Below are 57,336 nucleotides of genomic sequence, written 5' to 3'. Positions count from 1 at the left end.
GTTGAAATTGCGATGGTCGTCGCTGGCAAACTGCGTCTCGCGGCTGATCTTGCCGGAGAGAAGACCACTTGCCAGCGGCACGCGCGCAATGATCGCCACATTCCTGCGACGTGCTTCCTCGAAGAACAGATGGTCGGGGCGCTGACGGAAAATGTTGTAGATGATCTGGACGCTGACGACGCCGGGATATTCGATCGCCTTCAGCCCGTCCTCGACTTTTTCGACGCTAACGCCATAACCCTTGATCTTTCCGGCCTTCTGCAGCGCGTCGAGGCCCTCGAAGACCTCAGGGAGGTAAAGCACCTCGCGCGGCGGGCAGTGCAACTGCACGAGATCGAGGCTGTCGACCGCGAGGTATTTGAGGCTGCGGTCGATGAAGCCTTCGAGATTGGCCTTGGTATATCCTTCCGCGACATGTGGGTTGAGGCGGCGGCCTACCTTGGTTGCGACCATCGGGCGCTCGCCGCCGCGCGTCTTCAGGACATCGGCAATGATCTTTTCCGAGCGGCCGTCGCCGTAAACATCCGCCGTGTCGACGAACGTCATACCGGCATCGAGCGCGGCGTTCAGCGCCGCCCGCCCATCCGCCTCGCTGATATCGCCCCAGGAGCCGCCGATTTGCCAGGCGCCGAAGCCGACATTGGTAACGGTGAACGGCATGCGGCCAAACGCATGGTGTTTCATGAACATCTCCCTAGGTTATGAACGCTTTGGCCTATCAGGCGGGCAACTGCGCGGCAATTGCCGATCTGGTCTTGATCGGTCGCCTCGATCAAATATCGTCGCACCGTAAAGCTTCAACAGCATGGATGGAAAGGAACGATCATGGAGATCAAACCCGCTGGCTCCAGCCCCTCGACGAAGCCGCCGGCCGACTATTTTACCGGCGCCGTTCGGCAGGATCCGTTGATCGAGCCGCCGACGCCGGCAAGGGTGAAGGCAACCTCCGTCACTTTCGAACCCGGAGCCCGCACCGCCTGGCACACGCATCCGCTCGGCCAGACGCTGATCGTCACCTCAGGCAAGGGCCTTGCCCAGAGCTGGGGCGGGGAGATTCGCGAGATTCGCGCCGGCGACACCGTCTGGTTTGCGCCGGGCGAAAAACACTGGCACGGCGCCGGCCCGGACACGGCGATGACGCATATTGCCATTCACGAGGCATTGGACGGCAGCCATGTCGACTGGATGGAAAAGGTCAGCGACGAACAATATTCCGGCAAGGCGTGAACTGATCAAAGGCGCTTCAGGCAATAGGAAAAATGCGCGTGTGATTCGACCGTCAGGAATTCGAATTGCCAGCCATAATCCTTGCAGAATTTCGTAACCGCCTCGACGACACCGTAGACGATCGGTTTGACGGTGTTGCCGGTGCAGAAATCATGGCCGGCAATGCGTCCTGTGCGCTTCACCTTCCTCTCGCAGAGCAGGAGCTCCTGCCAGGTGAGCTCGAAAGAATGATCGGTGTCGATATAGGCCCAGTCGAGGAAGTCATCCTCGAATTCGGCGAGCTTGTCGAGCGATGTGCCTTGCATCAGGTGCAGCCGGCCAGCCTCGATCTCGGCCGCGAAATTCGTGTGAATCGCGTCGAGCCCGGAGCTGTAGCGATCCATCGACCAGGGATCGATGAGATAAAGCTGGGCCGGGCGATTCTTTTCCAGGATCTCCGCCGTATACTCGCCGAAGGCCGCCCCCACCTCGACGCCGATGCCGCCATTCGGGATCCGGTAGAGCAGTTCGCCCCGATCCGGCAGCAGCCGGGCGTTTTCTATATGATGGGCGCTGAGCGGGGTGCGCGGCATGCTCGCCCGCAACGCCTGCCTTTCTTCACGTGTCTTCATCTTTGATCTCGGGATTGGGGCCGGCTGACGGCCCTTGTGCGGTTCGAGGGGAACGTAGGAGCAGCCGAGGCGGATGACAACGGCATGACAAGAATTTGCTTCTTGCGGACAAAAGGTTAAGTTTCGCCTGTGAATGACGAAAGAGCCCTGGGAGGAGCGACTTCATGAGACGGATGTGGCCCGAAGAGTTCAATGCAATCATTGCCCATGCCGAAGAAGTGATGCTGGAATCATCCGCAGAAGCAGGCGCCGGCGAGCCGCTGCACCGGAAAGCGCTGAAGGCGCGCATCGCCATGGAAGATTACGAGCGAATCTGGCCGCTCGCCGAGATGCGCTTCCGCTTGGGCGAGGGGCCGTTCGCCGGCAAGGCCATCACGCTCATCACCACCAACCCTCATTATCATCCCTGGCATCCAAAGGATGGTGGCAGCGTCGAATCCGTCTCGGACAGCGGCCGCCACTACAAGACGGATTATCTCGTCGTCCATTTCCTACTCGATGACGTACGGGAAACCTCGCCCGCCTGACGGGCTATCCCGGTGTCGCCAAACGGCGACGCCGGGATGGTGACGCCGAGTTGATCTTCACCCTGATGACAATGACGGCGATATTGCTAAGCTCCCGGAACGATCCGTGCCAATTGGAGGTTCCCATGACGGGCAATGTGCTGGATATTCCGGTCAAGACGGTGGATGGTCGACAGACCACGCTGAATGAATACAAGGGCAGGGTGCTTCTGATTGTCAACGTCGCCTCGAAATGCGGGCTCACGCCGCAATATGAGGGGCTCGAAAGACTCTATGGCGAAAAGCGCGAGCGCGGCTTCGTCATCGCCGCTTTCCCCGCCAACGACTTCAAGGGCCAGGAACCAGGCACGGACGCCGAGATCCTCGATTTCTGCACCACCACCTACGACGTCATCTTCCCGATCTTTTCTAAGATCTCGGTCAAGGGCGAGGCCCAGCACCCGCTCTACCGGCAGCTGACCAAATCAGGCGTGAAGACGACGGGCGAGGGTCCGATGCGCGAACGCCTGAATGTCCACGGGATATCAGGCGGCGACGAGGACGACATTCTCTGGAATTTCGAAAAATTCCTGATCGGCCGCGACGGCAAAGTCGCCGCCCGCTTCGCGCCTGATGTGACGGCAGATGATTCGCGGCTGGTTTCGGCGGTGGATCAGGAGTTGGCGAAGGGATGATTTGCCGGCAGCCGAGCAGGATCTTCAGATCCCGAGGACGGTCACAAGCGGAGGCGTAAAGTCCTTGAAGCCCAGTATCGGCTGGTCGCACCTTCTGTCAAACTTCGTCTTCGGTACGTGGCGCTGGCATTTCGGATTCGTCTTGAAGGCGTTTCCGGGCAGCCTGACATAGACGGAGCTTGGCGTGCAAAGGGCAATCGCAATGCACAGCGTCAATGCGGAGCATAGAGTTCTCATGGCACCCCCCGGCGCGGTAAGCCTTCAAGCGCGGAGACTTCCGGGCGACGAATAGTCTCATTTTTGCCCGCCCTCATCCATTCGCCCAATAGGAGGTGCGCGGAGGCTGGAGTAGTCCGTTTTGGTGGAACCTGGCTTCCCAGACGGCGCCGCATTTGACCTGCCGGACAGCTATGCTGTGCCGGAATGTCTTGCCGAATGTCGGTTCGCGTTCATGTAAGACAGCTTCTGCAGAGGCAGATAGCTGCATTGAGCCAATCCGCGGCAGATCACTGCGGCTCGACATTACTCTTCGAAACTCAAGAGGAAAAATGGTGGGCGATGAGAGACTCGAACTCCCGACATCCTCGGTGTAAACGAGGCGCTCTACCAACTGAGCTAATCGCCCATCGCTGGCGAAGCCGATTGGCCTGCTGCGTTGGTGGCCGTGATCTATGCGGATCGCGGCAAAACCGCAAGAGTGTTTGTGAAGAATTTTTGATTTTTTTGGCGGTGGTCTGCTCGTCTGCGCTGCCGAACGGGCTCGGTCGGCCTGTGGATAAAGGGGAGGGGGAGCCGCGGGCTTATGCATTTTGCCTGCGCTGTCGGCTCCGATCGTGCCTCGCTACGGCTGCGGAGGTTGGAATTGCCGGCTTTCCGTTCTTCCTGCAGCGGCTTTGCCGAAACAATTCAACGACTGTCATGGTTTTGTCTCCAAACCTGCTTGACACTAAAAGGCGAACCCCGTAGTTAGCCGCTCATCGAAACGGCCAGCCGTTTTGGTGAGGGTGCGAAGGCATCCGGATTGCTTGAAATGAAGTGCGGGTGTAGCTCAGTCGGTTAGAGTGCCGGCCTGTCACGCCGGAGGTCGCGGGTTCGAGCCCCGTCACTCGCGCCATTTCAAAGCAGGCGTTCAATCGCCGCCGTCCGGCTCTTCCGTCCGTCATGCGCGGGTGTAGCTCAGTCGGTTAGAGTGCCGGCCTGTCACGCCGGAGGTCGCGGGTTCGAGCCCCGTCACTCGCGCCATTCTCTTCCGAAAGCCATGCAGTTTCCAGGGGTCAGGCATGCAGCTTGAATCGACATCTGCGGATTTGTCGCGACATCGTTGCATCTGCTTGATAATGTCCGCCCGCGACGCGTCGAATTGCCTCTGTAAAAGTCTTGCGCCGCGGCGTCGGCTGCGCTAACCACGGCTTGTTGCAACGCACGTTCGCTTGTCGGGCAATTGCCCAAATGCGCCGCCTGGCGCCTCCGGCAAGCAAGGATGAACATGATGACTGAACTGCTCAGTTCCTATATTCCGATCGCTATCTTCATCGCCATTGCGCTCGTTATCGGCCTGGCGCTGCTCATTGCGCCGTTCGCCGTGGCTTTCAAAGCGCCCGATTCGGAAAAGCTCTCGGCTTACGAATGCGGTTTCAACGCTTTCGACGACGCCCGCATGAAGTTCGACATCCGCTTCTACCTCGTGTCGATCCTCTTCATCATCTTCGACCTCGAGGTCGCCTTCCTCTTCCCCTGGGCCGTTTCCTTCGGCGCCATCGGCTGGTTCGGCTTCTGGTCCATGATGGTCTTCCTCCTCGTGCTGACCATCGGCTTTATCTATGAATGGAAGAAGGGAGCCCTGGAATGGGAGTGACCCCTGTGAGCAACCAGCCGCTCGTCGCGCCGCAGCCGAAGGGCATCATCGATCCGTCGACCGGCAAGCCGATCGGCAGCAACGACGCATTTTTCGGCGAGATCAACAACGAACTCGCCGACAAGGGTTTCCTCGTCACCTCGACGGACGAGTTGATCAACTGGGCCCGTACCGGCTCGCTGATGTGGATGACCTTTGGTCTTGCCTGTTGCGCTGTCGAAATGATGCAGCTCTCCATGCCGCGTTATGACGTCGAGCGCTTTGGTTTTGCGCCGCGCGCTTCGCCGCGCCAGTCCGACGTGATGATCGTCGCCGGCACGCTGACTAACAAGATGGCGCCGGCTCTGCGCAAAGTTTACGACCAGATGCCTGAGCCGCGCTATGTCATCTCGATGGGCTCCTGTGCTAATGGCGGCGGCTACTATCACTATTCCTATTCGGTTGTTCGCGGCTGCGATCGTGTCGTGCCGATCGATATTTACGTGCCGGGCTGTCCCCCCACGGCGGAGGCACTGCTTTACGGCGTGCTTCTGCTGCAGAAGAAGATCCGGCGCACCGGCACGATCGAACGCTAAGGGTTAAGGACAAGGCATATGAGTGAAGCCCTGACTGAGCTTGCCTCCTATCTTGGCGAAGCGCGCGGCAACCTGATCGTCGCCTCGCAGATGAAGTACGGCGAGCTGACGCTGACGGCGACGGGTGAAAACCTGATCCCGCTCCTGACCTTCCTGCGTGACGACGCCAAGTGCGGTTTCGTCAACCTGATCGACATTTGCGGCGTCGACTGGCCGCAGCGCGAACTGCGTTTCGACGTCGTCTATCATCTGCTGTCGCCGAAGAAGAACCTGCGCATCCGCGTCAAGGTCGCGACCGACGAGGATACGCCGGTTCCCTCTGCTTGCCCCATCTATCCCGGCGCCGACTGGTTCGAGCGTGAGACTTGGGACATGTACGGTGTGCTCTTCACCGGCCATCCGGACCTGCGCCGCATCCTGACCGACTACGGTTTCGAAGGTCATCCTTTGCGCAAGGACTTCCCGACCACTGGTTTCGTCGAAGTTCGTTATGACGACGCCGCGAAGCGCGTCGTTTACGAGCCGGTGGAACTCAAGCAGGAATTCCGCAACTTCGACTTCATGTCGCCATGGGAGGGCACGGAATATGTGCTTCCTGGCGACGAAAAAGCGAAACAATAATTCAAGGCGGCTGGCGGGCTCTGCGCCCGTCATTCACTGGTTATCTGAAAACGCGAGCTCATCGCCATGACAGAACATAACGTCCGCAACTTCAACATCAATTTCGGACCGCAGCATCCGGCGGCGCACGGCGTTCTTCGTCTTGTCCTGGAGCTTGACGGCGAAATTGTGGAGCGGGTTGATCCGCATATCGGCTTGCTTCATCGCGGCACCGAGAAGCTGATCGAGACCAAGACCTATCTTCAGGCGGTGCCCTATTTCGATCGCCTCGACTATGTCGCGCCAATGAACCAGGAGCATGCCTATGCGCTGGCCGTGGAAAAGCTGCTCGGTATCCAGATCCCGATCCGTGGTCAGCTGATCCGCGTTCTCTACTCGGAAATTGGCCGCATCCTCTCACATCTCTTGAACGTTACGACGCAGGCCATGGACGTCGGCGCGCTGACACCGCCGCTCTGGGGCTTCGAAGAGCGTGAAAAGCTGATGGTGTTCTATGAACGCGCCAGCGGCTCGCGCATGCATGCGGCTTATTTCCGTCCCGGCGGCGTCCACCAGGATCTGCCGGAAAAGCTCGTGCAGGACATCGGCGACTGGTGCGATCCGTTCCTGAAGGCGCTCGACGACATCGACGACCTTTTGACCGGCAACCGTATCTTCAAGCAGCGCAACGTCGACATCGGCGTCGTCTCTCTGGAAGATTGCTGGGCCTGGGGCTTCTCCGGCGTCATGGTGCGCGGTTCGGGCGCTGCCTGGGACCTGCGTCGCGCCCAGCCTTACGAATGTTATTCCGATCTCGAATTCGACATCCCGATCGGCAAGAACGGCGACAATTACGACCGCTACCTGATCCGCATGATCGAGATGCGCCAATCGGTCCGCATCATGAAGCAGTGCGTCAATCGCCTGCTCTCGGATGCGAAGACCGGTCCTTTCTCGTCGATCGACGGCAAGGTCGTGCCGCCGAAGCGTGGCGAGATGAAGCGCTCGATGGAGGCGCTGATCCACCATTTCAAGCTCTACACCGAAGGCTACCACGTGCCTGCCGGCGAGGTTTATGCCGCCGTCGAGGCGCCGAAGGGCGAGTTCGGGGTCTATCTCGTCTCCGACGGCTCGAACAAGCCGTATCGCTGCAAGATCCGCGCTCCGGGTTACGCCCATCTGCAGGCGATGGACTTCATGTGCCGCGGCCATCAGCTCGCCGACGTCGCTGCTGTCCTTGGCTCGCTCGATATCGTCTTCGGCGAGGTGGACCGCTGATGCAGCTTCTGCCACTGGCCGTCGCAATTCTTCTTGCGGCATCCGGGGTTTCGGCCCAGGAGGCCGACACCCTCGGCACGCCGCTGGGTCATAAGGAAGTGACGCCGCCGGGGCAGCAATCGTCCATGGGCGAGCTTTTGTCCAAGGGCTATCAGATCAAGGCCGCCATTCCGAATGGCAGCAAATTCGTCGTATTTATGCAGAAAGACCAGTCGGCCTATGCCTGCGAAATGCAGTCTTTGACCGCTTCGCGGTGTGGAACCCTAAACTGACAAGGCGTGAGGAAGAATGTCCGTTCGTCGATTAGCCGAAGATCAATTTCAGCCTGCCGCATTCGCCTTCAGCGATGAAAATGCGGTCTGGGCGGACAAGACGATCCAGAAATACCCCGCCGGCCGCCAGCAGTCGGCGGTTATTCCGCTGCTGATGCGGGCGCAGGAACAGGACGGCTGGGTCACGCGCGCGGCGATCGAAAAGATCGCCGACATGCTCGACATGGCCTATATCAGAGTGCTCGAGGTCGCGACCTTCTATACGCAGTTCCAGTTACATCCTGTCGGCACGCGCGCCCATGTCCAGGTCTGCGGCACGACGCCCTGCATGCTGCGCGGCTCGGAAGCGCTGATGTCGGTCTGCAAGAGCAAGATCCACGCGCACCCCTTCGAGCGCAATGCCGAAGGCACGCTCTCCTGGGAAGAAGTCGAATGTCTTGGCGCCTGCGTCAACGCCCCGATGGTGATGATCGGCAAGGACACTTACGAAGACCTGACGCCGGAGCGCCTCGAAGAGATCATCGACACCTTTGCCGCCGGCAATGGCGCGAGCATCAAGCCGGGCACCCAGATCGACCGGATATTCTCAGCACCTGAAGGCGGCCCGACCTCGCTGACGACGGAAGAGCCGAAGGCAAGGACACGCGCCAAGAAGGCCGATACCGAAACCGTGTCGGCGCCGGTCGACGGCGCGCCGGTCCCGCCCTCCGAGGCTGGCCGCCCAAAGAGCACCGATGCCGAGACCAATGCCGCCTTGAAGACGCCGGCGACGGCGCCGAAGGCAGCAGCGAAGAATGCCAAGGCAGCCGCGCAGCAGCCGGTTTCCGGCACGGCGCCTGTCGAGCCGGCGCTTGCTGCGGCCAAGGCCGAAACCGCTCCGGCGGCCAAGCCCAGCCTGGCCGACAAGAACCGTCCAGCCGGCATCGAAAAGCCCGCCGCACCGGATGACCTGAAGATGATCTCCGGCGTCGGTCCGAAGATCGAGGCGACATTGAATGAAATCGGCATCTTCACCTTCTCGCAGGTCGCAGGCTGGAAGAAGGCCGAGCGCGAATGGGTCGATGGCTACCTGAATTTCCGCGGCCGCATCGAGCGTGACGACTGGGTCAAGCAGGCCAAGGCGCTCGCCAAGGGCGGCGAAGCGGAATATATCAAGGTCTTCGGCAAGAAGCCGCGGTAAGAGGTGAAGCATGTTACAAGATAAAGACCGCATCTTTACCAACATCTACGGCCTCAAGGACAAGTCCCTGAAGGGCGCGATGAGCCGCGGCCATTGGGATGGCACCAAGCAGATCCTCGAAAAGGGCCGCGATTGGATCATCAACGAGATGAAGGCCTCTGGCCTTCGCGGCCGCGGCGGCGCCGGCTTCCCCACGGGTCTCAAATGGTCCTTCATGCCGAAGGAAAGCGACGGCCGCCCGCATTACCTGGTCGTCAATGCCGACGAATCGGAGCCCGGCACCTGCAAGGACCGCGACATCATGCGCCACGATCCGCACACGCTGATCGAAGGCTGCGTCGTCGCGAGCTTCGCCATGGGCGCCAATACCGCTTATATCTATGTGCGCGGCGAATATATCCGCGAGCGTGAAGCGCTGCAGGCTGCAATCGACGAATGTTATGATTACGGCCTGCTTGGCAAGAACAACAAGCTCGGCTGGGACATGGACATCTTTGTCCATCACGGCGCCGGCGCCTATATCTGCGGTGAGGAAACCGCGCTGCTCGAGAGCCTCGAGGGCAAGAAGGGCCAGCCGCGGCTCAAGCCGCCGTTCCCCGCCAATATGGGTCTCTACGGCTGCCCGACGACCGTCAACAACGTCGAATCGATCGCTGTCGCGCCGACGATCCTGCGCCGCGGCGCCGGCTGGTTCTCGTCTATCGGCCGTCCGAACAATGTCGGCACCAAGCTGTTCATGCTCTCCGGCCACGTCAATAAGCCGTGCACCGTCGAAGAGGAAATGGGCATCACATTCCGCGAACTAGTCGACCGCCACGCGGGCGGCATCCGCGGCGGCTGGGACAACCTGCTCGCCGTCATTCCGGGCGGCGCATCCTGCCCGATCGTTCCGGCCAAGGACATCATCGATTGCCCGATGGATTTCGACGGCCTGCGCGGTGTCGGCTCCTCCTTCGGCACGGCCGCCGCGATCGTCATGGACAAGTCCACCGACGTCATCAAGGCGATCGCCCGCATCTCCGCGTTCTTCAAGCATGAGAGCTGTGGCCAGTGCACGCCCTGCCGCGAAGGCACGGGCTGGATGTGGCGCGTGATGGAGCGCATGGCCAAGGGCAATGCCCAGAAGCGCGAAATCGACATGCTGTTCCAGGTGACGAAGCAAATCGAAGGCCACACCATCTGTGCGCTCGGCGACGCCGCCGCATGGCCGGTGCAGGGCCTGATCCGTAACTTCCGCCCCGAGATCGAAAAGCGCATCGACCAGTATACGGCAAGTGCGCTCGACCACGGGGCGGTTTTGGAGGCGGCTGAGTAATCATGACGGACAAGGCATCCAAGAGTGGGAAGAAGGGAGAGACCGCTGATTTCGCGGCCGGCTTCGGCCGTCTTGCCGCCGAGATGCTGGAAAACGCGCAGGCAATGCCTGTGCATCCGCTGATGGCGCACCCTGCCGCAGCCTTTGCCGCCGCAACGGCAATCGGTTTCGGCCTCTCGACGCAGATGGCGAGCGCCTTTTTCGGAGCCTTCCAGGGCGCTCTGGAAACGACGGGCAAACTCGCCGCAGCCCTTGATGACACGCCGCCCGACGAACCGGCGCCCGCAGTCGATATCCGACCGAAAAATATCCGCCCGGCCGTCAAGGCTTTCAGCAAGCCCGCGGCCGACAATCCTGCGGTCGAGCGGAAGGCTGGGCCGAGGCTGACAGTCGTCAAGCCGGCTGCCGAACTGGTGCCGGCGAGCCGGCCAAAGCCGGCTGTGAATGCAAAAGCCGCTCAGCGGACTGCAAAGGCCGACGATCTCAAGCTGATCGCCGGCATCGGCCCGAAGCTGGAGCAGGTGTTGAACACCAAAGGCATTCGCGGCTTCGCCGATATTGCCGCCTGGACCGACGAGGATATTGCCCGGCTCGACGCCGAGCTCGGCCTTAACGGCCGCATCGGGCGCGACGACTGGATTGGTCAGGCGAAGGTTCTGGTCGGGCGAGGCCGCAGAAGGAAATGAACTGTCCGGCCGTGCAAACCGGCCGGAGATAGGGCGGATCGGCGCAGGGGCGAGGCCTCACGCTGCAGCTGCCGGTGCGGGTTCCGCGTCTGGAACGCGCGACAGACAATTTGGGCGACATCGGCTGCCAGCAGGACGAAAGATCCGGCTCGGCAAAGAGAATGTTGCAAAACAGGTTTGTTTGCCGCCTTCAGGCAAACGGGAAACAGGACTGAGCGACGATGGCAAAACTGAAGATTGACGGCAACGAGATCGAAGTTCCGGATCATTTCACGCTATTGCAGGCGTGTGAGGATGCCGGCGCCGAAGTTCCGCGCTTCTGCTTCCACGAACGCCTGTCGGTTGCCGGCAACTGCCGCATGTGCCTTGTCGAGGTGAAGGGCGGCCCGCCGAAGCCGCAGGCTTCCTGCGCCATGAGCGTGCGCGACATCCGCGGCGGCCCGAATGGCGAACTGCCCGAGGTCTTCACCAACACGCCGATGGTCAAGAAGGCCCGCGAAGGCGTGATGGAATTCCTGCTGATCAACCATCCGCTCGATTGCCCGATCTGCGACCAGGGCGGCGAATGCGACCTGCAGGATCAGGCGATGGCCTTCGGCATCGATACCTCCCGCTACCAGGAAGACAAGCGCGCCGTTGAGGACAAGTATATCGGCCCGCTCGTCAAGACGGTGATGAACCGTTGTATCCATTGCACGCGCTGCGTCCGCTTCACCACCGAGGTTGCCGGCATTTCCGAACTCGGCCTGATCGGCCGCGGCGAGGATGCCGAGATCACCACCTATCTCGAACAGGCGATGACCTCAGAACTGCAGGGCAACGTCGTCGACCTATGCCCGGTCGGCGCGCTCACCTCCAAGCCCTTCGCCTTCACCGCGCGCCCCTGGGAATTGAACAAGACCGAGTCGATCGACGTCATGGATGCCGTCGGTTCGGCGATCCGCGTCGACACCCGTGGCCGTGAAGTTATGCGCATCCTGCCGCGTGTCAACGAGGCGATCAACGAAGAGTGGATTTCCGACAAGAGCCGCTTCATCTGGGATGGTTTGAAGACGCAGCGCCTCGACCGGCCTTACGTCCGCCGCGACGGCCGCCTGCAGCCGGCGAGCTGGGCCGAAGCCTTCGGCGCCATCAAGGCTGCTGTCAGCGCCACCTCGGGTGACAAGATCGGTGCGATCGCGGGCGACCTCGCTTCCGTCGAAGAAATGTATGCGCTCTCCGAACTGGTGAAGTCGCTGGGATCGGCCAATCTCGACTGTCGCCAGGATGGGACGGCACTCGATCCGTCGCTCGGCCGCGCCAGCTACCTTTTCAACCCGACAATTGCTGGCATCGACCAGGCCGACGCGCTGCTGATCATCGGCGCCAATCCACGTTTCGAGGCGGCTATCCTCAATGCCCGCATCCGCAAGCGCTGGCGCCGCGGCAAGTTCCCGATCGGCGTGATCGGCGAGCCCGGTGAACTGCGTTACAGCTATGACTATCTCGGCGGCGGACCCGACACACTGAAGGATCTGGTCGACGGCGGTCATGCCTTCGCGGACGTCCTGAAGAACGCCGCCAAGCCGATGATCATCATCGGCCAGGGCGCGCTGTCGCGCAGCGATGGCGCCGGCGTACTCGCAAGTGCCGCCAAGCTTGCCGGTTCGGTCGGTGCGGTCGTCGACGGCTGGAACGGCTTTGCCGTCCTCCACACTGCCGCTTCGCGCGTCGGAGGACTCGACCTCGGCTTCGTACCCGGTGCCAAGGGCGTCAGCGCCGCCGAGATGCTGACGGCAATGGACGTGCTCTTCCTGCTTGGCGCCGACGAACTCGACTTCACCGCCAAGAAGGCCAAGCTCACCGTCTATATCGGCTCGCACGGCGATAATGGCGCCCACCATGCCGACGTGATCCTGCCGGCCGCAGCCTATACCGAAAAGTCCGGCACCTGGGTCAATACCGAAGGCCGTGTCCAGATGGGCTACCGCGCAGGCTTTGCGCCGGGTGATGCCCGCGAGGACTGGGCGATCATTCGCGCCCTGTCGGACGTGCTCGGCAAGAAGCTTCCCTTCGATTCGCTGAGCGAGCTGCGCGGCCGGCTCTATGCCGCTTTCCCGCATTTCGCCGCCATCGACGAGATCGCCGAAACCGATAGCGCCCAAATTGCCGCAGTCGCGAAAAAAGCCGGCAAGATGAACAAGTCAGGGTTTGCGTCGCCGGTCAAAGACTTCTATTTGACGAACCCGATAGCGCGCGCCTCGGCTGTCATGGCCGAGTGCTCGGCATTGGCCCGCAACAATTTCAAAGTCGCGGCAGAGTAAGGGCAGGAACTCATGGATTCTTTCTTCTCAACCTATGTCTGGCCGGGGATCATCATGATCGGTCAGTCGCTGCTGCTTCTCGTCTGCCTGCTCGTCTTCATCGCTTACGTGCTGCTTGCCGACCGCAAGATCTGGGCGGCGGTGCAGCTGCGCCGCGGTCCGAACGTCGTCGGTCCCTTCGGCCTGTTCCAGTCCTTCGCCGACCTTCTGAAGTTCGTCTTCAAGGAGCCGATCATTCCGGCCGGCGCCAACAAGGCGGTGTTCCTGCTGGCCCCGCTGGTTACGGTGCTTCTGGCGCTGTCGACCTGGGCGGTGGTGCCGCTCGCCGACGGCTGGGTGATCGCCAACATCAATGTCGGCATCCTCTATATTTTCGCGATCTCCTCTCTCGAAGTCTACGGCATCATCATGGGCGGCTGGGCTTCGAATTCGAAATACCCGTTCCTCGGCGCGCTGCGCTCGGCCGCACAGATGGTGTCCTATGAAGTCTCGATCGGCTTCGTCATCGTCACCGTTCTGCTCTGCGTCGGCTCGCTCAACCTGACCGACATCGTCAATGCGCAGCACAATGGCCTCGGCACCATGCTCGGCCTGCCGGCCTCGTTCCTCGACTGGCACTGGCTGTCGCTGTTCCCGATGTTCATCGTCTTCTTTATCTCGGCGCTCGCCGAGACGAACCGCCCGCCTTTCGACCTTCCGGAAGCGGAGTCGGAACTTGTCGCCGGCTTCATGGTCGAATACGGCTCCTCGCCATACATGATGTTCATGCTAGGCGAATATGCCGCCGTCTGCCTGATGTGCTCGCTGACGACGATCCTCTTCCTCGGCGGCTGGCTGCCTCCGGTCGATACCTGGATCCTCAACTGGGTCCCTGGCATCATCTGGTTCATGCTGAAGGCATGCTTCGTGTTCTTCATGTTCGCGATGGTCAAAGCCTTCGTCCCGCGCTACCGCTACGACCAGCTCATGCGTCTCGGCTGGAAAGTCTTCCTGCCGCTGTCGCTCGCTATGGTGATTATCGTTGCATTCGTGCTGAAACTGATGGGATGGGCGTAATGATGCCTGCTCTCGTTTCCGGCAAAATTGGAGGTTGAAGATGGCAAGCTTGTCCAGCTCCATCAACTCGCTGTTCCTCAAGGAATTCTTCGGCGCGTTCTTTCTGTCGATGCGCTATTTCTTCCGCCAGAAGGCGACGATCAATTACCCCTTCGAAAAGGGCCCGGTCTCCCCGCGATTCCGCGGCGAGCACGCGCTGCGCCGTTATCCGAACGGCGAGGAACGCTGCATCGCCTGCAAGCTCTGCGAGGCGATCTGTCCTGCCCAGGCCATCACCATCGAGGCCGGTCCGCGCCGCAACGACGGCACACGCCGCACGGTGCGCTATGACATCGACATGGTGAAGTGCATCTATTGCGGCTTCTGCCAGGAAGCCTGCCCGGTCGATGCGATCGTCGAAGGTCCGAATTTCGAATTTGCGACGGAAACCCGCGAAGAGCTCTATTTCGACAAGGCGCGCCTTCTCGATAACGGAGACCGGTGGGAGCGTGAAATCGCCCGCAACATCGCGATCGACTCGCCGTATCGCTGATTGATATCTGAAATGCTGTGATGGAGGCGCTCGCTCCTGTCGCGGTCAATATGTACAGGAGCTTTGCCGGCGAGTGCCGCGAAGCTTCATCGGGCAGGGAAACTCCCGGCTGCCCGGGGGAAGATGAAAAAGGCACCAACATGGGTCTGCAGGCTCTATTTTTCTATCTTTTCGCCTTTGTCGCTGTGGCGTCGGCGTTCATGGTCATCTGGGCGAAGAACCCGGTTCACTCGGTTCTGTTCCTGATCCTGGTGTTCTTCAACGCGGCCGGCCTGTTCCTGCTGCTCGGCGCCGAGTTCCTGGCGATGATCCTGCTCGTCGTTTATGTCGGCGCCGTCGCCGTCCTCTTCCTCTTTGTGGTGATGATGCTCGACATTGACTTCACCGAATTGAGGGCAGGCGTGCTCGAATATGCGCCGATCGGCGGGTTGATTGGGATCATCCTGGCGGCCGAGTTGATCGTCGTGATCGGCGGCAGCGTCATCTCGCCTGATATCGCCAAGTCAGTCGCCATGCCGATCCCGGCGCTCAGCGAGCGTACGAATACGGCCGCTCTCGGCGACGTGCTTTACACCAACTACGTCTATTTCTTCCAGATTGCCGGCCTGGTGCTGCTGGTCGCCATGATCGGCGCGATCGTGCTGACGCTGAGGCATCGCACCAACATCAAGCGGCAGAATATCTCAAGGCAGGTTGCCCGCACGCCCGCCACCGCCGTCGAGGTGGTGTCGGTCAAGCCCGGGCAGGGCGCCTAAAGGCAGGTCAAGGAACAAAGAACATGGTCATCGGACTTTCCCATTACCTGACGGTCAGCGCCATCCTCTTCACGCTCGGCGTCTTCGGCATCTTCCTCAACCGGAAGAACGTCATCGTCATCCTTATGTCGGTCGAACTGATCCTGCTTGCAGTCAACATCAACATGGTCGCCTTCTCTCACTTCCTGAACGACATTGTCGGTCAGGTCTTCGCGCTGTTCATTCTGACGGTCGCGGCTGCCGAAGCGGCGATCGGTCTTGCAATTCTCGTTGTCTTCTACCGCAACCGCGGCTCGATCGCGGTCGAAGACGTCAATATGATGAAGGGCTGAGTGGCTCATGTTCCTCTATAAGGCTATTGTCTTTCTTCCCTTGATCGGCGCGATCGTCGCCGGCCTTTTCGGCCGCGCCATCGGCGCCAAGGCTTCAGAATATGTCACCAGCGGCCTGATGATCATCGCCGGCATCCTGTCCTGGATCGTCTTCTTTAACGTCGGCATGGGCCATCTTGAAGGCGGACCGATCAAGGTCGAGGTGCTGCGCTGGATCCAGTCCGGCGGCATCGACGTCTCCTGGTCGCTGCGCGTGGATACGCTCACCTCCGTCATGCTGATCGTGGTCAACACGGTCTCGACGCTGGTGCATATCTATTCGATCGGCTACATGCATACCGATCCGCATCGCCCGCGCTTCTTTGCCTATCTGTCGCTCTTCACCTTCGCCATGCTGATGCTGGTGACAGCCGACAATCTTGCCCAGATGTTCTTCGGCTGGGAAGGCGTCGGTCTCGCCTCCTATCTACTGATCGGCTTCTGGTTCAAGAAGCCTTCGGCGACGGCCGCGGCGATGAAGGCTTTCATCGTCAATCGCGTCGGCGACTTCGGTTTCGTGCTCGGCATTGCCGGCGTCTTCGTGCTGTTCGGCTCGATCAACCTCGATACGATCTTCGCTAATGCATCGAATTTCGCCCCGCATGAAGGCGGCGGCGAGGCGAGCGAAGTGATCCTCAACCTCTTCGGCATGCAGCTCGACAAGGCGCATGCGCTGACCGGCATCTGCCTGCTGCTATTCATGGGCGCGATGGGCAAGTCGGCGCAGTTCCTGCTGCACACCTGGCTTCCGGACGCGATGGAAGGCCCAACCCCGGTCTCGGCCCTCATCCATGCCGCCACCATGGTCACCGCCGGCGTCTTCCTCGTCGCCCGCATGTCGCCGCTCTTCGAATTGTCGCCCGACGCACTGACTGTGGTCACCGTCATCGGCGCGATCACCGCCTTCTTCGCGGCAACTGTCGGCCTGGTCCAGAACGACATCAAGCGCGTCATCGCCTATTCCACCTGCTCGCAGCTCGGCTACATGTTCGTGGCGCTCGGGGTAGGGGCCTATGGCGCGGCGATCTTCCATCTCTTTACGCACGCCTTCTTCAAGGCGCTGCTCTTCCTCTGCGCCGGCTCGGTCATCCACGCCGTCGATGGCGAGCAGGACATGCGCTACATGGGTGGCCTGCGGCCACACATCAAGGTAACGTTCTGGATGATGATCATCGGCACGCTGGCGATCACCGGCGTCGGCATTCCCTTCACGCCGATCGGCTTTGCCGGCTTCTTCTCCAAGGACGTGATCATCGAGGCGACCTATGCCTCCCATTCGCCGGTCGCGGGCTTTGCCTTCTCGTTGCTCGTCATTGCCGCTCTGTTCACCAGCTTCTACTCCTGGCGTCTGATCTTCATGACCTTCTTCGGCAAGCCGCGCGCTTCGCACGAGGTCATGCACCACGTCCACGAATCGCCGCAGGTCATGCTGGTACCGCTTTACCTCCTGGCGATCGGCGCGGTGCTGGCGGGCGTGATCTTCGAAGGCCGGTTCTACGGCGAGGAATATGCCGAGTTCTGGAAGGGCGCGCTGTTTACCGGCGCCGAGAACGAACTGGTCGAGGAGTTCCACCATGTGCCGGCGCTCGTGGGCCTGAGCCCGTTCATCGCCATGCTGATCGGCTTCGTCATAGCCTGGTACATGTATATCCGCTCGCCGCAGACGCCGCGCGTCCTCGCCAAGCAGCACCGGGTGCTCTACCACTTCCTGCTCAACAAGTGGTACTTCGACGAACTCTACGACTTCCTCTTCGTCCGCACGGCAAGGGCGCTTGGCCGCTTCCTGTGGAAGAAGGGTGACGTCGGCGTCATCGATACCTATGGCCCGAACGGCGTGGCAGCCCGCGTTGTCGCCGTCACCGACCGCGTCGTCCGCCTGCAGACCGGTTACCTCTATCACTATGCATTCGCCATGCTGCTCGGCATTGCGGCGCTCGTTACCTGGATGATGCTCGGGAGTTCCTTCTGATGACCGATTGGCCTATTCTTTCAACGGTCACCTTCCTGCCGCTCGTCGGTGTGGTGCTCCTGCTCTTGATGAATGGCGACAGCGAAAGCGGCCGGAAGAACGTGCTGTGGATCTCGCTGATCACCACCGTCTTCACTTTCGTCGTCTCGCTCTTCATCTGGATCGGCTTCGACAATGCCAATCCCGGCTTCCAGATGCTCGAAAAGCATGATTGGCTCGGCACCGGCATCGGCTACCACGTCGGCGTCGACGGCATTTCCATGCTGTTCGTCATTCTGTCGACCTTCCTCATGCCCTTCTGCGTGCTCGCGAGCTGGCTCTCGATCGAGAAGCGCCTGAAGGAATACATGATCGCCTTCCTCATCCTCGAAACGATGATGGTCGGCGTCTTCGTCTCGCTCGATATCGTGCTCTTCTACGTCTTCTTCGAAGCGGGCCTCATCCCGATGTTCCTGATCATCGGCGTCTGGGGCGGCAAGGACCGTGTCTATGCGAGCTACAAGTTCTTCCTCTATACGCTGCTCGGCTCGGTGCTGATGCTGCTCGCCATCATGGCGATGTACTGGCAGGCCGGCACGACCGACATCACCGCGCTGCTTGCCTACAAGTTCCCGCCGGCGCTGCAGACATGGCTCTGGCTTGCCTTCTTCGCCTCGTTCGCGGTGAAGATGCCGATGTGGCCGGTCCATACGTGGCTTCCGGACGCCCACGTTCAGGCGCCGACGGCAGGTTCGGTGATCCTGGCCGGTGTGCTCTTGAAGCTCGGCGGCTACGGTCTCATCCGCTTCTCGCTCGGCATGTTCCCGGTCGCCTCCGACTATTTCGCGCCGCTCGTCTTCGCCATGTCGGTCATCGCCATCATCTACACCTCGCTGGTGGCAATGATGCAGGATGATATCAAGAAGCTGATCGCCTATTCCTCGGTGGCGCATATGGGCTACGTGACCATGGGCATCTTCGCCGCCAACATGCAGGGTGTTCAGGGGTCGATCTTCCAGATGCTCTCGCACGGCATCGTCTCCGGCGCGCTCTTCCTCTGCGTCGGCGTCGTCTACGACCGTACCCACACCCGCGAGATCAACGCCTATGGCGGCCTCGTCAACAACATGCCGAAATATGCCGTGGCGATGATGGTCTTCACCATGGCCAATGTCGGGCTTCCCGGCACGTCTGGCTTCATCGGCGAATTCCTGACGCTGATCGGCGTCTTCCGGGTCAACACCTGGGTCGCGCTCTTTGCCGCCACTGGCGTCATTCTCTCGGCCGCTTATGCGCTCTGGCTCTATCGCCGGGTGATCTTCGGCGCCCTGGAGAAGGAAAAGCTGAAGGCGCTGCTCGATCTTTCGAGACGCGAACAGCTGATTCTTTATCCGCTGGTCGCGCTGACCATTTTCTTCGGCGTTTATCCGGCTCCAGTCTTCGATGCGACGGCCGCCTCGGTGGATCTGCTGGTCAACAACTACACGGCCGCCGTGCACGCAGCGCAGAATGTTGCGCTGTCTATGAAATGATGACGGGACTTATCGGACATGACCGCTGAAACAATTCTCCTCAGTCTGCATCTTTCCGCGCCGGAGCTCATCCTCGCGGTCGGCGCCCTGGTCCTGTTGATGGTCGGCGTCTTCTCAGGCGAGCGGTCGGGCCTTGCCGTCACCGGCCTTGCCATCGTCCTGCTGCTCGCATCCGGTCTGTGGCTGCTCTTTGTGCCGGCGGAAGGCCTCGCCTTCGGCGGCGTCTATATGGCTGACGGCTTCTCGCGCTTCATGAAGCTGGTGGCGCTCATCGGTTCGCTGGTCGCCCTGTTCATGACCATGGGGCATGCCCGCGAAAATCAGCTCGACAAGTTCGAGTTCCCGGTTCTGCTGGTGCTTGCGACCCTCGGCATCCTGCTGATGATCTCGGCCAACGACCTGATCTCGCTCTATCTCGCGCTGGAACTGCAGTCGCTGGCGCTTTACGTCGTCGCCGCGATCAACCGCGACAGCCTGAAGTCGACCGAAGCCGGCCTCAAATATTTCGTCCTCGGCGCGCTGTCCTCCGGCATGCTGCTCTACGGCATGTCGCTGGTCTACGGCTTCACCGGCCATACCCATTTCGCCGAGATCGCCCAGGCGCTTTCGGTTGAAGGCGCGCGTTCGCTCGGCCTCATCTTCGGCCTGGTCTTCATCCTCGCCGGCATCGCCTTTAAGATCTCGGCCGTTCCCTTCCACATGTGGACGCCGGACGTTTATGAAGGCGCGCCGACGCCGGTTACCGCCTTCCTCGCCGCAGCCCCCAAGGTTGCCGCTATGGCGATGATGACACGCATGGTCATCACCGCCTTTCAGCCGGTCCTGGCCGACTGGCAGCAGGTCGTCGTCTTCATCTCCATCGCTTCGATGCTGCTCGGCTCCTTTGCCGCGATCGGCCAAAAGAACATCAAGCGGCTGATGGCCTATTCTTCGATCGGCCACATGGGCTATGCGCTGGTCGGCCTTGCCGCCGGCAACCAGACCGGCGTTTCCGGCGTCATGCTTTACATGGTCATTTACATGATCATGACGCTCGGCACCTTCGCGATCATCATGTCGATGCGCCGCAAGGACGGCACCGTCGTCGAAAACGTCAACGATCTCGCCGGCCTTTCCACAACCAGCCCGTTCATGGCTGTGGTGCTGACGGCGCTGATGTTCTCGCTCGCCGGCATTCCGCCGCTCGCCGGATTCTTCGCTAAATACTTCGTCTTCGTTGCTGCGATCGAAGCCAAGCTTTATGCGCTTGCCATCATCGGCGTTCTCGCCTCGGTCGTCGGCGCCTATTATTATCTGCGCGTCATCAAGCTGATGTGGTTCGATGAAGCGACCGGGGAATTCGCCCGTGTCTCCAGCGCCCTGCGTCTGGTCTTCGGTCTCTCCGGTCTCTTCGTCACCGCCTATGTGCTCATCGGCGGCCCGATCGGTGGCGCGGCAGAGCTTGCCGCCGCGACGCTCTTTTGATGGCCTCCGACGGACGACGCCGGATATCGCTCGGCGATATCAGGCATGAGGCTCTGTCGGAAACATCGTCCACCAACAGCGAATGCCTCGCCCGAGCCCGGGCGGGGGATCCCGGCAATCTCTGGGTGACGGCCGAGAGGCAGACCGGCGGCCGCGGCCGTCGCGGCAGGCTCTGGGTTTCCGAACGCGGCAATCTCTACGCGTCTCTTCTGCTGATCGACCCGGCGCCGATGGAGCGCCTCGGCTCGCTGCCGCTGGCGGTTGCCGTTGCCGTTCACCAGGCCATCCGCAGGGTACTGCCCCCTGGCGGCGAACCGCTTGAGGTCAAATGGCCGAACGATATTCTCATCGGCAGAAAGAAAACCTGCGGCATCCTGGTCGAAGGCGAGGGGCTGCCGGATGGCCGTTATGCGCTGATCGTTGGCATCGGCATCAATGTCTCGGTCATGCCGGACAATCCGCTCTATCCCGTCACCTGCCTGCGCCAGCATGCGAGCGCGGCTGCGCCGGAGGAACTTTTCGCCCACCTTTTCGTGGCGATGGCGGATGTGCTCGAAATATGGGATCAGGGCCGCGGCATTGCCGAGATCACCGCGCGCTGGCGCGCCATTGCCTGTGGCATCGGGGAAAAGATCACGGTCAATTTACCGGACCGGTCGATTTCCGGACAATTCGCCGGGATTGATGATAATGGCTTGTTGATGCTCGATACCGGCGCTGGCACGATCATGTCTATTGCCGCCGGTGATGTGTTTTTTAGATAGCGGAAAAAACGAAAATTATGGCGAAACAGGACGAATTGGTATTCCTGCCTCTGGGCGGCGTCGGCGAGATCGGGATGAATCTTGCCCTTTACGGCTACGGCCCGCCCGAGCATCGCCAGTGGATCATGGTCGATTGCGGCGTTACTTTTCCCGGACCTGACTTGCCGGGTGTCGACCTCGTGCTGCCCGATATCCGCTTCCTTGCCAGCGAGCGAAAGAATCTCAAGGCAATCATCATCACCCATGCCCATGAAGACCATTACGGGGCACTCGCCGATCTCTGGCCGGGCCTCAATGTTCCGGTTTTCGCCTCGGCCTTTACATCGGGTCTGCTTGAAGCCAAACGCAACTTCGAGAAGGCAACGATCGGCGAAGTGCCGGTGACGCCGTTCAAGGCAGGCGACACGATCAATGTCGGCCCGTTCAGCATCGAAGGTGTGGCCGTCAACCATTCGATCCCGGAGCCGATGTCGCTGATGATCCGCACGCCGGCCGGCAACATCATCCATACGGGGGACTGGAAGATCGACCACGAGCCTTCGCTCGGGCCTCTGACCGATGAGACACGCTTCCGCCAGCTTGGCGACGAGGGTGTGCTGGCGCTGATGTGCGATTCCACCAACGCCCTGCGCGACGGCGTTTCACCCTCCGAGAAGGATGTGTCGGAAAGCCTGCGCAAGATCATCGAGGATGCCGAGGGCCGGGTGGCGATCACGACCTTCTCGTCCAATGTCGGGCGTATTCGCACCGTAGCCGAGGCTGCCGAGGCGGCCGGCCGCGAAGTGCTGCTGCTCGGCAGTTCGCTGAAGCGCGTCGTCGATGTCGCTAGTGACATCGGCCTGATGGAAGGGGTCAAACCTTTCATTTCCGAGGAGGAGTACGGCTATATCCCGCGCGACAAGGTCGTCGTCATCTTGACCGGTAGCCAGGGTGAGGCGCGGGCGGCCCTTGCCAAGCTCTCCCGTGACGAGATGCGCAATGTGGCCTTTGCGGCAGGTGATATCGTCGTCTTTTCTTCGCGTGCCATTCCCGGCAACGAGAAGGCGATTCAGGACATCAAGAACGGCCTCGTCGAGCAGGGCGTGCATATCATCACCGATACCGAGGCGCTCGTCCACGTCTCCGGCCATCCGCGCCGCAACGAGTTACAGCGGATGTATGAGTGGACCCGGCCGAAAATCGTCGTGCCGGTGCATGGCGAGGCGACGCATCTGACGGCGCATAAGGAACTGGCCGAGCAGTCCGGCATCGCGATCGTGCCGCGGGTGCGCAATGGCGATATCCTGCGGCTGGCGCCAGGCCCGGTCGAGGTGATCGCGGAAGCGCCGCATGGCCGGATCTACAAGGATGGCCTGCTGATCGGCGATTTCGACGAAATGGGTATCGGCGAGCGCAAGAAACTCTCCTATGTCGGCCATGTCGCGGTCAGCATCGTGCTCGACGGGCGTTATGACATCCTCGGCGATCCCGACCTCGTCTCGATCGGCCTGCCGGTTTATGATGACGAAGGCGAGGAGATGGAGGATACGCTCTACGATGCGGCGATCAGCGCCATCGAAAGCATTCCGCGTGCCCGCCGCAAGGATATCGACATGCTGCAGGAGGCCGTGCGCCGTGCCATCCGCGCAGCCGCAAATCACGCCTGGGGCAAAAAGCCCGTTGTCACCGCCTTCGTCACCAAGGTCTGACCATGCTCGGCCGAGTGAATCATATCGCCATCGCCGTTCCCGACCTCGCAGCGGCGACGGCCGCTTATCGCGACATGCTGGGGGCCGCGGTATCTGAGCCGCAGCCTCTGCCGGAACACGGGGTCACCGTCGTCTTCGTCGAGTTGCCGAACACCAAGGTGGAATTGCTGCAGCCGCTCGGGCAGGACTCGCCGATCGCAACCTTCCTCGAAAAGAACCCGTCCGGCGGCATGCATCATATCTGTTACGAGGTGGACGATATCATCCTCGCCCGTGACCGGCTGGTGGCCGCCGGCGCGCGGGTGCTTGGCAACGGCCAGCCGAAGACCGGCGCGCATGGCAAGCCGGTGCTCTTTCTGCATCCCAAGGATTTCTTCGGCACGCTGATCGAACTCGAACAGGCCTAAATCAAATACAATCGGACACGGTTTCGCTGCGGCAGAATGACCCAAAGAAGGCGAAATGTTTCCTTCGCTTTGAGTTGCACGCTATTCCGCCGTATAAGTGCGCCAGTTCCAAGCGGCACTGCGCTTCACGCGTTCTGTCGGCAAGAAACCACCGGGAAAGATAATGCTCCAGACCTTCCTTCAGGGATTCGCCGTCTACTTCATCATCTGGTGGATGACGCTGTTCGCCGTTCTGCCGATCGGGCTGCGCACCCAGGCGGAAGACGACGATATCGTGCTCGGCACCGTGCCAAGCGCGCCCACCCGCTTTCGCGCCGCCTTCGTCTTTTCGCTGACGACGCTGATCTCGGCGCTGATCTATGGCATTTGGTATGTCTGCGACACCTATTTCGGCTGGGGCTTCGACGCCCTTCCACAACTCGGGCCTAGCTTCTATTGAGATAGCTTTTGCTCAAAGTTTGAGCATATGCAAATCTTATCATGGAAATCGAGCTCGCATATTGGCGTCATGCTGGCGCGTCAGAGAGCTCGCCTAACGGAATGAGAGGCTTCCCTTACGGGAGCCGTCTGGAGCTTGAATGGGAGGAGAGGGCGAAAAGCCAAAAAAAAACAAGGCCAGAAGCCTTGTTTTAAGTATCGCGTGATCTGTAACCGTTGCCGGGGCTGCGACGAGCGCGCCTAAGATCTGATCCTCCCAAGACTTGACCGCGAGTACAGCAAGAATTTAGCTTCCTGCCTGTTTTGTGAGCTAAAGCTAGCTCAAAGATTGGGCTTTGTCATTAGCTTTTTTTGCATTTTTGCTACACCCTAGCAAAATTTTTCTGTTGACAAGATTTTCGTTCAAGTCCTTATAAACACGCGCTTTTTTACGCCCTTTCATTTTGCGGGTGCGAACATGCGTGTCCGGGAGGCGGCCGACAGCGGTTGCGGGTTTCCTTCCCGCCGCGAAGCGGCTATGAACGCTCCCACATTCACAAGTATCTTCGATTCCGCTCGCCAGTGGGATCTCAACTGCTCCGGAATCGCCATGCGTCTGTCTCGCTACTTCTTGCCCATCCTTAAGGAAAACCCCAAGGAGGCGGAAATCGTCTCCCATCGGTTGATGCTGCGCGCCGGCATGATCCGCCAGCAGTCTCAGGGCATCTATTCCTGGTTGCCGCTCGGCAAGCGTGTGCTCGACAAAGTCAACGCCATTATCCGCGAGGAGCAGAACCGCGCCGGCGCCATTGAGCTTTCGATGCCGACCCTGCAATCGGCCGAGCTCTGGCAGGAAAGCGGCCGTTATGATGCCTATGGCAAGGAGATGCTGCGCATCAAGGATCGCCAGGACCGGCCGATGCTCTACGGCCCCACCAACGAGGAGATGGTGACGGATATTTTCCGCTCCTCCGTCAAATCCTACAAGGACCTGCCGCTCAATCTCTATCACATCCAGCTGAAGTTCCGTGACGAGATCCGGCCTCGCTTCGGCACCATGCGCTCGCGCGAATTTATGATGAAAGACGCTTATTCCTTCGATCTGACGCGCGAAGGGGCGGAGCATTCTTATAATAAGATGTTCGCCGCCTATCTCAGAACATTCGATCGGCTTGGCCTTCGCGCGATCCCTATGCGCGCGGATACCGGCCCGATCGGCGGCAATCTCAGCCATGAATTCATCATCCTCGCCGATACCGGCGAATCCGAAGTCTTCTGCCATAAGGACTTCGTCGGTTTCGATATTCCCGGCGAAAACACTGATTTCGACAGCGTCGAAGGCCTGAAGGCGATCTTCGACAAGTGGACCTCGCTCTACGCGGCCACCTCGGAAATGCACGACGAGGCTGCCTTCAACGCCGTTCCCGAAGCCGAGCGCCTTTCCGCCCGCGGCATCGAGGTTGGCCATATCTTCTACTTCGGCACGAAATATTCCGAGCCGATGGGCGCGAAAGTCCAGGGGCCCGACGGCAAGGAACACTTCGTCCACATGGGTTCCTACGGTATCGGTCCGACACGCCTTGTTCCCGCCATCATCGAAGCATCGCATGATGACAACGGAATCATCTGGCCGGCATCGGTCGCACCCTTCGATGTCGTCGTCATCAACATGAAGGCGGGCGATGAGGCCTGCGACGATACTTGTGAGCTGATCTACGCCGCGCTGAAAAAGGCCGGCAAGGATGTGCTCTATGACGACACCGACGACCGGGCCGGCACGAAGTTCGCGACCGCCGACCTGATCGGCGTACCTGTCCAGATCATCGCCGGCCCGCGTGCGGTCGCGAACGGCGAGGTCGAAGTGAAGGACCGCAAGACCGGCGCCCGTGAAACGATGACCATCGAAGCGGCGATCAACAGGTTCGTGGCTTAAGGAAACGGAGGCGAAATGGCAGAGGCAGCAGTGGACCGGAGTTCAAAATCCGGCTTGGGTCCGGCTGGCAAGCCATTTTCCACCTTTGAGCGCCTCGTGGCGTGGCGCTATCTGCGCGCCCGCCGCAAGGAGGCCTTCATTTCGGTGATCGCCGGCTTCTCCTTCGTCGGCATCATGCTCGGCGTTGCGACGCTGATCATCGTCATGGCCGTCATGAACGGCTTTCGCACCGAACTCGTCTCGCGCATCCTCGGCATCAACGGTCATATGATCGTGCAGCCGGTCGATGGCCCCTTTACCGATTACCCCGACCTGACCGCCAAACTCGCGGCGGTGCCGGGCGTCAAGATGGCGCTGCCCCTGGTCGAAGGGCAGGTGCTTGCTTCCGCTCAGGCTGGCGGCAGCACCGGCGCTTTGGTGCGCGGCGCCCGCGCCGAAGACCTGACGAAACTCAAGACAATCTCCGACAACATCAAATCCGGCGACATGGTGGGCTATGCCTCTGGCGAGGGCGTGCTGATCGGCACCCGCATGGCCGATCAGCTGGGTCTGCGCGTTGGCGACCTCATTACCCTGACCTCGCCGGAAGGCGACATCACGCCGATGGGCGTCAATCCGCGCGTCAAATCCTATAAGATTTCCGGCCTGTTCGAGATCGGCATGTCGGAATACGATTCCTCGATCATCTTCATGCCGCTGGAGGAAGCGCAGCTCTACTTCAATGCCGCCGGGCTTGTGCAGTCGATCGAGCTCTTCGTCGATCATCCCGACGATATCGACGACACCCTGAGATCCAAGGTCGAGGAGGCGGCCGGCCGCCAGATCAACCTTACCGACTGGCGTCAGCGCAACCAGACCTTCTTCTCCGCACTCCAGGTCGAGCGCAACGTCATGTTCATGATCCTGACGCTGATCGTGCTCGTGGCGGCGCTCAACATCATCTCCGGCCTCATCATGCTGGTGAAGGACAAGGGCAGCGATATCGCCATCCTGCGCACCATGGGCGCCAGCGCCGGCGCCATCATGCGCATCTTCTTCATGACAGGGGCGGCGATCGGCATCGTCGGTACCCTTGCCGGTGTGCTGCTCGGCGTTCTCGTCTGCGTCAATATCGAATCCATCCGCCAGTTCTTCTCCTGGATCTCCGGCACGGTGATCTTCAATCCGCAGGTCTATTTCCTCAGCCAGCTGCCGGCCGAGATGGATATCAGCGAAACGATCTCGGTGGTCGTCATGGCGCTCAGCCTCTCCTTCATCGCCACCATCTTCCCGGCATGGCGCGCCTCCAGGCTCGATCCGGTGCAGGCCCTGCGCTACGAATAAGGAATGCCGCATTCATGAACCGCAACGTCGTCCTCAAGCTTACCGGCGTCGAGCGCCATTACGGGCAGGGCGATACGCTGCTCACGATCCTGAAGGGTGCGGATTTCTCGCTGTCTAAAGGGGAAATCGTCGCCCTTGTCGCCCCCTCCGGCACAGGCAAGTCGACCCTGCTGCATGTCGCAGGCCTGCTCGAGCATCCCGACGGGGGCGAGGTTACCATTAACGGCCTTGCCTGCGATGGCCTTTCCGATGAGAAGCGCACGGCGATCCGCCGACGCGAGATCGGCTTCGTCTATCAGTTCCATCACCTCCTGCCGGAATTTTCCGCGCTTGAGAACATCATGATGCCGCAGCTGATCGCCGGCCTGTCCTGGAAGGAGGCCCGGGAGCGAGCCGGCCAGCTTCTCGATTATATGCGCATCGGCCATCGCGGTTCGCATCGCCCGGCTGAACTTTCCGGCGGCGAACAGCAGCGCGTCGCGATCGCTCGCGCCGTCGCCAATGCGCCGACGCTGCTTCTTGCCGACGAGCCGACCGGCAATCTGGATCCGGAAACGGCAAGCTACGTCTTCGATGCGCTGGAGGCGCTGGTGCGCCAATCCGGCCTTGCCGCCCTCATCGCCACCCACAACCATGAACTTGCCGGCCGCATGGATCGGCGCGTCACGATTTCGGACGGCAAGATCGTCGACTTTTGAGACGGCTATCCATGGCTGTTTGGTTGACCACCTCACCCTAACCCTCTCCCCGTAAACGGGGCGAGGGGACTTGCCCAGCGAGAGGTAGGTGGGGAACGGAGGGGTCGCGGCCATATCCCTTCGCCCCGCAAGCGGGGAAAAGGTGCCGGCAGGCGGATGAGGGGCTGATCTCGCCGACCTCCTGGTCGGACATCAGGGGATAACCAGCCCACCGCGATAATCGAGCACATAGGCCTTCCGGCCATCGACCATGACGCATTCCTGGCCGCTGAAGCGCGCACAGCCGCCGTCGCTGTGGTCGACATAGCGGCCGAACGGATGATCGAATTCCATTCCGCCAAGAAAGCGGCCCTCCCGATACATTGCCGACAGCGCTGCCTTGATTACCGTTCCGGCGGCACTGCCGTCGATCAGATCAGGCGCGACAACGCAGCCGAAATAATTCATCGCCCAGACGGGTTCGCCGGCAAACCAAACCACTTCCTGTCCGGCGAAGTCGGTGCCGCCGAAGTAGCTGTCCAGATAGGACCAGTCGCCGCGCTCGTAGCCGATATCGTGAGCGCCCGGCCGGCAGGGCGGGCGAGGCACACCACCGCCGACATAGGTCGCGGCCTTCGCCTCTACGATGAAGTCCTTCAGCATCACGGTGTCGAGCATTATCATCTTCCTCCTGCCTCATCTGATACGGATATAGCAGAACGATGAGAACATAAGAAGAACAAAAGAGTGGGCATCGCCCGATCGCCTGGGCGCAGGTGCATCAGACATCGGGTGCGCCGTACGGATCCGTTCGGCCGGCGATGTCGAGCCGGTCGCGGAGCGTGTTCAAAGCCAGCGCTGAGGGCGAGGTTCGATTCGCAGTCCGGGGCAGGCAGTTCCAAACGCAAGCGCGAAGGAAAAGATTCCTGTTGACATCGGAACATAGATGGAACAAATTAAAAACATAACGAGTAAAGGAGAGCCAGATGACTGACATGATCCGTGATATCGCAGCATTCACCTCCATCGCAATGTTCGTTGCCAGCTTCTCGCTGATCGTCATCGCGATCTAAAGTTTTCAGGGGATCGCATGGCAGTCATGCGGTTCGCATGCGGGTCTTCTTCTGGACATCATTGCCCTCAATGCCGACAATGCATCCGATTCATTTCGGCTGATTGGGAAGGCATTTCATGGCGGACACGGAAAAGGGTTCAACGGGTGAGGCGATCGGCGGCACGCCGGGCTTCATCCACTTGAGGGTCCACTCCGCCTACTCGCTTCTTGAGGGCGCGCTGCCTCTGAAGAAGATCCTCTATAAGGCGACCGGCGATAGTCAGCCGGCGATCGCCATTACCGATACCAACAATCTGTTCGTCGCCCTTGAATTCTCCCAGAAGGCAATGGACGAGGGCCTGCAGCCGATCATCGGCTGCCAGGTCTCCATCGACATGGAAGACGGATTGGAAAGTGAGAAGCGCGGCGGTCAGCAGGCCCTGATCAAGCTGCCATCGATCGTTCTACTTGCCGCGACGGAGGCCGGTTACGAAAGGCTGGTCGATCTCGTCAGCCGCGCCTATCTCGGCGGCGATAGCAACCAGGCCATACATGTCAGAGCCTCCTGGCTGGAAGAGGCAGGCACGGAAGGTCTGATCGCCTTGACCGGCGCCCTGACCGGACCGGTCGACGCGGCTGTCAGGGAAGGTCATCCCGGCCAGGCGGAAGCCCGGCTGCTCACGCTGAAGCGTCTCTTCGGCGACAGACTCTATGTCGAACTGCAGCGGCACGGCACCTACGACAAGCGGCACGAGCAGAAGATCGTCAGGCTTGCCTACACGCATGACCTGCCGCTCGTCGCCACGAACGAGGCCTTCTTTCCGACCCGCGACGATTACGACGCCCATGATGCGCTGATGGCGGTTGCGCATAACGCCATCGTCTCCGACGACAGTCGCTTTCGCCTGACGCCAGATCACTACCTGAAGAGCCGGGCCGAGATGGCCAAGCTCTTTGCCGACCTGCCGGAAGCGCTTGAGAACACGATCGAGATCGCCAGGCGCTGCTCCTTCGTGTTGAAGACAAGAAAGCCGATCCTGCCGCGCTTCACTGGCGCCACCGACGATGCCGAGGAGGCCGAACGCGCCGAGGCGGGCGAATTGCGCCGCCAGGCGGTGGAAGGGCTGGACATGCGGCTTGCCACGCTCGGCATGTCGCGGGGTTACGAGGAAAAGGATTATCGTGAGCGGTTGGAGTTCGAGCTCAGCGTTATCGAGCGCATGCGCTTCCCGGGTTACTTCCTGATCGTTTCCGACTTCATCAAGTGGGCCAAGCAGCATGATATTCCCGTCGGTCCCGGTCGCGGTTCGGGCGCCGGTTCGCTGGTCGCCTATGCATTGACCATCACCGACGTCGACCCGCTGCGCTTCTCGCTGCTCTTCGAGCGCTTCCTCAATCCGGAACGCGTCTCGATGCCTGACTTCGACATCGACTTCTGCCAGGACCGTCGCGAAGAGGTGATCCGTTACGTCCAGGCGAAATATGGGCGCGAGCAGGTGGCGCAGATCATCACCTTCGGTTCGCTGCAGGCGCGCGCCGCACTTCGCGACGTCGGCCGCGTGCTGGAAATGCCCTATGGTCAGGTCGACAAGATCTGCAAACTCGTGCCGAACAATCCGGCCAATCCGACGCCGCTCTCTAAAGCGATCGAAGAGGAGCCGAAGCTGCAGGAGGAGGCGGCGAAGGAACCGGTGGTGGCGCGCCTGCTCGACATTGCCCAGAAGATCGAAGGGCTTTATCGCCACGCCTCGACGCATGCCGCCGGTATCGTCATCGGCGATCGGCCGCTGTCCAAGCTGGTGCCTATGTATCGCGATCCGCGCTCCGACATGCCGGTCACCCAGTTCAACATGAAATGGGTGGAGCAGGCCGGCCTCGTCAAGTTTGACTTTCTCGGCCTGAAGACGCTGACGGTGCTGAAGGTCGCCGTCGATTTCGTCGCCAAGCGCGGCATCAAAGTCGATCTTGCGGCCATTCCTCTCGACGACAAACCGACCTACGAGATGCTGTCGCGCGGCGAGACGGTCGGCGTGTTCCAGGTGGAAAGTGCCGGCATGCGCAAGGCGCTGATCGGCATGAAGCCGGACTGCATCGAGGACATCATCGCGCTGGTGGCGCTCTACCGTCCGGGCCCGATGGAAAACATTCCGACCTACAATGCTCGCAAGCATGGCGACGAAGAGCTGGAATCGATCCATCCGATGATCGATCACCTGCTCAAGGAAACGCAGGGCGTTATCGTCTATCAGGAACAGGTGATGCAGATCGCCCAGGTCCTGTCGGGCTATTCGCTTGGCGAAGCCGACCTTCTGCGCCGCGCCATGGGTAAGAAGATCAAGGCGGAGATGGACCAGCAGCGCGAACGCTTCGTCGTCGGCGCGGTCAAGAACGGCGTCTCGAAGCCGCAGGCCGACAACATCTTCGAACTCTTGGCGAAGTTTGCGAACTACGGCTTCAACAAGTCGCACGCCGCCGCCTACGCCATCGTCTCCTACCAGACGGCCTATATGAAGGCGCATTATCCGGTCGAGTTCCTCGCCGCCTCGATGACGCTCGACATGTCGAATACGGAAAAGGTCAATGATTTCCGGCAGGACGCCAAGCGCTTGGGCATTGAGGTGATTGCGCCCTCGGTGCAGACATCCTTCCGACATTTCGAGACCGGCGACAACCGCATCTATTATGCGCTCGCCGCTTTGAAGGGCGTCGGCGAATCCGCCGTCGACCACATCGTCGAGGTGCGCGGCGACAAGCCTTTTGCCAGCATCGAGGATTTCTGTCTGCGCATCGATCCGCGCCAGGTGAATCGTCGCGTGCTCGAAAGCCTGATCTATGCCGGCGCCTTCGATTGTTTCGGCACCGACCGCGCCCAGCTTTCCGCCGGCCTCGACCGCATCCTCGGTTATGCCCAGCGCGCCCAGGAAAACAAGCTGAGCGGCCAATCGGACATTTTCGGCAGCGCACTAAACTCGGGCCCGGAGAAGATCTCCTTGCCGCCCTATTCACCCTGGCTGGCATCGGAGCGGCTGCTCAAGGAGTTCCAGGTGCTGGGCTTCTATCTGACGGCCCACCCGCTCGATTCCTACAACAACATCCTGCAGAAGATGCGTGTGCAGACTTTCGCCGAGTTTTCAGCGGCGATCAAACAGGGCGCCGCCAATGCACGCCTTGCCGGAACGGTCATCTCCAAGCAGGAGCGCAAGACCCGCACCGGCAACAAGATGGGCATCATCGTCTTTTCCGATTCTTCAGGCCAGTTCGAGGCGGTGCTGTTTTCGGAGATGCTGAACCAGTATCGCGACGTGCTCGAGTCCGGAACATCCTTCCTGCTGACAGCAACCGGTGAGGAGCGGCCGGAAGGTATCGGTCTTCGCATCCAGACGATCCAGTCGCTTGAGGAAAAGTCGCTGCAGATGCAGAAGGCGCTGCGCGTTTATGTCCGCGATTCCGGGCCGCTGAAGATGGTTGCCGGCCATCTGAATGCTAAGGGTGACGGTCTGGTTTCCTTCATTGTCATCAAGGAGGGGGGCAAACGCGAGGTGGAAGTGGCGCTGCCGGAGAAATACCGCATCACCCCCGAGATTGCTGCCGCTCTTCGCGCCGCCCCCGGCGTCGTTGACGTCGAGCTTGTCTGATCAACCCAGTTGATCCTGATCGACCCCGTTGATCTCGTCACCCACGGGTGATCGTGATGAAATCCGTGCCTTCGCCGGTTTCCCGGCCAAGGCCGGTGTCGGAGATCGTCAGCGTCGAGCCGGGCGCGATCAGTGCGTCGATCCTGCGGCGGGCCTCGTCGGGGATCGTGATGCGGCTCAGCGAAAGGCCAATCGGCTTGCCCATGACAATGGAGCTTTCCTGGCTGGTGATGCCGAGTCGTTTCATCGTCTCGCGGGAGAGGTTGTTGCTAAGTGTGACGCCGAACCAGTCCGCCGTTCCGGCCTGTTCATCGACCGCATGCAGCGTGAAAAAATGCGTGCCGAGCGCCAATCCCGGATCGGCGATCGTTACCGGCGCTTCGAAAATCGGCTTGAAGGCCTGCCGCACCATGATGACGCCGTTCGGAGGCTCGCCCTTGCCGGCTGCGGAATAGACCGATGTGAGAAGTCTGTCGGAGACCAGGCTCCTGTCGCCGGCAAATTCCGTCGGCCGCAGCATCTTGAAGGCGTTGATCGCCTGCACGGTCGACGGACCGAGCAGCCCGTCCGGACTGCCGGCGGAAAAGCCGAGCTGATTGAGTAGCGTTTGAATGTCGATCACCGTTTCGCGCAGCGTTCGCCGCGTGACGAGCATGCTGATCGGCTCGGACGGCGGCCGGACCTCCGGCGCGGTAACCGGCGATGCCGCCGGCATCGGCATTGCGGCGGTGTCGTTCATCGCCACCTGCACCGGTGTCCCGGGACTGACGGGGATGGAGGGCCGCAGCTCGACATCCGAAAGGAGCGGCATCGCTGCCGGCGCATCGGGGCGGAAAAGGTTCGGATGGTCGATCGGCTGCGGCACCAATTCGTCGTCGCTGATGATGACGGGAATGCCGGGCTCGGTCATTCGGTAGAGCATTTTTGCGAAGGCGCCGGGCATGCGTACGCAGCCGTGCGAGGCGGGATAACGCGGCACGGAATTGGATTCGTGCAGCGCGATGCCGGACCATGTCAGCCGTTGCATGAACGGCATCGGGGCGGCCGAATAGAGGTTGGATTCGTGGTATTTCTGCTTTTCGAGCACCGAGAAAATGCCGCTCGGAGTCGTATGGCCGTCCTTGCCGGTCGAGACCTTCGAGGTCGCGACGACGTCGGTGCCGTCATAAACCACAAGCGACTGCTTGTTCTTCGAGACGAAGATCTGCAGCGTGCGTGCATCCGCGGCAAGAGCAGGGTGCACGAGTGCGGTGGCCGACAGCAAGCCGAGGCCGAAGACGAGACGCGAGAACATGATACCCAACCATACGCAATACTGGCCCGGCACATTATGAGACGAAGTTTAAGGAAGATTTTAAACCCCGGACTCATCGGCTTGCCCGGAACGGTGCAGCGGTTCCGCGCTGACGACACGCATACATAAAAGGCAAAGCATGCCGGATGAATCAAAGTTTGATCTGTTTGGTCTAAGGTATTGCTTTTATTTTGCATCTCTAACAAGCGCGCACCGCGAGATGTTCTAGTGATCGCGCTTGCCGCTGCCGAAGGTGTAGCCGGTTTCGACCGTATTCTTGCCGAACTTGTCGCGCAGCTTGTCCATCGCCGCTTCGGCCGCCGCCCGCCGGCCTGACTGCCGGTCGATCAGATCGGGCGGATCGGCGCGGGTGGCATCGCCGAGATCGGTGACGCCGATGCCGATCAGGCGGAATTTCGTACCGTCCGTTTCCTTTTCGAGAAGTTCGAGCCCGATGCGGAAGATCCTGTCGGCAAGCTGGGTCGGGTCCTCGAGCTTGCGGTTGCGGGTGCGCGTCTTGAAGTCGGCGCTCTTCATCTTCAGCACCACCGTCCGGCCGGCGATATCGTTTTTCTTCAGCCGCCAGGAAACCTTTTCGGAAAGGTTGCGCAGGATCGGCACCAGATCGTCGTGGCGCGAGATGTCGTCGAAGAAGGTCGTTTCGGCCGAAACGCTCTTGGCGGCGTCGTTGAGATGCACCTCGCGGTCGTCGATGCCGCGCGAGAGCCGCGCAAGGCGCTGGCCGATACTGCCGTAGCGGCGCATCAGGTCATTCTCCTCCATCTGCTGTAGCTGGCCGATGGTGCGGATGCCGTCCGCCTCCAGCGTCGCAGCAAAGGCCTTGCCGACGCCCCAGATGGTGGTGACGGGACGCGGCGCCAGAAATTCCACCGCTTCTTCACGGCCGACGACGGAAAAGCCGCGCGGCTTCTGCAGGTCGGAAGCGACCTTGGCGAGGAATTTGCAATAGGAAAGCCCGACCGATACGGTAATGCCGATTTCCTTTTCGATGCGGCGAGCGAATTTGGCGAGCGTACGCGCCGGTGGATCGTGATGCAGTCTCTCCGTGCCGCCCAGCTCCAGGAAGGCTTCGTCGATCGACAGCGGCTGCACCAGCGGTGTCAGCTCCTGCATCAGTGCGCGCACCTGGCGCCCGACCCGGACATATTTTTCCATGTCCGGGCGTATGACGATGGCCTGAGGGCATGCCTCCAGCGCTTTGAACATCGGCATCGCCGAACGCACGCCGTGGATACGGGCGATATAGCAGGCAGTGGAGACGACACCGCGTTTGCCGCCGCCGATGATGACCGGCTTGTCGGCAAGTTCGGGATTGTCACGCTTCTCGACCGCCGCGTAGAAGGCGTCGCAATCGATATGCGCAAGTGTCAGTCGATAGAGCTCGCGATGGCGCACCAGACGCGGGCTGCCGCAGGATAGGCAACGACGCGCCTCACCCTTCTGCTCGGCAAGGCAGTCGCGACAGAAGCCGGGTGTCTTGTCAGGCGCGGGCGTCATGGTGAGAACAAAGGTTGAACGGCGCGACACTACGCCTTAAGCTTATGAGTCACAAGAGAGGACGGGAGCTTTGCCTTTGGATAAAGATCTTCGTGTCGAGCCGGTGACGGCAGACCGGTGGGGCGACTTCGAGACTCTGTTCGGCCCGCAGGGCGCTTTTTATAATTGCTGGTGTGTCGCGCTGCGCTTGCCGCATGCGGTGAGGACGACGATGACGGCCGACGAGCGCAAGGCGCATATGCGCGAACGGATCGGGGCCGGGCCGCCGCCGGGGATCATCTGTTATGCCGATGGCGGACCGGTCGCCTGGGTGCAGGTCGGGCCGCGCCACGACGTGCCGCAGTTCAATTCACCGCGCACCGTCTCGCGGCCGCTGGAGGAGGATGATGCGCGTGATCCCTCTATCTGGGCTGTCAGCTGCTTCTTCCTGCTGCCGAAACTGCGCGGCAGCGGATTAAGTCATCGCCTGCTCGCCGGCGCGATCGACCATGCCCGGCGCCAGGGCGCGCGGCTGCTCGAAGCCTGCCCGATCGATCATGCGAAGCAGTCGAAATCGGTGACGCTCTGCATCGGTTCGACGGCAATCTTCGAGGCAGCCGGTTTCGAGACGATTGCCAGACGCAAGGACGGCCGTCCGCTCATGCGGCTGGAACTCCGCGGTTGATTGTGCCGGAAAGGAAGTGGGCCTCGATCAGCTCGGCCGCATGCGCCCAATCGGTGGCGCGGGTGATGTCGTCGGCTGCCGCCGGAGCGAAACGATGGACGGGCGAATCCGGCATCAGGTGAATGAGCAGGCAATTGGGGACGTGATCCCTGACGGAATGCAGATTGCGCGCCATATCGTCGATAAAGGCAACGGGAAGGGAGCGGCTGGCATGCAAGGCGTGGACGATCGGCCCCTTGGGCTCTTCGCTGGCAAGCAGCGGAAAGAGCAGACCCATCCTGTCGAGCAGGCGACGGCGCTGCTCCTGGAACCGCGGCTGCATGGCCGTCAGAAACAGGACATCGGCCTCCCGCGAAAGCCGGTCGAGCGTTTCGACTACGCGGTCGAGCGGCGTCTGCCACAGCTCCTGCGCCTCGAAGAATTCCTCGATCAACCGGCTGACCTGCTGGTCCCCGATCTCCGTGCCGTCCACTTTCGAGACGATGTTGCCGTGAAGCTTGAACGAGCGCGGCAGAAACGCGTGACCTTGGCTCTGAAGAAAAAGCTGGAAGGGGTCGATGAACCGCAGCACGACATCGTCGACGTCGCAGACGATCAGCGGCCGCTCGCCGAGCCGGATGTGCGAAACATCGAACTCTGTCACGCTCAGTATTCTCCCGAATCGAGCCCCGGCGAGGAGAAATGCCGCCAGGCGGCCGTCACCGTCTCCGGGCTGAGGCCACTCGCCGTGCAGAAGGCCATCGCCGTCGGTTCGTGGTTCATCAGGAAGTCCATCATGCCTGAGAGGAAGCCCGGATCGTTGACTGCGTTGCGCACCTGCTCGGGCGCCACGCCGGTGAGTGCGAGGAAGCGGCCGAAGATGTCGGGATCGGCGGCAAGCCAGCCGAGCACGGCGATGGCCGTCTCGTGCGGGTCGGCCGCCTGTTGTTTCGAAGTCTTGAAGTTGCTTTGCATTTCGAGGGGTAAGTTACCTTTTCTTCAACCAAATACCGCTAGCGTGCGCTATCGGTTTCACGGAGCTATTCATCCGCATGTGCATTTCTCATGGGACGAACGACTGCGCGAACGGACGTAGGGACAGCTTGTCATGCCCAAACAGGTAATGATTGTAGAAGATAACGAGCTCAACATGAAGCTCTTTCGCGACCTGATCGAGGCGTCCGGCTATACCACGATTCAGACGAGAAACGGCATGGAGGCGCTCGATCTGGCGCGCAAGCATCGCCCCGACCTCATCCTCATGGATATCCAGCTTCCCGAGGTCTCCGGCCTCGAAGTCACCAAATGGCTGAAGGAAGACGACGAACTGCATGTGATTCCCGTGATCGCCGTCACGGCTTTCGCGATGAAGGGCGACGAGGAGCGGATCCGCCAGGGTGGCTGCGAGGCCTATGTTTCCAAACCGATCTCGGTTCCGAAGTTCATCGAGACGATCAAGACCTATCTGGGCGATGCCTGACGCATCGGAAAGAAACTTATGACCGCGCGAATACTGGTGGTTGACGATATTCCAGCCAACGTGAAGCTGCTTGAAGCGCGGCTGCTCGCGGAGTATTTCGACGTGATGACCGCGGCCGACGGTCACGAAGCGCTGGCGATCTGCGAGCGCAATCAGGTCGACCTGATCCTGCTCGACATCATGATGCCCGGTATTGATGGCTTCGAGGTCTGCGAGCGGCTGAAGGCCAGTCAGAAAACCGCCCATATTCCAGTCGTCATGGTCACCGCACTCGACCAGCCGGCCGATCGGGTACGCGGTCTGAAGGCCGGCGCCGACGATTTTCTCACCAAGCCGGTCAATGATCTGCAGTTGATCTCGCGGGTGAAGAGCCTGCTGCGGCTGAAGACGTTGAGCGACGAACTGCGCATCCGCGCCGACACCGCTCATACGATGGGCATGGGCGACCTCATGCGGGCAGCCGAAGGCCGTGGCGACGAGGCCGGCCAGGTGCTATTGGTCGACGGCCGCGCCAATTCTCAAGAGCGCATCGTCAGGGCGCTGAAGCCCATCGCCGATGTGCTTGCGCTCTCCGATCCGCAGGCCGCCCTCTTCGAGGCGGCCGAGAACGCGTTCGATCTCGTCATCGTCAATGCCAATTTCGACGATTATGATCCGCTTCGGCTCTGCTCGCAACTGCGCTCGTTGGAGCGCACACGCTTCCTCCCGATCCTGATCATCACCGAGCAGGGCACCGACGACATGGTCGTCCGCGCGCTTGATCTCGGCGTCAACGACTACATCATCCGCCCCGTCGATCCCAACGAACTCGTCGCCCGCAGCCTGACTCAGATCCGTCGCAAGCGTTATAACGATCGTCTGCGCGCCAGCGTCAAGCAGACGATCGAGCTTGCCGTGACCGATCCACTGACTGGTCTTTACAACAGACGTTATCTCGACAATCACCTGAACGTGCTCTTCAACCGGTCGATGGCGCGGGGCCGGCCGCTTTCGGTGCTGATCACCGATATCGACCGTTTCAAGCAGGTGAACGACACATACGGCCATGACGGCGGCGACGAAGTGCTGCGCGAATTCGCAAACCGCGTCCGTTCAACTATCCGCGGCGCCGACCTCGCCTGCCGTTACGGCGGGGAGGAATTCGTCGTGGTGATGCCGGACACCTCGCCTGAAGTTGCCGCAGCCGTCGCCGAGCGCCTGCGCGCGGCTGTCGAAAGCGCTCCCTTCATGCTGAAGCGCTCAAGTGAAGCCCTGGCCGTCACTGCGTCCTTCGGCATCGCCTCGCGCTTCGGCGCGGTGCTGACGCCGGACCAACTGATGAAGCAGGCCGATCTGGCTCTTTACCAGGCCAAGAATACCGGCCGCAATCGCGTGGTCGCAGCGGCTGCCTGACGAATCACTTCGGACGCCATACGCGCCATTTGCGGTTTTCCACAGCGGTAAGCGATTTGTTACCGATTTTTAACTTTCGCCTGTGCGACGCAGGCCCAAATTTAGCAGCCCGGTAGCCCAAAAATGGACTCCCGGCGTTGCTGTGGATAGGGTGCGGCGCGACAGTCTCCTGAATGCCGCGGCCCAGCCAAAAATGAAATGAAGACTATAAAAAACGCCCGCCTCCAACAGGGTCAAATAAAGTGGGGCGGCATCACCTCACGTAGGGGGAGGGGCTGCTTAAGTTATTAAGTTATATTGTCGAACTTCTTCGAGCCCTACGTCATTAGGCTTAGCCGTCAAGCAGAGCCGTCAAATCTTTGTATGTTCCAAAACTGGACTTTTAACCATAGAATCAAGCTCAGAAAATTCATCATTAAGAATTTGTTGATTTTCTTTCATTTCTGCGCAAATTATCGGCTCATAAAAGAAGCGCTCCGCAGAGGAGCTGTCGATACCCCATGATGCTCAGGTCCGCCGCATCTCCTGGGTCGTGGGGTCGGTCGGCTAGTAGGCAAGTCATAACGGTTCCTCGTGCCGTTTTGCATGCTGGCCGACCCCCTTTCAAGAAAGCGCCGCACTTCCCGAAGATGGAAGGGCGGCGTTTGTCTGTTTGCGCTATCATTTTCCAAGGCGGCCCCAGGACAATAAAAAACGCGCAACCCGAAGGCGCGCGCTTTTTGAAATCCGTCAGGCCAAGTGATTACTTGATCTTGGTTTCCTTGAACTCGACATGCTTCTTAGCAATCGGGTCATACTTCGTCTTCGTCATCTTGTCCGTCATCGTACGGCTATTCTTCGTCGTGACGTAGAAGAAACCGGTGTCGGCTGTCGACAGCAGCTTGATCTTGATTGTTGTAGCCTTGGCCATGGTCGTCCTGCCTTTAAGAAAATGAAAGCCGTGGAAGCCGGATGGGCTCCACGGCAAATTCTGGCGCGAAACTACGAATCCCGCCCGAAAAGTCAAGTCCGTTTTCGAACGAACATCAATCTGATGCCGGAAAGTAGGGCATAAAGACCGAAGAAAGCGGCAATCGCCCAGGCAAAACCATTATTTCCGGCGACGTCGATTGCTGCGCCGATCACCTGTGGCCCAGCCACGGTTCCCACCGCATAACAGAAGACGAAGGCGGCATTGGCCGCAGCCAGATCGGAGCCCGTCAGCCGCGAACCGAGATGGCTGAGGCCGACCGTGTAGAGGCCGGAGACGCAGCCGCCCCAGAAGAGCAGGATCCCGGCCATCAGCAGCCAGTTGTTGACGAGGATCGGCAGCGTCATCGAGCCGACAAAGCCCATCAGCGCCATCCCTGCCAGAAGCGGTCGCTTGTCGCGGATCCGGTCGGAGAGCAGGCCGAGCGGAATCTGGAAGATGACGTTGCCGACGCCCATCATCGTGAGCAGCAGCGCCGCCTGGGATTCGGTGAAATGGGCGCGCACGGCAAAAATCGGAAAAAGTGACAGCCCGCCAGCTTCGACCGCGCCGAAGATGAAGACGGCAGCCGTCGCTGTCGGCACCAGTAGGACGTAGCGCATGAAATGCAATTCCGGCTTTTCCTCGAGCACCGGGCTTTCGTCACGGGCGATGAAAATCGGAATGGCGGCAAGCAGGATCGCGCCCGCGCCGACTAGGAAGGGAAAGATGCCGTCGCTGCCGAGTATCGAAAAGAGCAGGGGTCCTGCGGCGAATCCAATGGAAAGCACGGTCGCATAAATGCCGAGCACAAAGCCGCGCTTGGATGGCGGCGAGGCGGCGTTGATCCAGAACTCGGAGAGGATGAACAGCGTCGTCGTTGCGCCATGGAAGGCGAAACGCAGCGGAAACCACATCCAGAAATCCTGGGCATAATAGAAGCCGAGTGCACTCAGCGCCGAAATCAGCACCGCCCAGAGCATCGTCGGCGCAACGCCGTATTTATGAGCGAGCTTTGTGGTAACAGGGGCCGCGGCCATCGCCGAAATCCCGGCCATCGCCGTGTTGAGCCCGATCAGCGTAGACGAGATGCCGCGTTTTTCGAGGATGATGCTGAGAAGCGGGAGTCCGAGACCGATTGCTATGCCGACGGCTGAAATGGACGAGATGGCTGCCACCAGAGAAGGCCAATGGATTTCTTCGACATCGCCCGGTGTGCCGGTTCTCGGCTGAGACATTTATCCATCCTTAGAAAGCTGCGCAAGCGAATCGACCTCTCGTCTCACATAGAAGGGACACAGATGTGCCAAATCCGGGTGACGGGCGGCGTTTCGCAGTATTTCCGATGTGATCTGCGGAATGTAAAGCCTGTTCAGACAAGAAAAGCTTACCATGTGAAGTCGTTGAAAGATCGTTGACTCCCGCGTGTCGGTAGTGGTCGGTGGAGCGCTGGCACTACACGCTAAATATGTCTGGAAGGTGAAGGCGCTCAATCCGGCCGGCGGGGAAGCTCGTAATCATCGGGAGTTTCGCTCTCGCCGCCGAAACCATGCATGCGCAGCGCCCATTGCAGGCCGATGACGCCGCCCTTGATCGGCTGGATCGAGGCGAGCGCGGCGATGACCGTGATCGGCGCCCATATGGCAAGATGGACCCATACCGGCAACACGAAGGTCAGATCGGTCAGCATGTAGCCGCCGACGATGACGTGGCCGAGGACCAGGATGACGATATAGGGCGGCAGGTCGTCGGAGCGATGGTGATGGATCGCCTCGCCGCAGGCGGCGCAATGATCGACCGGTTTCAAAAAGGCGCGGAAGAGCTTGCCTTCGCCGCAGGCCGGGCAGCGGTTCATCAGGCCGCGCATGATGGAACGCCCGAGCGGACGCTCGGCTTCGGCTCCATCCCCGTAGCGGGCGACCGGATCGGTCGGTGTGTTCATTGCATCTTCCTCTTTCAGCCAGAAAGCATGAAGCGCCGCAATAGGACCATTGCTGCTTTCGGCACAGCGGCTTAGCGGCGTCCGCGCGGGGGACGCGTTCCCGGTTTCTTGCGGACCTGGCCGCTGTCGCGGCGGCCGGCCTTATGAAAGGATCGCACTGCCGTCGGCATCTCGCGTCCTTCGCTCAGCATCTCGAAGCGCAAGGCCCCGGCAAGCGGGATTGCTTCCGCAAGCTTCACGGTGACGCTGTCGCCAAGACGATAGCCGAGGCCCGTCTTTTCACCCGACAGTGCCTGATGCGCCTCGTCATAGATGAAATAATCGGTGCCAAGCGTAGATATAGGGACGAAACCGTCGGCGCCATAGTCCGGCAAGGTGATAAAGAGCCCGGACTTCGTAACTCCGGAGACGCGGCCGGCAAACTCCTCGCCGACGCGGGTGCTCAAATGATGGGCGATCAGCCGGTCGATGGTCTCGCGCTCGGCCGCCATCGCCCGGTGCTCGAAGGTCGAGATTTCGGCGGCGATATCGTCGAGCGAGGCTTCTTCGTCGGGAGTGATGCCGCCTTCGCCGAAACCGAGCGAACCGACGAGCGCGCGATGCACGATGAGATCGGCGTAGCGGCGGATCGGCGAGGTGAAGTGGGCGTATTTCATCAGGTTGAGGCCGAAATGTCCGATATTCTCGGGACTGTAGATCGCCTGGCTTTGCGAGCGCAGCACCATCTCATTGACCATGGTCTGATGCGCCGTACCTTCCGCTTTCGCCAGAATGCCGTTGAAGCTGTTGGCGCGCACATTGCCGCCCTTGGCGAGCGAGATGCCGAGTGTCGCCAGGAACTCGCGCAAGACTTCCTGCTTGGCAAGCGTTGGACCATCATGGATGCGGTAGACCAACGGCTGGCGCTTCTTCTCGAGCGTTTCGGCGGCGCAGACATTCGCCTGGATCATCATCTCTTCGATCAGCTTGTGCGCATCGAGCCGCGGCGGCACGAAGACCCGGTCGACGGTGCCGTCTGATTTCAGCAGAATCTTGCGCTCCGGCATGTCGAGTTCCAGCGGCTGGCGCCGGTCGCGTCCGCGCTTCATCACCCCATAGGCGTGCCAGAGCGGTTTCAGGATCGCCTCGAGCATCGGTCCGGTCTTGTCGTCCGGACTTCCGTCGATCGCCGCCTGCGCTTGCTGATAGGAGAGCTTAGCGGCACTCTTCATCATGATGCGATGAAAGGTATGGCCGATCTTGCGGCCTTCGCCCGAGAAGCTCATGCGCACGGCGAGCGCCGGCCGGTCGACGCCTTCCTTCAGCGAGCAGAGATCATTGGAGATGCGCTCCGGCAGCATCGGCACGACGCGATCGGGGAAATAGACCGAGTTGCCGCGCTTCAGCGCTTCGCGGTCGAGCGGCGAATTGGGGCGGACATACCAGGAGACGTCGGCAATCGCGACGGTGACGATGACGCCGCCAGGATTGTCGGGCGAGGGATCGACTTCGGCGTAAACTGCGTCGTCATGGTCCTTGGCGTCGGCCGGATCGATGGTGATCAGCGGCATGTTACGCCAGTCTTCACGATGCGCCATCGTCGCTGGTTTTGCGGCTTCTGCCTCCGCGATCACGGCCGGCGGGAAGACATGCGGGATGCCGTGCGCATGGATCGCGATCATCGAGATCGCCTTTTCCGAGCCGACCGAGCCGACGACGGAAAGGACCTTGGCTCGCGGCAGGCCGAAGCGTCCGAGGCGCGCGACTTCGATCTCGACCAGGTCGCCGTCCTTGGCGCCGCCGGTGAAGTCGGGATCGATCACCATCTCTTCGCCGCGCCGTTCGATCGGCAACAGGCGGCCGCCACCGCCCGGCGCGCTGCGGAAAACGCCCATCGCCGCACCGCGGCGCCTGTCGATCACCTTGATGATACGCGCCGTATAAGCCGGTCCGCCGCGATCGACGGCCGGGAAGATCTTCGCCAGGATTCGGTCGCCGAGGCCGGCGACGGGTGCCTTGCCCTTACCCTGGCGGCCTGCGGGCGATTGCTGGCGGATGGCGACGGCAGGCGCCACACCCTGCTCCTCCGGCCATTCCGCCGGCCGGCCGATCAAGTCGCCGTCCTTGTCGCGCGTCGTGATGTCGAGAACGGTGACGGGCGGAAGAGCGCCGGGACGAATGAGCGACTTGCGGCTCTTTTGGAGCATGCCTTCCTGCTCGAGTTCCTGCAGCATGTGCTTGAGCTCGACGCGGCTGTCGCCTTTCAGCCCGAACGCCTTGGCGAGTTCACGCTTGGAAGCCTTCTGCGGATGATCGGCGATGAAACGCAGGATCACTTCGCGCGAGGGCAGCGTGCCATGGACGATGTTCAGCGGTTCGACAGCGGAAGCATCCCTGCCGGCGCGGCCAATCTTGCCCGGGCGCTTGCCCGCGAGGTTCGTTCTGTCGCGCGGTGTCCTGCTCACGTCAGCTCTTTTTCGATTTCGCGGGCGCCTTGGCCTTCGCTGCCTTCGGCTTCGCGGCCGTCTTGGTTGTCTTGGCTTCGGCGGCGGCCGCCTTCGGCTTGGCTTTCCCCCTGGCCGCCTTGCCCACGGGAGCCTTGCCGGCCTTTTCCGTGATCAGCGCAAGCGCCTCCTCAATGGTGATCGCTTGCGGATCTTTGCCCTTCGGCAGGGTGGCGTTAACCTTACCCCAGTTGACATAGGGGCCATATTTGCCGTCGCGAACAGTGATGGCGCCGCCCTCGGGATGATCGCCGAGGGTCTTCAGCGCCGCCGGCGTACCGCGCGCACCCCGGCCCGGCGCCTTGTTGGCTTTTTCGGCAATCAGTGTCACGGCGCGGTTGAGGCCGACGGAGAACACATCCTCAACGGTTTCCAGATTGGCATAGGAACCGTCATGCAGGAGGAACGGCCCGTAGCGGCCGATGCCCGAGGAGATCATCTTGCCCGTTTCTGGGTGTTTGCCGATATCGCGCGGCAGCGAGATCAGCGCCATCGCCTTTTCATAGTCGATATCCTCAGGCTTCCAGCCCTTCGGCAACGAGGCGCGTTTGGCCTCCTTGCCATCGCCGCGTTGGATATAGGGACCGAAGCGGCCGGAACGGAGCGTCAGTTCCTCGCCTGTCGTCGGGTCGGTGCCGAGGCTCTTCGGTTCGTTGAGCGATACACCCTCCGCTTCTCCGCCATTTTCGGAGGAGAGCTGGCGGGTGTAGTTGCATTCCGGATAGTTCGAGCAGCCAACAAAGGCGCCGTATCTGCCAAGCTTCAGCGAAAGGTTGCCGGTGCCGCAAACCTGACAGATTCTGGGGTCGCCGCCATCTTCGCGTTTCGGGAAGACGAGCGGCGCCAGCGCCTCGTTCAGCGAATCGAGCACGTTGGTGACGCGCAGTTCCTTCGTGTCTTCGATCTGCGCGAAGAAGTCCTTCCAGAAATCGCGCAGCACCTGCTTCCAGTTCAGTTCGCCGGCGGAAATCCGGTCGAGCTTCTCCTCGAGGTCGGCGGTGAAATCATATTCGACATATTTGGTGAAGAAGCTTTCGAGGAAAGCCGTCACCAGCCGGCCCTTGGCCTGCGGGATGAGTTTACGTTTGTCGATTGTCACATAGTCGCGGTCGCGCAGTGTCGCCAGTGTGGCGGCATAGGTCGAGGGACGCCCGATGCCAAGCTCTTCCATCTTCTTGATCAGCGAGGCTTCCGAATAGCGCGGCGGCGGCTCGGTGAAATGCTGGGTCGAATTAATCTTCTGCTTGGCGAGCGTCTCGCGCGCATTGATCTCCGGCAGACGGCCATCCTCGTCGCCGTCATCGCTCTGCTCGCCGTCCTCCTTCTGGTCGGTATAGGCGGCGATGAAGCCGTCGAAGCGGATGACCGAACCGACGGCGCGCAGGCCGGCCTTCTCGCCCTTATTGTCGGCGGTGATTTCGGCCGTGGTGCGCTCGATCTCGGCCGACGCCATCTGGCTGGCGATGCCGCGCTTCCAGATCAGCTCGTAGAGCCGGATCTGGTCGGCATCGAGGAATTTGCGCACGCGGTCAGGAGAGCGGTAGAAATCGGTCGGACGGATCGCCTCGTGCGCCTCCTGGGCGTTCTTCGCTTTGGTGGAATAGAGGCGCGCCTTCTCAGGCAGGTAGCGCTCGCCGAACTGGTCGAGGATGGCGCTGCGCGCAGCACCGATCGCTTCCGGGGCCATCTGTACGCCGTCGGTTCGCATATAGGTGATGAGACCGACCGTCTCGCCGCCGATATCAACACCCTCATAGAGCTTCTGGGCGATCTGCATGGTGCGTGAGGCGGAGAAGCCGAGATTGGAGGAGGCGGCCTGCTGCAGCGTCGAGGTGGTGAACGGCGGTCCCGGATTGCGCTTGACCGGCTTTGCCTCGACCGTATCGACGACATAGCTGGCGCCTTCGAGCAATGCCTTCAGCCGGGCCGCATCCTCGCCGTTGCCGATCGCCCGCGGCTGCAGCCGCTTGCCATGCGCCGAAACCAGCCTTGCCTCAAATTCGTCGCCGCGCGGCGTCTTCAGCAGCGCCGAGATATTCCAGTACTCTTCCGAAATGAAGCGCTCGATTTCGGATTCGCGATCGCAGACAAGACGAAGCGCGACCGACTGGACGCGGCCGGCCGAACGCGCGCCCGGCAGCTTGCGCCACAGAACCGGCGAAAGATTGAAACCGACGAGATAGTCGAGCGCGCGGCGCGCCAGATAAGCGTCGACCAGCGGCACGTCGATATCACGCGGATCGGCCATCGCATCGAGGACGGCCTTCTTGGTGATTGCATTGAAGACGACGCGCTTGACGGACTTGCCGTTCAGCACCCGCTTCTTGTTCAGCATGTCAAGGACGTGCCATGAAATCGCTTCGCCTTCGCGGTCAGGGTCGGTCGCGAGAAAGAGCCCGTCGGAGGACTTCACCGCATCAGCGATGTCCTTCATCCGCTTGGCCGAAGCACCGTCGACCTCCCAGAGCATTTCGAAATCCTGATCGGGAAGAACGGAGCCGTCCTTGGCAGGCAGATCGCGCACATGGCCGAAGGAGGCGAGCACTTTGTATCCCGAACCCAGATACTTGTTGATCGTCTTGGCCTTGGCAGGCGATTCCACCACTACAACATTCATGATGATTCTCTAAAAAACAGCCACGCCGGCGTGGGAGCCAGCGCAACACGCAGCGCAACTTGGATACTGGCCCTCCGACATGGACAGGGAAATCGCTGCGGTCAAGGGGTTTGCTACAATTTTACCTCCAGCATCGGGTGCAATCAGAACACGATTCGCAACGGAATTTAACTTCTGGCTGTAGAGCTATCGTTTTCGACAGGCGGTTCCTGCGTTTGCAAGCCGCCCCCTCGTACCGCGCAAGCGTCAATTGGAAAGCGAGACGAAACCGCCCTGATGCCGGTGCAGCCTGCCTGATATGTCGAGTTCGAGGAGAATGAGATAAACCGCGGATGCCGATAGGCCGGTGTGGCGGATGACGTCGTCGATCTCGACAGGCGTCGGTCCGAGCGCGCCGATGACACGCATCCGGTCCGAATCGCCGGGCGGCATCGTTATTGCCCTGCTCTCGCGTGCCGGCTCCTCCACCGTCGACAAAGGGAAGAGGTCGAGTTGCGCAAGCGGCGCCAAGGCCTCGATGACATCGGCAGGTTCTGTAACGATCGAGGCGCCGTCCTTGAGCAGGCCGTTGGTGCCGTGACAGCGCGGATCGAGCGGCGAGCCCGGCACGGCAAACACCAGGCGGCCGAACTCGCCGGCGAGGCGTGCCGTAATCAGCGAGCCCGAGCGCATCGCCGCTTCGACGATCACCACGCCGAGCGCAATGCCGGCAATCAGCCGGTTCCGGCGCGGGAAATCGCGGGCCCGGGGCTCCCAGCCGAAAGGCATTTCGCTCACCGCCAGGCCGTTGCCGGCGGTTATCTCTTCGATCAGACGGATATTCTCCGGCGGGTAGGGCTTGTCCAGGCCGCCGGCAAGGGCGGCGATCGTGCCCGTGCCGAGGCTTGCCCGATGCGCTGCCGTGTCGATGCCGCGCGCCAGACCGGAGACCACGGTATAACCCGCCCGGCCACAGTCGTGCGCCACCATCGCCGCGAATTTGGCGCCTGCGGCCGAGGCGTTGCGGGAACCGACGATGCCGAACGCCGCCTCCAGTTCCCGGTGCGCCTCGGCTTCGCTGGCAATGCGGATGCCCCGTGTCGCGCCGCCGCGCGCCGAAAGCTCTGGCAGCGCCGCGAGTGCCACCTCGGCCGAACCGAAATGATTGATGAGATCGCGAAAAGTTGCAGGGCCGACATTGTCGGAACGAATCAGGCGCAGCCAGGCAATCCTCTGCCTTTCGCTGAGCACCGTGCCTGTGGATCCCGCGCTCCGCGCATCCATTATCACTTCGCCCCGATCTTGCTTTCCGTTCCGCCCATCAGGCGCGAAATATTCGCCTTGTGCTTCCAGTAGGAGATGAGCGTCATGACCGCCATGACGGCCGCGACCTTTTCATTGCCCAATATCAACAAGGCAACGGGAATGACGAGCATGGCGACAAGGGCCGACAGCGAGGAATAGCGGGTGGTGACGGCGACCGCCAGCCAGATGGCGGCGAAGAGCACCACCATGATCGGCGCGACGCCGAGCAGCGTGCCGATATAGGTGGCGACACCCTTGCCGCCCTTGAAGCCGATCCAGACGGGGAAGAGATGGCCGATGAAGGCGAAGAAGCCGGCGATGATCGCGGCCTCTTCACCGAGGAAATAGCCGACGATCCAGGCTGCCGCCGATGCCTTCAAGGCGTCGAGCAGCAGGGTTGCCGCGGCGAGCTTGCGATTTCCGGTTCTGAGCACATTGGTCGCGCCGATATTGCCGGAGCCGATGCTGCGCACATCGCCGAGGCCGGCGGCGCGGGTGAGAATCAGGCCGAAGGGGATTGAGCCGAGGAGATAACCGATGACGGCAGCCGCAAGTGCGATCGGCAGCGTGATCTGCCATGACATGAGATTGGATAACATGTGCCCCCTCAGCCCTCCGTGGCTATCCTCAAGTCCGGCCCTTTTCCCTCTGGGGATGAACGGCGATGGTGTCGATTCTTAAACTGCGTGGACAAGCTTTCCCGAGACGTAGGTCGCAACCGCTCGCCCGCTGAAGCGTGCATCCTCGAAAGGCGTATTCTTCGAGCGGGAGAGAAGCATGTCTTTAGCGACAAGCCAAGGCTCATCGAGATCGATCAGCGTGATATCGGCCGCAGCACCCGGCTTCAGCGTGCCGGCCTCAAGGCCGAAGATTTGTGCCGGGCGGGTGGACATGGCGTCGATCAGCCGCATCAGGCCGACCTGGCCGCCATGGTGAAGCCTGAGGGCCGCTGCCAGCATCGTTTCCAATCCGACTGCGCCATCGGCCGCTTCTGCGAACGGCAGGCGCTTCGTGTCGACGTCCTGCGGGTCGTGCGAGGAGACGATGATGTCGATCGCGCCACTCGCAAGCGCTTCGGTCATCGCGACCCGGTCATCCTCCGGGCGCAACGGCGGATAGAGCTTGAAGAAGGTGCGGTATTCGCCGATGTCGTTCTCGTTGAGCGCCAGATTGTTGATCGAGATGCCCGAGGTCACCTTGGCGCCGCGGCCCCGGGCGCGTTCAATGGCTTCGACCGATTCCGGCACGGAGATCATCGCGGCGTGATAACGGCCGCGCGTCAGCTCTGCCACCCTGAGATCGCGTTCGAGTGGGATCAGCTCGGCTTCCTTCGGAATGCCGGAGAGCCCCAGCCAGCTGGCGAAAAGTCCCTCATGCATGACGCCATTGGCGCCGAGATACTTGTCGCGGGTCTCGCAGGAAATGACGGCGCCGAACTCGCGCGCATAGGTCATGATTCGGCGCAGCACCTGTGTGTTAGGGACGCTGGAATGGGCGTCGGTGAAGGCGACGGCGCCCGCTTGCATCAAGAGGCCGATCTCCGTCATCTCCTCGCCGGCAAGACCCTTGGTGAGGGCGGCTGCCGGATAGACGTTGACGCTGGCCGTGTCCCGCGCCGTCTTCTTGACGAATTCCACCAGCGCGATGTCGTCAATGACGGGATCTGTGTCCGGCATCATGATGATCGAGGTGATGCCGCCGGCTGCCGCCGCCCGGCTCGCCGAGGCGATCGTCTCGCGGTGCTCGCCGCCGGGCTCGCCGATATGGACGCGTGCATCGACGAGGCCGGGGGTCGCCACGAGGCCGGTGCAGTCGCGCACGACGGCGCCTTCCGGCGCGCCCTGGTTCTGCGCCCCGCTGCCGGCGGCAAGAATCACGCCATTTTTAGCGATGATCGTTCCAATCTCGTCGAGATCGCGCGAGGGATCGACGATGCGGACATTCTTGAGGACGATCGAGTTGCTCATGCCATCATTCCGTCGGTTCGGGGACCTTGGTTCTGCGAGACGAGCAGCGTCTCCATGACGGCCATGCGCACGGCGACCCCCATTTCCACTTGTTCGGCGATGACGCTCTGCGGACCATCGGCCACCTCGGAGGCGATCTCGACGCCGCGGTTCATCGGCCCGGGGTGCATGACCAGCGCATCGTCCTTCGCTGCTTTCAGCGTTTCTGCGTCGAGTCCGTAGAAGTGATAATACTCGCGCACCGACGGCACGAAGGCGCCGGACATGCGTTCGCGCTGCAGTCGCAGCATCATCACGACGTCGGCGTCCTTCAATCCTTCCTTCATCGAGTGGAACACCTCGACACCCATCTCGGCGATGCCGGCGGGCAGCAGCGTGGCGGGCGCGACGACGCGCACGCGTGCGCCCATCGCGTTCAGCAGCAGGATATTGGAGCGCGCCACGCGCGAGTGCAGCACGTCGCCGCAGATCGCTACGGTGATCCGCGAAAGCTTGCCCTTGGCGCGGCGGATCGTCAGCGCGTCGAGCAGCGCCTGGGTCGGATGTTCGTGCTGCCCGTCGCCGGCATTGACGACCGAGCAGGAGACTTTCTGGGCTAGAAGCGCGGCCGCACCGGCGCTTGAATGGCGGATTACCAGCACGTCCGGACGCATCGCATTCAGCGTCATCGCCGTATCGATCAGCGTTTCGCCTTTCTTCACCGAGGAATTGCCGACCGACATGTTCATCACGTCGGCGCCAAGCCGCTTGCCGGCAAGCTCGAAGGAGGCCTGTGTGCGGGTCGATGCCTCGAAGAAGAGGTTGATCTGTGTCAGTCCGCGAAGCGTCGACGTCTTCTTTTCTCGCTGGCGGCTGATCTTGACGGCTTCGTCCGCCTTGTCGAGAAGATAGGTGATATCCTGCTCGGTGAGGCCCTTGATGCCAATGAGGTGGCGGTGGGGGAAAAAGACCATGACCCTGCCTCTTGCTGTCTCTTGCGGGTCTATAATGAGTGCCGCCCGCCGGGGCAAGCACGCGCTGTGGGCAAAGGCTTATGTCCCCATGCATTTTCGCCCGAATTCCGATAGAGCAGAATGAAGCGAATCATAACTTCCGGTTTTCCTTGCCGGGTTCTTGCACTAGAAGCGAACAATGACCTCCGCAAACCGGACTGACGACAAACTCGCAGAACTCAACCAGCCGAGCCTGTGGTCCGGCATCAATGCCTATCGATCCGATCCTCTGATTGTCGATCTGACGGCGGCCCTGCCGCGCGGCATCCGTGAAGACCTGGAAAATATCGGCCGCTACGTCACCTCGCCGGAGGCACAGGAGCTGGCGCGCATGGCAAACCAGGGGGCGCCACAGCTGCGCACCCATGGTCCGCGCGGCGAACGTCTCGATGTCGTTGAATTCCATCCCGCCTGGCACGCGCTGATGCGTCGCTCCATGTCGGTCGGCCTGCATTCCTCCGTCTGGGATCCGCAGGCCGATATCGAGGCGAAGGACGCAGGCCACAAGGTCCGCGCCGCGCGATTTTACCTGACGGCACAGCTGGAATCTGGCCATCTCTGCCCGCTGACGATGACGAGCGCTTCGGTGGCCGCGCTGTCGGCGTCCCCTGCGGTGCAGAAGGACTGGGCGCCGAAGATCCTGTCGCGCAAATATGATTCGTCCAACCGGCCCGCTATGCAGAAGTCTGCGGTGACGATCGGCATGGGCATGACCGAAAAGCAGGGCGGCACCGATGTCAGGGCCAACCGCAGCGCTGCCGAAAAGGTCAGTGAAGGCATCTACCGGCTTTCCGGCCACAAATGGTTCATGTCGGCTCCGATGAGCGATGCCTTCATCATGCTGGCGCAGACGAAGGAGGGCATGGGCTGCTTCCTCGTGCCTCGCCTGCTGGAGGACGGGTCAGCGAACGGACTGCAGTTCCAGCGACTGAAGGATAAGGTCGGTAACCGGTCCAACGCCTCTTCAGAGGTGGAGTTCACCGATACCTTCGGTTTCCTGCTCGGCGGCCCGGATGCCGGCATCCGCACCATCCTCGACATGGTGACGTTGACGCGGCTTGATTGCGCACTTGCCTCCTCCGGCATCATGCGCGCCTCGCTGGCCGAGGCCGTGCATCACACGCGCGGCCGCAGCGTCTTCGGCAGGATGCTCGTCAATCAGCCGATCATGACGCGCGTGCTGGCCGACATGGCGCTCGATGTCGCGGCCGCCACCGCGCTGTCCTTCCGTGTTGCCGATGCTTTCGACAAGGCCCGCGGCAATGCCGAAGAAGCGGCCTATGCCCGCGTCATGACTCCCGTCGCCAAATACTGGTGCTGCAAGATCGCACCCGCGCTGATCTACGAGGCGATGGAATGCATCGGCGGCAACGGTTACATCGAGGAGCGGCCGATCGCCCGTCATTACCGGGAGGCTCCCGTCAATGCCATCTGGGAGGGCTCCGGCAACGTCATGGCGCTGGATGTGCTGCGCGTGCTCAACCGTGGCAAGGATCTGTTCGAAACGGTTTTTGCGGGCCTCGCTCGCGATCTCGGCCCCGCCGGGAAGAAAACGATCGACGTGCTACGCGCCGCAATCGCCCTCAGCGAACAGGACGAGGGCGCGGCACGCCTGCTCGTCGAGCAGCTGGCTCTTGCCGCCGGCGCCGCCGAGCTCTACCGGCTCGGGGCAGGGCGCATTGCCGATGCCTTCATAGAGACGCGCCTGGCCGGCGGCTGGCGCTCCACCTACGGCATGCTCGACTCCCGCTTCGACGCCAGCTACATCGTCGATCTGCTCTACCCCCCGGCCGCCTGATTGTCAGCGGGGATTGACGTATCTCGTCGAGGTCGCCTTCACAGCCGATCCCTGCGAGATCTGCGATCGCATTCTTCTGACGGTGCCTGTCGACGAGGCTTCGCAAGGCTTGTTCGATCGTGGCCTTTTTCGCCGCCAATCCCGTGGCTGCCATTGCCGCTTCAAGCAAGCCCCTATCGATATCCAGAGCCGTTCGCACGGTCGCATCCATATGTGTGATCTCAATAATACACGTATTCGCGCTGCCTTGCTGCAAATCGATGCTGATGCCGCCGCCATAAACGAAAATCCGGCCGCGTCGCCGCAGCCGGATCTCATCATTTACGTCCGAAAATCAGCGTTCAGAAGAAGCCACGGCGCTGCCACCAGCCGGCTTTCTTCGGCTTGCCTTCGTCGCTTTCGCCATTTTCGGTACGGGTGGATTTCACCGTCGGCTCTGAGGAAGAAATATTGGATTCGCGGTTAGCGCGAACCGGCTTTGCTTCTTCCTGGGCGGGCGTTGCGAGATCGGCGGAGGCTTCGACCACCTCCGGTTCGGCTTCAACGGCGGGTGTTGCTTCCGGTACTGGTTCTTCGACCGGCGCTGCGGCGGGCTTGCGGCGGCCGCGGCCACGGGAAGGCTTTACCTCTTCGGCGATGACGGCCATATCCTCGACGGCAGTCGTTACAGCTTGGCTCTCGCCGGCCTGTTCGGGAACCGTCTCGACAATTGCGGCTTCACCTGGAGCGACGTCATCCGAAATGCCGTCGTCTTCATCCTCGCTGCCGCTGCCTTCGCCGGCTTCATTGGCCGTCAGCTCGGAGCCGTCCTCCCGATTGCGGCGACCGCCGCGCTTGCCGCGGCGACGGCGCTTGCGGCGCTGCGATTCCTCGTTTTCGGCGCGGCTCTCGGGTGCAGCGGCGGCGGTTTCGTCGCCCTCAGCGCCCTCATCGTCGCCATCTTCCTCTTCGTCGCCAGCTTCGCCTGCAGCGGCTGCCGGCTGCTCGGCATTGCCGTTGCGGCCACGACGGCGGCGGCGACGCTTGCGCTTACGGTTGCCTTCACCTTCGCCTTCCGAACGCGCCGCAGCGGGACGTTCGGTCGCGGCAGCCTTTTCCTCGAGTTCTTCGTCTTCGTCCTCATCAGCCTCGATGACGATGTCTTCGTCCTCGTCCTCGGGGATGGCTGCGAAGTTGAAGAGGCTTTCGATCTTGACTGGGTTTTCGACAGGCTCGCCGCGGTCGATCGCAAAGTGCTGTGCGCCGACCGAACCGTCGGCATCGATGATGATCGCTACGCCAAAGCGCGCTTCGTAATCGACGATCGTCTGGCGCTTGTGGTTGAGCAGGTAGAGCGCGATGTCGGGCGTGGTGCGCACGGTGATGTTGTGCGTCGTATTCTTCAGCAGATATTCCTCGATGCCGCGCAGCACATGCAGGGCGACGGAGGACTGCGAACGGACGTGGCCGGTGCCGCCGCAATGCGAGCAGACCTGGGTCGTCGATTCGAGAACCGAAGCGCGGATGCGCTGGCGTGACATTTCGAGCAGGCCGAAATGCGAGATCCGGCCGACCTGGATGCGGGCGCGGTCGTTCTTCAGGCATTCCTTCAGCTTCTTCTCGACGGCGCGGTTGTTGCGCTTCTCTTCCATGTCGATGAAGTCGATGACAATCAGGCCGGCGAGGTCGCGCAGGCGAAGCTGGCGGGCGATTTCTTCAGCGGCTTCGAGGTTCGTCTGCAGCGCGGTGTCCTCGATCGAGTGTTCGCGCGTCGAGCGGCCGGAGTTGACGTCGATCGAAACCAGCGCTTCCGTCTGGTTCATGATCAGGTAGCCGCCGGAACGCAGCGTCACCTGCGGCTGCAGCATGCGGTCGAGCTGGGCCTCGATGCCGGAGCGCGAGAAGATCGGGTGGATATCGCGGTAGGGCTGAACCACCTTGGCATGGCTCGGCATCAGCATCTTCATGAAGTCTTTCGCTTCACGATAGCCTTCCTCGCCGGCAACGATGATTTCGCCGATATCCTTGTTGTAGAGGTCGCGGATCGAGCGCTTGATCAGCGAGCCCTCTTCATAGACGAGGCAGGGAGCGGTCGACGCCAGCGTCAGAGTGCGGACATTTTCCCACAGGCGCATCAGATATTCGAAATCGCGCTTGACCTCGACCTTAGTGCGGTTCGCACCGGCGGTGCGAAGGATGACGCCCATGCCTTGCGGCACTTCGAGCATGCGGGCGATTTCCTTCAGGCGCTTGCGGTCCTGCGGATTGGTGATCTTGCGGGAAATGCCGCCGCCGCGCGCCGTGTTCGGCATCAGAACCGAATAGCGGCCTGCAAGCGAGAGATAGGTGGTGAGAGCGGCACCCTTGTTGCCGCGCTCTTCCTTGGCGACCTGCACCAGCAGGATCTGGCGGCGCTTGATGACTTCCTGGATGCGGTACTGCTTGCGCGGCTTGCGCTGCACGCGGTCCGGAACTTCTTCCATCGCGTCTTCGGCGCCGACGGATTCGATGACTTCCTCTTCACCGTGATCATCGTCGTCATCGTCGTCATCGTGGCGACGCTTGCTGGTGTCGATGTCCTCGGAGATCGTGTCGGTTTCCACCATCGCGGCCATCGTGCCGCCGGCAGAGGCGTCATCGTCGTTGTCGACGCTTGCAGCGCCTTCGGCTTTGACGTCAGTCGGAACGGCATCCTCGGTCGCGGTCGTTTCGGCAATCTTCTTGCGGCTCCGGCGCTGCCTTGCCTTCTTGGCTGGCGCTTCCTCGGCGGCTTCAGGCGATGCTGCCACCTCTGCCGTTACGGCAGCCTTTTCCGCCGCGGCCTCTTCCGTTACGGCAGCCGGTGCCTCTGCCGGCACGATGCCGACATCCGGCTGGTCCTGGGTCGAAAGATCGACGACCGGTGCGGTTTCGACGTGTTCGACGTCTTCGTCGCGGCGATGCTCCTCGGCTTCGGCTCGAAGCAGTGCCTGACGGTCGGCGAGCGGTATCTGATAATAATCGGGATGGATTTCGGCGAAGGCCAGGAAGCCGTGCCGGTTGCCGCCGTAATCGACGAAGGCGGCCTGCAGCGAGGGCTCGACCCTCGTTACCTTTGCAAGATAGATATTGCCGCGGATCTGCTTCTTGTGCTGCGACTCGAAGTCAAATTCTTCTATGCGGTTCCCGCGAACGACAACGACGCGCGTCTCTTCCTCGTGAGACGCATCGATAAGCATTTTGTCTGCCATGTAAGCTGTGCTCCTCGGCGTGGCCGCGAGAGCGCATTCCCGACTGCTGTTGAAACAGAAAGAATGCGGTCCACCGTGGCCGCGCCGGATATTGAAAGTCGCGCTTGACGCGAAGGGAAGAGCAGCAGCCAGACCGCAGCCGGAACCGTTTCGGTCCGGGGCCTGTACACTTCAGATAAAACCTGCTGCGAAACCATCAACAACCAAGCGTGATCGACAAATACGAAGACCCGGTTCGGGTCCGATGAGGGTTGCTCCCTGAGAGCGTGGTGGCTGATCCACCAATGAAGTTCCGACAGAAGCCGGAAAATCAGGATCCAGTTCCCGGGTTGAAGCGCATGAGACGGCGGACGATGACCGATGTGGCGCCAGGTCCAGATCTGGCTGGCAGCCCTTGCGGCGACTCTATCCCGTCAACACTTCTACCCTAAAATGCGTTGTATGTTTTCTCTGTCACAATAGCAAGGTGGAGAAGCTAACCCAAGTGCATCATGCCTGTTTTGCAGGATAGGGGATCACCCATCTTCGCGCAAATGCGCCATAAATACCTCGGTCGGTGTCCTGTATCCGAGGCATTTGCGCGGCTGATCGTTGATATGGCGCGTCAGGTTGAGAAGGTCGTGTTGCGACACAACTGCCAAGTCTGTGGTGCTTGGCAGGAAACGTCGAATGCGCTTGTTGGTGTTCTCGACGGTTCCTTTTTGCCAAGGCGCACTTGGGTCGCAAAACCAACTACGCGCACCGATCCCTTCTTCCAAAGCCCTGAATCCGGCAAACTCGGTACCGCGATCAAAGGTGAAGCTTTGACGCGCGAAGGCCGGTAAAGGCGAAAACGCTCTGATGATCTTGTCCATGATCGGGCGCGAGTGCCGGCTCGGATTCTTGATGAGAACGGTATAGCGGCTCTTGCGCTCGACGAGGGAGGTGACATTGGCATGGCCGAGTGGACGTTCGAAGATGAGGAGGTCGCCCTCCCAATGCCCAAACTGCGATCTATCTCCAATAGAATCAGGACGTTGGGATATGCGGTGCGTGGCTGGAAAAACACCGTCGCGCGGCTTCCTGGAGCGCAGTGGACGACGTTTGCGGCGCGCTTCCGGTAGATACTG

General features: G+C 61.1%; 50 protein-coding genes, 3 tRNA genes and 1 pseudogene (1 of these 54 only partly in view). 33 read left to right on the top strand and 21 right to left on the bottom strand.

Annotation, left to right across the window (positions count from 1 at the left end; genetic code table 11):
- Nucleotides 1–684, bottom strand: the 5' portion of a protein-coding gene (locus FHT70_RS05490; RefSeq protein ID WP_183699454.1) for an aldo/keto reductase. The gene continues 303 nt to the left of window position 1, outside the view; only the first 684 of its 987 coding nucleotides appear in the window; it begins with the start codon at nt 682–684; its stop codon lies beyond the left edge, outside the window.
- 141 nt (nt 685–825) lie between these two features.
- On the opposite strand from FHT70_RS05490, the gene FHT70_RS05485 reads away from it, so the two are divergent.
- The gene (locus tag FHT70_RS05485; RefSeq protein WP_097598375.1) at nt 826–1,227 is read left to right on the top strand and encodes a cupin domain-containing protein; all 402 of its coding nucleotides are present in this window, start codon (nt 826–828) and stop codon (nt 1,225–1,227) included.
- 5 nt (nt 1,228–1,232) lie between these two features.
- Here FHT70_RS05485 and FHT70_RS05480 read toward each other — a convergent pair whose 3' ends face one another.
- Complete coding sequence (locus tag FHT70_RS05480; RefSeq protein ID WP_085777769.1) at nt 1,233–1,838, bottom strand: class I SAM-dependent methyltransferase; 606 nt, start codon at nt 1,836–1,838, stop codon at nt 1,233–1,235.
- Between the two features lie 164 nt (nt 1,839–2,002).
- Between FHT70_RS05480 and FHT70_RS05475 the strand changes: the two genes are divergently transcribed.
- Nucleotides 2,003–2,365, top strand: a complete 363-nt coding sequence (locus FHT70_RS05475; RefSeq protein ID WP_085777770.1) for a hypothetical protein — start codon at nt 2,003–2,005, stop codon at nt 2,363–2,365.
- Nucleotides 2,366–2,490: 125 nt separating this feature from the next.
- Nucleotides 2,491–3,039, top strand: coding sequence for a glutathione peroxidase (locus FHT70_RS05470; protein ID WP_183699452.1), 549 nt, complete (start codon nt 2,491–2,493; stop codon nt 3,037–3,039).
- Nucleotides 3,040–3,063: 24 nt separating this feature from the next.
- Here FHT70_RS05470 and FHT70_RS30675 read toward each other — a convergent pair whose 3' ends face one another.
- Nucleotides 3,064–3,276: a hypothetical protein gene (locus FHT70_RS30675; RefSeq protein WP_348649515.1), complete on the bottom strand. Its 213-nt coding sequence runs from the start codon at nt 3,274–3,276 to the stop codon at nt 3,064–3,066.
- A gap of 312 nt (nt 3,277–3,588) precedes the next feature.
- Nucleotides 3,589–3,664: transfer RNA gene (locus tag FHT70_RS05465), tRNA-Val, on the bottom strand.
- 412 nt (nt 3,665–4,076) lie between these two features.
- Here FHT70_RS05465 and FHT70_RS05460 point away from each other — a divergent pair.
- From FHT70_RS05460 to FHT70_RS05340, 25 genes are all read left to right on the top strand, one after another.
- Nucleotides 4,077–4,153 (top strand) — tRNA-Asp (locus FHT70_RS05460).
- Nucleotides 4,154–4,204: 51 nt separating this feature from the next.
- A tRNA-Asp gene (locus FHT70_RS05455) sits at nt 4,205–4,281 on the top strand.
- Nucleotides 4,282–4,528: 247 nt separating this feature from the next.
- Entirely contained in the window at nt 4,529–4,894 is a 366-nt protein-coding gene (locus FHT70_RS05450; RefSeq protein WP_010055493.1) for an NADH-quinone oxidoreductase subunit A, read from the top strand.
- Nucleotides 4,885–5,469 (top strand): NADH-quinone oxidoreductase subunit B, encoded by a 585-nt coding sequence (locus tag FHT70_RS05445; protein WP_064801815.1) that lies wholly within the window; start codon nt 4,885–4,887, stop codon nt 5,467–5,469. Before FHT70_RS05450 ends, FHT70_RS05445 begins: the two co-directional genes overlap by 10 nt.
- Before the next feature lie 18 nt (nt 5,470–5,487).
- Entirely contained in the window at nt 5,488–6,090 is a 603-nt protein-coding gene (locus tag FHT70_RS05440; protein WP_097598372.1) for an NADH-quinone oxidoreductase subunit C, read from the top strand.
- A gap of 66 nt (nt 6,091–6,156) precedes the next feature.
- Complete coding sequence (locus FHT70_RS05435; protein WP_097598371.1) at nt 6,157–7,347, top strand: NADH-quinone oxidoreductase subunit D; 1,191 nt, start codon at nt 6,157–6,159, stop codon at nt 7,345–7,347.
- On the top strand, nt 7,347–7,619 hold the full coding sequence (locus FHT70_RS05430) for a hypothetical protein (RefSeq protein ID WP_085777776.1): 273 nt from the start codon (nt 7,347–7,349) through the stop codon (nt 7,617–7,619). Before FHT70_RS05435 ends, FHT70_RS05430 begins: the two co-directional genes overlap by 1 nt.
- A gap of 16 nt (nt 7,620–7,635) precedes the next feature.
- Complete coding sequence (locus FHT70_RS05425) at nt 7,636–8,799, top strand: NADH-quinone oxidoreductase subunit E (protein ID WP_183699450.1); 1,164 nt, start codon at nt 7,636–7,638, stop codon at nt 8,797–8,799.
- Between the two features lie 10 nt (nt 8,800–8,809).
- Nucleotides 8,810–10,114 carry an NADH-quinone oxidoreductase subunit NuoF gene (gene nuoF, locus FHT70_RS05420; protein ID WP_064801825.1) on the top strand — a complete coding sequence of 435 codons (1,305 nt, stop codon included), beginning with the start codon at nt 8,810–8,812 and terminating at the stop codon, nt 10,112–10,114.
- A 2-nt stretch (nt 10,115–10,116) separates the two neighbouring features.
- Nucleotides 10,117–10,800 carry a 5' DNA nuclease gene (locus FHT70_RS05415; RefSeq protein WP_183699448.1) on the top strand — a complete coding sequence of 228 codons (684 nt, stop codon included), beginning with the start codon at nt 10,117–10,119 and terminating at the stop codon, nt 10,798–10,800.
- Nucleotides 10,801–11,021: 221 nt separating this feature from the next.
- Nucleotides 11,022–13,103 carry an NADH-quinone oxidoreductase subunit NuoG gene (gene nuoG / locus FHT70_RS05410; protein ID WP_183699446.1) on the top strand — a complete coding sequence of 694 codons (2,082 nt, stop codon included), beginning with the start codon at nt 11,022–11,024 and terminating at the stop codon, nt 13,101–13,103.
- Nucleotides 13,104–13,115: 12 nt separating this feature from the next.
- Nucleotides 13,116–14,159, top strand: coding sequence for an NADH-quinone oxidoreductase subunit NuoH (gene nuoH, locus FHT70_RS05405; RefSeq protein WP_183699444.1), 1,044 nt, complete (start codon nt 13,116–13,118; stop codon nt 14,157–14,159).
- Nucleotides 14,160–14,199: 40 nt separating this feature from the next.
- Complete coding sequence (nuoI, locus tag FHT70_RS05400; protein WP_004680064.1) at nt 14,200–14,691, top strand: NADH-quinone oxidoreductase subunit NuoI; 492 nt, start codon at nt 14,200–14,202, stop codon at nt 14,689–14,691.
- Between the two features lie 140 nt (nt 14,692–14,831).
- Complete coding sequence (locus FHT70_RS05395) at nt 14,832–15,446, top strand: NADH-quinone oxidoreductase subunit J (RefSeq protein WP_183699702.1); 615 nt, start codon at nt 14,832–14,834, stop codon at nt 15,444–15,446.
- Nucleotides 15,447–15,469: 23 nt separating this feature from the next.
- Entirely contained in the window at nt 15,470–15,778 is a 309-nt protein-coding gene (gene nuoK, locus FHT70_RS05390; protein ID WP_010066755.1) for an NADH-quinone oxidoreductase subunit NuoK, read from the top strand.
- A gap of 7 nt (nt 15,779–15,785) precedes the next feature.
- Nucleotides 15,786–17,786 carry an NADH-quinone oxidoreductase subunit L gene (nuoL, locus tag FHT70_RS05385; RefSeq protein ID WP_183699442.1) on the top strand — a complete coding sequence of 667 codons (2,001 nt, stop codon included), beginning with the start codon at nt 15,786–15,788 and terminating at the stop codon, nt 17,784–17,786.
- Nucleotides 17,786–19,297, top strand: a complete 1,512-nt coding sequence (locus tag FHT70_RS05380; protein WP_097598366.1) for an NADH-quinone oxidoreductase subunit M — start codon at nt 17,786–17,788, stop codon at nt 19,295–19,297. Before nuoL ends, FHT70_RS05380 begins: the two co-directional genes overlap by 1 nt.
- Nucleotides 19,298–19,315: 18 nt before the next feature.
- The gene (nuoN, locus tag FHT70_RS05375) at nt 19,316–20,761 is read left to right on the top strand and encodes an NADH-quinone oxidoreductase subunit NuoN (protein ID WP_183699440.1); all 1,446 of its coding nucleotides are present in this window, start codon (nt 19,316–19,318) and stop codon (nt 20,759–20,761) included.
- Nucleotides 20,761–21,525, top strand: coding sequence for a biotin--[acetyl-CoA-carboxylase] ligase (locus FHT70_RS05370; protein WP_183699438.1), 765 nt, complete (start codon nt 20,761–20,763; stop codon nt 21,523–21,525). Before nuoN ends, FHT70_RS05370 begins: the two co-directional genes overlap by 1 nt.
- A gap of 17 nt (nt 21,526–21,542) precedes the next feature.
- Nucleotides 21,543–23,213: a ribonuclease J gene (locus tag FHT70_RS05365; RefSeq protein WP_097598363.1), complete on the top strand. Its 1,671-nt coding sequence runs from the start codon at nt 21,543–21,545 to the stop codon at nt 23,211–23,213.
- Nucleotides 23,214–23,215: 2 nt separating this feature from the next.
- The gene (gene mce / locus FHT70_RS05360) at nt 23,216–23,620 is read left to right on the top strand and encodes a methylmalonyl-CoA epimerase (RefSeq protein WP_097598362.1); all 405 of its coding nucleotides are present in this window, start codon (nt 23,216–23,218) and stop codon (nt 23,618–23,620) included.
- A gap of 163 nt (nt 23,621–23,783) precedes the next feature.
- Nucleotides 23,784–24,059: a DUF1467 family protein gene (locus tag FHT70_RS05355; protein WP_020921013.1), complete on the top strand. Its 276-nt coding sequence runs from the start codon at nt 23,784–23,786 to the stop codon at nt 24,057–24,059.
- A gap of 588 nt (nt 24,060–24,647) precedes the next feature.
- Nucleotides 24,648–25,970 (top strand): proline--tRNA ligase, encoded by a 1,323-nt coding sequence (proS, locus tag FHT70_RS05350; RefSeq protein ID WP_097598361.1) that lies wholly within the window; start codon nt 24,648–24,650, stop codon nt 25,968–25,970.
- A 15-nt stretch (nt 25,971–25,985) separates the two neighbouring features.
- Nucleotides 25,986–27,293, top strand: a complete 1,308-nt coding sequence (locus FHT70_RS05345; RefSeq protein ID WP_183699435.1) for a lipoprotein-releasing ABC transporter permease subunit — start codon at nt 25,986–25,988, stop codon at nt 27,291–27,293.
- A 14-nt stretch (nt 27,294–27,307) separates the two neighbouring features.
- A complete protein-coding gene (locus tag FHT70_RS05340) occupies nt 27,308–27,991 on the top strand; it encodes an ABC transporter ATP-binding protein (RefSeq protein WP_097598359.1) in 684 nt (227 codons plus the stop codon).
- Between the two features lie 192 nt (nt 27,992–28,183).
- On the opposite strand, the gene FHT70_RS05335 is transcribed toward FHT70_RS05340, so the two are convergent.
- Complete coding sequence (locus FHT70_RS05335; protein WP_183699433.1) at nt 28,184–28,648, bottom strand: DUF5680 domain-containing protein; 465 nt, start codon at nt 28,646–28,648, stop codon at nt 28,184–28,186.
- Nucleotides 28,649–29,161: 513 nt separating this feature from the next.
- Between FHT70_RS05335 and dnaE the strand changes: the two genes are divergently transcribed.
- The gene (gene dnaE, locus FHT70_RS05330; protein WP_183699432.1) at nt 29,162–32,659 is read left to right on the top strand and encodes a DNA polymerase III subunit alpha; all 3,498 of its coding nucleotides are present in this window, start codon (nt 29,162–29,164) and stop codon (nt 32,657–32,659) included.
- A gap of 37 nt (nt 32,660–32,696) precedes the next feature.
- Here the strand turns inward: dnaE and FHT70_RS05325 are convergent, their stop codons facing one another.
- Together FHT70_RS05325 and FHT70_RS05320 are read right to left on the bottom strand one after the other, a co-directional pair.
- Nucleotides 32,697–33,953, bottom strand: a complete 1,257-nt coding sequence (locus FHT70_RS05325; RefSeq protein WP_183699430.1) for a L,D-transpeptidase family protein — start codon at nt 33,951–33,953, stop codon at nt 32,697–32,699.
- A gap of 225 nt (nt 33,954–34,178) precedes the next feature.
- Nucleotides 34,179–35,471: a DNA polymerase IV gene (locus FHT70_RS05320; protein ID WP_097598355.1), complete on the bottom strand. Its 1,293-nt coding sequence runs from the start codon at nt 35,469–35,471 to the stop codon at nt 34,179–34,181.
- 76 nt (nt 35,472–35,547) lie between these two features.
- Between FHT70_RS05320 and FHT70_RS05315 the strand changes: the two genes are divergently transcribed.
- On the top strand, nt 35,548–36,135 hold the full coding sequence (locus FHT70_RS05315; protein WP_183699428.1) for a GNAT family N-acetyltransferase: 588 nt from the start codon (nt 35,548–35,550) through the stop codon (nt 36,133–36,135).
- Here FHT70_RS05315 and FHT70_RS05310 read toward each other — a convergent pair.
- On the bottom strand, nt 36,110–36,784 hold the full coding sequence (locus tag FHT70_RS05310) for a hypothetical protein (RefSeq protein WP_183699700.1): 675 nt from the start codon (nt 36,782–36,784) through the stop codon (nt 36,110–36,112). The two genes, FHT70_RS05315 and FHT70_RS05310, sit on opposite strands and share 26 nt — an antisense overlap.
- Entirely contained in the window at nt 36,781–37,089 is a 309-nt protein-coding gene (locus FHT70_RS05305; protein WP_183699427.1) for a DUF3572 domain-containing protein, read from the bottom strand. The genes FHT70_RS05310 and FHT70_RS05305 overlap by 4 nt, the downstream gene beginning before the upstream one ends.
- A gap of 133 nt (nt 37,090–37,222) precedes the next feature.
- Here FHT70_RS05305 and FHT70_RS05300 point away from each other — a divergent pair, with 133 nt between their 5' ends.
- Together FHT70_RS05300 and FHT70_RS05295 are read left to right on the top strand one after the other, a co-directional pair.
- On the top strand, nt 37,223–37,594 hold the full coding sequence (locus tag FHT70_RS05300; RefSeq protein ID WP_003547430.1) for a response regulator: 372 nt from the start codon (nt 37,223–37,225) through the stop codon (nt 37,592–37,594).
- Nucleotides 37,595–37,612: 18 nt separating this feature from the next.
- Complete coding sequence (locus FHT70_RS05295) at nt 37,613–38,986, top strand: PleD family two-component system response regulator (RefSeq protein WP_183699426.1); 1,374 nt, start codon at nt 37,613–37,615, stop codon at nt 38,984–38,986.
- A 742-nt stretch (nt 38,987–39,728) separates the two neighbouring features.
- Here FHT70_RS05295 and rpmG read toward each other — a convergent pair.
- The 9 genes from rpmG to FHT70_RS05250 form a co-directional block, all read right to left on the bottom strand.
- The gene (gene rpmG, locus FHT70_RS05290) at nt 39,729–39,896 is read right to left on the bottom strand and encodes a 50S ribosomal protein L33 (RefSeq protein WP_003587245.1); all 168 of its coding nucleotides are present in this window, start codon (nt 39,894–39,896) and stop codon (nt 39,729–39,731) included.
- Between the two features lie 92 nt (nt 39,897–39,988).
- Nucleotides 39,989–41,173, bottom strand: a complete 1,185-nt coding sequence (locus FHT70_RS05285; protein WP_097598350.1) for an MFS transporter — start codon at nt 41,171–41,173, stop codon at nt 39,989–39,991.
- Nucleotides 41,174–41,424: 251 nt separating this feature from the next.
- The gene (locus FHT70_RS05280) at nt 41,425–41,877 is read right to left on the bottom strand and encodes a DUF983 domain-containing protein (protein ID WP_183699425.1); all 453 of its coding nucleotides are present in this window, start codon (nt 41,875–41,877) and stop codon (nt 41,425–41,427) included.
- 71 nt (nt 41,878–41,948) lie between these two features.
- Nucleotides 41,949–44,321: a ribonuclease R gene (gene rnr, locus FHT70_RS05275; protein WP_183699424.1), complete on the bottom strand. Its 2,373-nt coding sequence runs from the start codon at nt 44,319–44,321 to the stop codon at nt 41,949–41,951.
- 1 nt (nt 44,322) lies between these two features.
- Complete coding sequence (topA, locus tag FHT70_RS05270; RefSeq protein ID WP_183699423.1) at nt 44,323–46,977, bottom strand: type I DNA topoisomerase; 2,655 nt, start codon at nt 46,975–46,977, stop codon at nt 44,323–44,325.
- 246 nt (nt 46,978–47,223) lie between these two features.
- Nucleotides 47,224–48,240, bottom strand: coding sequence for a DNA-processing protein DprA (locus FHT70_RS05265; RefSeq protein WP_183699421.1), 1,017 nt, complete (start codon nt 48,238–48,240; stop codon nt 47,224–47,226).
- A gap of 2 nt (nt 48,241–48,242) precedes the next feature.
- Nucleotides 48,243–48,860: a glycerol-3-phosphate 1-O-acyltransferase PlsY gene (plsY, locus tag FHT70_RS05260; protein WP_085777803.1), complete on the bottom strand. Its 618-nt coding sequence runs from the start codon at nt 48,858–48,860 to the stop codon at nt 48,243–48,245.
- 78 nt (nt 48,861–48,938) lie between these two features.
- Complete coding sequence (locus FHT70_RS05255; RefSeq protein WP_183699419.1) at nt 48,939–50,228, bottom strand: dihydroorotase; 1,290 nt, start codon at nt 50,226–50,228, stop codon at nt 48,939–48,941.
- Nucleotides 50,225–51,181, bottom strand: coding sequence for an aspartate carbamoyltransferase catalytic subunit (locus FHT70_RS05250; RefSeq protein WP_085777805.1), 957 nt, complete (start codon nt 51,179–51,181; stop codon nt 50,225–50,227). Before FHT70_RS05250 ends, FHT70_RS05255 begins: the two co-directional genes overlap by 4 nt.
- Before the next feature lie 178 nt (nt 51,182–51,359).
- On the opposite strand from FHT70_RS05250, the gene FHT70_RS05245 reads away from it, so the two are divergent.
- Entirely contained in the window at nt 51,360–53,018 is a 1,659-nt protein-coding gene (locus tag FHT70_RS05245; protein WP_183699416.1) for an acyl-CoA dehydrogenase family protein, read from the top strand.
- Between the two features lie 13 nt (nt 53,019–53,031).
- Here FHT70_RS05245 and FHT70_RS30210 read toward each other — a convergent pair.
- The 3 genes and pseudogenes from FHT70_RS30210 to FHT70_RS05230 form a co-directional block, all read right to left on the bottom strand.
- Nucleotides 53,032–53,217: pseudogene (locus FHT70_RS30210) on the bottom strand (type II toxin-antitoxin system VapB family antitoxin); the annotation flags it as partial.
- A 142-nt stretch (nt 53,218–53,359) separates the two neighbouring features.
- On the bottom strand, nt 53,360–56,227 hold the full coding sequence (locus tag FHT70_RS05235) for a ribonuclease E/G (protein ID WP_183699414.1): 2,868 nt from the start codon (nt 56,225–56,227) through the stop codon (nt 53,360–53,362).
- A gap of 515 nt (nt 56,228–56,742) precedes the next feature.
- Nucleotides 56,743–57,336, bottom strand: a 594-nt coding sequence (locus tag FHT70_RS05230) for an IS30 family transposase (protein ID WP_183699412.1), incomplete at its 5' end; no start/stop codon positions are given.

The organism is Rhizobium sp. BK049 (genome assembly GCF_014193135.1).
Lineage (GTDB): Bacteria > Pseudomonadota > Alphaproteobacteria > Rhizobiales > Rhizobiaceae > Rhizobium.
This window is presented reverse-complemented; position numbering and strand designations above follow the sequence as displayed.

What these genes read in the sequence shown, in the direction of transcription:
- FHT70_RS05485 (WP_097598375.1), top strand. Translation starts at nt 826, where the DNA reads ATGGAGATCAAACCCGCTGGCTCCAGCCCCTCGACGAAGCCGCCGGCC.
- FHT70_RS05480 (WP_085777769.1), bottom strand. Translation starts at nt 1,838, where the DNA reads ATGAAGACACGTGAAGAAAGGCAGGCGTTGCGGGCGAGCATGCCGCGC.
- FHT70_RS05475 (WP_085777770.1), top strand. Translation starts at nt 2,003, where the DNA reads ATGAGACGGATGTGGCCCGAAGAGTTCAATGCAATCATTGCCCATGCC.
- FHT70_RS05470 (WP_183699452.1), top strand. Translation starts at nt 2,491, where the DNA reads ATGACGGGCAATGTGCTGGATATTCCGGTCAAGACGGTGGATGGTCGA.
- FHT70_RS30675 (WP_348649515.1), bottom strand. Translation starts at nt 3,276, where the DNA reads ATGAGAACTCTATGCTCCGCATTGACGCTGTGCATTGCGATTGCCCTT.
- FHT70_RS05450 (WP_010055493.1), top strand. Translation starts at nt 4,529, where the DNA reads ATGACTGAACTGCTCAGTTCCTATATTCCGATCGCTATCTTCATCGCC.
- FHT70_RS05445 (WP_064801815.1), top strand. Translation starts at nt 4,885, where the DNA reads ATGGGAGTGACCCCTGTGAGCAACCAGCCGCTCGTCGCGCCGCAGCCG.
- FHT70_RS05440 (WP_097598372.1), top strand. Translation starts at nt 5,488, where the DNA reads ATGAGTGAAGCCCTGACTGAGCTTGCCTCCTATCTTGGCGAAGCGCGC.
- FHT70_RS05435 (WP_097598371.1), top strand. Translation starts at nt 6,157, where the DNA reads ATGACAGAACATAACGTCCGCAACTTCAACATCAATTTCGGACCGCAG.
- FHT70_RS05430 (WP_085777776.1), top strand. Translation starts at nt 7,347, where the DNA reads ATGCAGCTTCTGCCACTGGCCGTCGCAATTCTTCTTGCGGCATCCGGG.
- FHT70_RS05425 (WP_183699450.1), top strand. Translation starts at nt 7,636, where the DNA reads ATGTCCGTTCGTCGATTAGCCGAAGATCAATTTCAGCCTGCCGCATTC.
- nuoF (WP_064801825.1), top strand. Translation starts at nt 8,810, where the DNA reads ATGTTACAAGATAAAGACCGCATCTTTACCAACATCTACGGCCTCAAG.
- FHT70_RS05415 (WP_183699448.1), top strand. Translation starts at nt 10,117, where the DNA reads ATGACGGACAAGGCATCCAAGAGTGGGAAGAAGGGAGAGACCGCTGAT.
- nuoG (WP_183699446.1), top strand. Translation starts at nt 11,022, where the DNA reads ATGGCAAAACTGAAGATTGACGGCAACGAGATCGAAGTTCCGGATCAT.
- nuoH (WP_183699444.1), top strand. Translation starts at nt 13,116, where the DNA reads ATGGATTCTTTCTTCTCAACCTATGTCTGGCCGGGGATCATCATGATC.
- nuoI (WP_004680064.1), top strand. Translation starts at nt 14,200, where the DNA reads ATGGCAAGCTTGTCCAGCTCCATCAACTCGCTGTTCCTCAAGGAATTC.
- FHT70_RS05395 (WP_183699702.1), top strand. Translation starts at nt 14,832, where the DNA reads ATGGGTCTGCAGGCTCTATTTTTCTATCTTTTCGCCTTTGTCGCTGTG.
- nuoK (WP_010066755.1), top strand. Translation starts at nt 15,470, where the DNA reads ATGGTCATCGGACTTTCCCATTACCTGACGGTCAGCGCCATCCTCTTC.
- nuoL (WP_183699442.1), top strand. Translation starts at nt 15,786, where the DNA reads ATGTTCCTCTATAAGGCTATTGTCTTTCTTCCCTTGATCGGCGCGATC.
- FHT70_RS05380 (WP_097598366.1), top strand. Translation starts at nt 17,786, where the DNA reads ATGACCGATTGGCCTATTCTTTCAACGGTCACCTTCCTGCCGCTCGTC.
- nuoN (WP_183699440.1), top strand. Translation starts at nt 19,316, where the DNA reads ATGACCGCTGAAACAATTCTCCTCAGTCTGCATCTTTCCGCGCCGGAG.
- FHT70_RS05370 (WP_183699438.1), top strand. Translation starts at nt 20,761, where the DNA reads ATGGCCTCCGACGGACGACGCCGGATATCGCTCGGCGATATCAGGCAT.
- FHT70_RS05365 (WP_097598363.1), top strand. Translation starts at nt 21,543, where the DNA reads ATGGCGAAACAGGACGAATTGGTATTCCTGCCTCTGGGCGGCGTCGGC.
- mce (WP_097598362.1), top strand. Translation starts at nt 23,216, where the DNA reads ATGCTCGGCCGAGTGAATCATATCGCCATCGCCGTTCCCGACCTCGCA.
- FHT70_RS05355 (WP_020921013.1), top strand. Translation starts at nt 23,784, where the DNA reads ATGCTCCAGACCTTCCTTCAGGGATTCGCCGTCTACTTCATCATCTGG.
- proS (WP_097598361.1), top strand. Translation starts at nt 24,648, where the DNA reads ATGCGTCTGTCTCGCTACTTCTTGCCCATCCTTAAGGAAAACCCCAAG.
- FHT70_RS05345 (WP_183699435.1), top strand. Translation starts at nt 25,986, where the DNA reads ATGGCAGAGGCAGCAGTGGACCGGAGTTCAAAATCCGGCTTGGGTCCG.
- FHT70_RS05340 (WP_097598359.1), top strand. Translation starts at nt 27,308, where the DNA reads ATGAACCGCAACGTCGTCCTCAAGCTTACCGGCGTCGAGCGCCATTAC.
- FHT70_RS05335 (WP_183699433.1), bottom strand. Translation starts at nt 28,648, where the DNA reads ATGCTCGACACCGTGATGCTGAAGGACTTCATCGTAGAGGCGAAGGCC.
- dnaE (WP_183699432.1), top strand. Translation starts at nt 29,162, where the DNA reads ATGGCGGACACGGAAAAGGGTTCAACGGGTGAGGCGATCGGCGGCACG.
- FHT70_RS05325 (WP_183699430.1), bottom strand. Translation starts at nt 33,953, where the DNA reads ATGTTCTCGCGTCTCGTCTTCGGCCTCGGCTTGCTGTCGGCCACCGCA.
- FHT70_RS05320 (WP_097598355.1), bottom strand. Translation starts at nt 35,471, where the DNA reads ATGACGCCCGCGCCTGACAAGACACCCGGCTTCTGTCGCGACTGCCTT.
- FHT70_RS05305 (WP_183699427.1), bottom strand. Translation starts at nt 37,089, where the DNA reads ATGCAAAGCAACTTCAAGACTTCGAAACAACAGGCGGCCGACCCGCAC.
- FHT70_RS05300 (WP_003547430.1), top strand. Translation starts at nt 37,223, where the DNA reads ATGCCCAAACAGGTAATGATTGTAGAAGATAACGAGCTCAACATGAAG.
- FHT70_RS05295 (WP_183699426.1), top strand. Translation starts at nt 37,613, where the DNA reads ATGACCGCGCGAATACTGGTGGTTGACGATATTCCAGCCAACGTGAAG.
- rpmG (WP_003587245.1), bottom strand. Translation starts at nt 39,896, where the DNA reads ATGGCCAAGGCTACAACAATCAAGATCAAGCTGCTGTCGACAGCCGAC.
- FHT70_RS05285 (WP_097598350.1), bottom strand. Translation starts at nt 41,173, where the DNA reads ATGTCTCAGCCGAGAACCGGCACACCGGGCGATGTCGAAGAAATCCAT.
- FHT70_RS05280 (WP_183699425.1), bottom strand. Translation starts at nt 41,877, where the DNA reads ATGAACACACCGACCGATCCGGTCGCCCGCTACGGGGATGGAGCCGAA.
- topA (WP_183699423.1), bottom strand. Translation starts at nt 46,977, where the DNA reads ATGAATGTTGTAGTGGTGGAATCGCCTGCCAAGGCCAAGACGATCAAC.
- FHT70_RS05265 (WP_183699421.1), bottom strand. Translation starts at nt 48,240, where the DNA reads ATGGATGCGCGGAGCGCGGGATCCACAGGCACGGTGCTCAGCGAAAGG.
- plsY (WP_085777803.1), bottom strand. Translation starts at nt 48,860, where the DNA reads ATGTTATCCAATCTCATGTCATGGCAGATCACGCTGCCGATCGCACTT.
- FHT70_RS05255 (WP_183699419.1), bottom strand. Translation starts at nt 50,228, where the DNA reads ATGAGCAACTCGATCGTCCTCAAGAATGTCCGCATCGTCGATCCCTCG.
- FHT70_RS05250 (WP_085777805.1), bottom strand. Translation starts at nt 51,181, where the DNA reads ATGGTCTTTTTCCCCCACCGCCACCTCATTGGCATCAAGGGCCTCACC.
- FHT70_RS05245 (WP_183699416.1), top strand. Translation starts at nt 51,360, where the DNA reads ATGACCTCCGCAAACCGGACTGACGACAAACTCGCAGAACTCAACCAG.
- FHT70_RS05235 (WP_183699414.1), bottom strand. Translation starts at nt 56,227, where the DNA reads ATGGCAGACAAAATGCTTATCGATGCGTCTCACGAGGAAGAGACGCGC.